Annotated in this window: 48 protein-coding genes (2 of these 48 running past the window's edge); 23 read left to right on the forward strand and 25 right to left on the reverse strand. The window is 72.9% G+C overall.

Annotated features, from left to right (window positions below):
• On the forward strand, positions 1–1,398 hold the 3' portion of the coding sequence (locus AB0L74_RS02170; RefSeq protein WP_365644628.1) for a penicillin-binding transpeptidase domain-containing protein. The gene continues 60 nt to the left of window position 1, outside the view; 1,398 of the gene's 1,458 nt are visible here — the last part of the coding sequence; its start codon lies off the left edge, out of view; its stop codon occupies positions 1,396–1,398.
• Between the two features lie 22 nt (positions 1,399–1,420).
• Here AB0L74_RS02170 and AB0L74_RS02175 read toward each other — a convergent pair whose 3' ends face one another.
• Positions 1,421–2,020, reverse strand: a complete 600-nt coding sequence (locus tag AB0L74_RS02175; protein ID WP_365644631.1) for a Uma2 family endonuclease — start codon at positions 2,018–2,020, stop codon at positions 1,421–1,423.
• A 246-nt stretch (positions 2,021–2,266) separates the two neighbouring features.
• Between AB0L74_RS02175 and AB0L74_RS02180 the strand changes: the two genes are divergently transcribed.
• The 4 genes from AB0L74_RS02180 (at position 2,267) to AB0L74_RS02195 (ending at position 5,524) form a co-directional block, all read left to right on the forward strand.
• Entirely contained in the window at positions 2,267–3,205 is a 939-nt protein-coding gene (locus AB0L74_RS02180) for a diiron oxygenase (RefSeq protein WP_365644634.1), read from the forward strand.
• A gap of 36 nt (positions 3,206–3,241) precedes the next feature.
• Positions 3,242–3,895: a helix-turn-helix domain-containing protein gene (locus AB0L74_RS02185; protein ID WP_365644637.1), complete on the forward strand. Its 654-nt coding sequence runs from the start codon at positions 3,242–3,244 to the stop codon at positions 3,893–3,895.
• A gap of 46 nt (positions 3,896–3,941) precedes the next feature.
• Complete coding sequence (locus tag AB0L74_RS02190) at positions 3,942–4,262, forward strand: hypothetical protein (protein WP_365644640.1); 321 nt, start codon at positions 3,942–3,944, stop codon at positions 4,260–4,262.
• 104 nt (positions 4,263–4,366) lie between these two features.
• Positions 4,367–5,524 carry an NlpC/P60 family protein gene (locus AB0L74_RS02195; RefSeq protein WP_365644643.1) on the forward strand — a complete coding sequence of 386 codons (1,158 nt, stop codon included), beginning with the start codon at positions 4,367–4,369 and terminating at the stop codon, positions 5,522–5,524.
• Here AB0L74_RS02195 and AB0L74_RS02200 read toward each other — a convergent pair.
• The 5 genes from AB0L74_RS02200 to AB0L74_RS02220 all read right to left on the reverse strand — a co-directional run bounded on the left by AB0L74_RS02200 (position 5,488) and on the right by AB0L74_RS02220 (position 11,327).
• Entirely contained in the window at positions 5,488–6,750 is a 1,263-nt protein-coding gene (locus tag AB0L74_RS02200) for a styrene monooxygenase/indole monooxygenase family protein (protein ID WP_365644646.1), read from the reverse strand. The two genes, AB0L74_RS02195 and AB0L74_RS02200, sit on opposite strands and share 37 nt — an antisense overlap.
• Before the next feature lie 96 nt (positions 6,751–6,846).
• The gene (locus tag AB0L74_RS02205) at positions 6,847–7,488 is read right to left on the reverse strand and encodes an ATP/GTP-binding protein (RefSeq protein WP_365644649.1); all 642 of its coding nucleotides are present in this window, start codon (positions 7,486–7,488) and stop codon (positions 6,847–6,849) included.
• The gene (locus AB0L74_RS02210) at positions 7,469–7,894 is read right to left on the reverse strand and encodes a DUF742 domain-containing protein (RefSeq protein WP_365644652.1); all 426 of its coding nucleotides are present in this window, start codon (positions 7,892–7,894) and stop codon (positions 7,469–7,471) included. The genes AB0L74_RS02205 and AB0L74_RS02210 overlap by 20 nt, the downstream gene beginning before the upstream one ends.
• The gene (locus tag AB0L74_RS02215) at positions 7,891–8,394 is read right to left on the reverse strand and encodes a roadblock/LC7 domain-containing protein (RefSeq protein ID WP_029381704.1); all 504 of its coding nucleotides are present in this window, start codon (positions 8,392–8,394) and stop codon (positions 7,891–7,893) included. Before AB0L74_RS02215 ends, AB0L74_RS02210 begins: the two co-directional genes overlap by 4 nt.
• Positions 8,391–11,327, reverse strand: a complete 2,937-nt coding sequence (locus tag AB0L74_RS02220; protein ID WP_365644655.1) for a nitrate- and nitrite sensing domain-containing protein — start codon at positions 11,325–11,327, stop codon at positions 8,391–8,393. The genes AB0L74_RS02215 and AB0L74_RS02220 overlap by 4 nt, the downstream gene beginning before the upstream one ends.
• Positions 11,328–11,739: 412 nt before the next feature.
• On the opposite strand from AB0L74_RS02220, the gene AB0L74_RS02225 reads away from it, so the two are divergent.
• The gene (locus tag AB0L74_RS02225; RefSeq protein ID WP_365644657.1) at positions 11,740–12,525 is read left to right on the forward strand and encodes a protein phosphatase 2C domain-containing protein; all 786 of its coding nucleotides are present in this window, start codon (positions 11,740–11,742) and stop codon (positions 12,523–12,525) included.
• Positions 12,526–12,556: 31 nt separating this feature from the next.
• Here the strand turns inward: AB0L74_RS02225 and AB0L74_RS02230 are convergent, their stop codons facing one another.
• On the reverse strand, positions 12,557–13,009 hold the full coding sequence (locus AB0L74_RS02230) for a MarR family transcriptional regulator (protein WP_365644660.1): 453 nt from the start codon (positions 13,007–13,009) through the stop codon (positions 12,557–12,559).
• 326 nt (positions 13,010–13,335) lie between these two features.
• Between AB0L74_RS02230 and AB0L74_RS02235 the strand changes: the two genes are divergently transcribed.
• Positions 13,336–14,163, forward strand: a complete 828-nt coding sequence (locus AB0L74_RS02235) for a lysozyme (RefSeq protein WP_365644663.1) — start codon at positions 13,336–13,338, stop codon at positions 14,161–14,163.
• Positions 14,164–14,228: 65 nt separating this feature from the next.
• Here the strand turns inward: AB0L74_RS02235 and lon are convergent, their stop codons facing one another.
• A complete protein-coding gene (lon, locus tag AB0L74_RS02240) occupies positions 14,229–16,703 on the reverse strand; it encodes an endopeptidase La (protein ID WP_365644665.1) in 2,475 nt (824 codons plus the stop codon).
• Between the two features lie 234 nt (positions 16,704–16,937).
• Here lon and AB0L74_RS02245 point away from each other — a divergent pair, with 234 nt between their 5' ends.
• The 4 genes from AB0L74_RS02245 (at position 16,938) to AB0L74_RS02260 (ending at position 23,713) form a co-directional block, all read left to right on the forward strand.
• Positions 16,938–17,633 (forward strand): spermidine synthase, encoded by a 696-nt coding sequence (locus AB0L74_RS02245; protein WP_365644667.1) that lies wholly within the window; start codon positions 16,938–16,940, stop codon positions 17,631–17,633.
• A 125-nt stretch (positions 17,634–17,758) separates the two neighbouring features.
• On the forward strand, positions 17,759–18,499 hold the full coding sequence (locus AB0L74_RS02250) for a response regulator transcription factor (RefSeq protein ID WP_365644669.1): 741 nt from the start codon (positions 17,759–17,761) through the stop codon (positions 18,497–18,499).
• Positions 18,496–19,605, forward strand: coding sequence for an ATP-binding protein (locus AB0L74_RS02255; RefSeq protein ID WP_365644671.1), 1,110 nt, complete (start codon positions 18,496–18,498; stop codon positions 19,603–19,605). The genes AB0L74_RS02250 and AB0L74_RS02255 overlap by 4 nt, the downstream gene beginning before the upstream one ends.
• Before the next feature lie 292 nt (positions 19,606–19,897).
• A complete protein-coding gene (locus AB0L74_RS02260; protein WP_365644673.1) occupies positions 19,898–23,713 on the forward strand; it encodes a multifunctional oxoglutarate decarboxylase/oxoglutarate dehydrogenase thiamine pyrophosphate-binding subunit/dihydrolipoyllysine-residue succinyltransferase subunit in 3,816 nt (1,271 codons plus the stop codon).
• Positions 23,714–23,831: 118 nt separating this feature from the next.
• Here AB0L74_RS02260 and fxsT read toward each other — a convergent pair whose 3' ends face one another.
• The 8 genes from fxsT to AB0L74_RS02300 form a co-directional block, all read right to left on the reverse strand.
• The gene (fxsT, locus tag AB0L74_RS02265; RefSeq protein WP_365644675.1) at positions 23,832–26,873 is read right to left on the reverse strand and encodes an FxSxx-COOH system tetratricopeptide repeat protein; all 3,042 of its coding nucleotides are present in this window, start codon (positions 26,871–26,873) and stop codon (positions 23,832–23,834) included.
• Positions 26,874–27,003: 130 nt separating this feature from the next.
• Complete coding sequence (locus tag AB0L74_RS02270) at positions 27,004–28,440, reverse strand: HEXXH motif-containing putative peptide modification protein (protein WP_365645069.1); 1,437 nt, start codon at positions 28,438–28,440, stop codon at positions 27,004–27,006.
• Positions 28,440–29,615 (reverse strand): FxsB family cyclophane-forming radical SAM/SPASM peptide maturase, encoded by a 1,176-nt coding sequence (locus AB0L74_RS02275; RefSeq protein WP_365645071.1) that lies wholly within the window; start codon positions 29,613–29,615, stop codon positions 28,440–28,442. The genes AB0L74_RS02270 and AB0L74_RS02275 overlap by 1 nt, the downstream gene beginning before the upstream one ends.
• Positions 29,616–29,926: 311 nt before the next feature.
• On the reverse strand, positions 29,927–30,151 hold the full coding sequence (gene fxsA, locus AB0L74_RS02280) for an FxSxx-COOH cyclophane-containing RiPP peptide (RefSeq protein ID WP_365644677.1): 225 nt from the start codon (positions 30,149–30,151) through the stop codon (positions 29,927–29,929).
• A gap of 42 nt (positions 30,152–30,193) precedes the next feature.
• The gene (locus AB0L74_RS02285) at positions 30,194–33,553 is read right to left on the reverse strand and encodes an SAV_2336 N-terminal domain-related protein (protein WP_365644679.1); all 3,360 of its coding nucleotides are present in this window, start codon (positions 33,551–33,553) and stop codon (positions 30,194–30,196) included.
• Positions 33,554–33,560: 7 nt separating this feature from the next.
• On the reverse strand, positions 33,561–34,583 hold the full coding sequence (locus AB0L74_RS02290; RefSeq protein ID WP_365644681.1) for a MoxR family ATPase: 1,023 nt from the start codon (positions 34,581–34,583) through the stop codon (positions 33,561–33,563).
• Between the two features lie 238 nt (positions 34,584–34,821).
• Complete coding sequence (locus AB0L74_RS02295) at positions 34,822–36,933, reverse strand: trypsin-like peptidase domain-containing protein (protein WP_365644683.1); 2,112 nt, start codon at positions 36,931–36,933, stop codon at positions 34,822–34,824.
• A complete protein-coding gene (locus AB0L74_RS02300; RefSeq protein ID WP_365644685.1) occupies positions 36,930–37,409 on the reverse strand; it encodes a CU044_2847 family protein in 480 nt (159 codons plus the stop codon). The genes AB0L74_RS02295 and AB0L74_RS02300 overlap by 4 nt, the downstream gene beginning before the upstream one ends.
• A gap of 237 nt (positions 37,410–37,646) precedes the next feature.
• Between AB0L74_RS02300 and AB0L74_RS02305 the strand changes: the two genes are divergently transcribed.
• The gene (locus AB0L74_RS02305; RefSeq protein ID WP_028420339.1) at positions 37,647–37,826 is read left to right on the forward strand and encodes a DUF6104 family protein; all 180 of its coding nucleotides are present in this window, start codon (positions 37,647–37,649) and stop codon (positions 37,824–37,826) included.
• Between the two features lie 187 nt (positions 37,827–38,013).
• Here AB0L74_RS02305 and AB0L74_RS02310 read toward each other — a convergent pair whose 3' ends face one another.
• A complete protein-coding gene (locus AB0L74_RS02310) occupies positions 38,014–38,874 on the reverse strand; it encodes a hypothetical protein (RefSeq protein WP_365644688.1) in 861 nt (286 codons plus the stop codon).
• A 216-nt stretch (positions 38,875–39,090) separates the two neighbouring features.
• Between AB0L74_RS02310 and AB0L74_RS02315 the strand changes: the two genes are divergently transcribed.
• Both AB0L74_RS02315 and AB0L74_RS02320 read left to right on the forward strand, forming a co-directional pair.
• Complete coding sequence (locus AB0L74_RS02315) at positions 39,091–40,041, forward strand: DUF4097 family beta strand repeat-containing protein (protein ID WP_365644690.1); 951 nt, start codon at positions 39,091–39,093, stop codon at positions 40,039–40,041.
• 1 nt (position 40,042) lies between these two features.
• On the forward strand, positions 40,043–41,122 hold the full coding sequence (locus tag AB0L74_RS02320) for a PadR family transcriptional regulator (RefSeq protein WP_365644692.1): 1,080 nt from the start codon (positions 40,043–40,045) through the stop codon (positions 41,120–41,122).
• Between the two features lie 121 nt (positions 41,123–41,243).
• Here the strand turns inward: AB0L74_RS02320 and AB0L74_RS02325 are convergent, their stop codons facing one another.
• The 3 genes from AB0L74_RS02325 to AB0L74_RS02335 form a co-directional block, all read right to left on the reverse strand.
• On the reverse strand, positions 41,244–41,774 hold the full coding sequence (locus AB0L74_RS02325) for a Clp protease N-terminal domain-containing protein (protein WP_365644694.1): 531 nt from the start codon (positions 41,772–41,774) through the stop codon (positions 41,244–41,246).
• A 119-nt stretch (positions 41,775–41,893) separates the two neighbouring features.
• Positions 41,894–42,862 (reverse strand): zinc-binding dehydrogenase, encoded by a 969-nt coding sequence (locus tag AB0L74_RS02330; protein ID WP_365644696.1) that lies wholly within the window; start codon positions 42,860–42,862, stop codon positions 41,894–41,896.
• Positions 42,863–43,116: 254 nt separating this feature from the next.
• Positions 43,117–44,352 (reverse strand): NADP-dependent malic enzyme, encoded by a 1,236-nt coding sequence (locus AB0L74_RS02335; protein WP_365644698.1) that lies wholly within the window; start codon positions 44,350–44,352, stop codon positions 43,117–43,119.
• Positions 44,353–45,032: 680 nt separating this feature from the next.
• Between AB0L74_RS02335 and AB0L74_RS02340 the strand changes: the two genes are divergently transcribed.
• From AB0L74_RS02340 to AB0L74_RS02350, 3 genes are all read left to right on the forward strand, one after another.
• Complete coding sequence (locus AB0L74_RS02340) at positions 45,033–45,992, forward strand: ABC transporter substrate-binding protein (protein ID WP_365644700.1); 960 nt, start codon at positions 45,033–45,035, stop codon at positions 45,990–45,992.
• A gap of 33 nt (positions 45,993–46,025) precedes the next feature.
• The gene (locus tag AB0L74_RS02345; RefSeq protein ID WP_365644702.1) at positions 46,026–46,964 is read left to right on the forward strand and encodes an amino acid ABC transporter permease; all 939 of its coding nucleotides are present in this window, start codon (positions 46,026–46,028) and stop codon (positions 46,962–46,964) included.
• A gap of 86 nt (positions 46,965–47,050) precedes the next feature.
• Positions 47,051–47,803, forward strand: coding sequence for an amino acid ABC transporter ATP-binding protein (locus tag AB0L74_RS02350; RefSeq protein ID WP_365645073.1), 753 nt, complete (start codon positions 47,051–47,053; stop codon positions 47,801–47,803).
• A gap of 72 nt (positions 47,804–47,875) precedes the next feature.
• Here the strand turns inward: AB0L74_RS02350 and AB0L74_RS02355 are convergent, their stop codons facing one another.
• Positions 47,876–48,646, reverse strand: a complete 771-nt coding sequence (locus AB0L74_RS02355) for a class I SAM-dependent methyltransferase (RefSeq protein WP_365644704.1) — start codon at positions 48,644–48,646, stop codon at positions 47,876–47,878.
• 99 nt (positions 48,647–48,745) lie between these two features.
• Between AB0L74_RS02355 and AB0L74_RS02360 the strand changes: the two genes are divergently transcribed.
• A complete protein-coding gene (locus tag AB0L74_RS02360) occupies positions 48,746–49,375 on the forward strand; it encodes a CGNR zinc finger domain-containing protein (RefSeq protein WP_365644706.1) in 630 nt (209 codons plus the stop codon).
• Here the strand turns inward: AB0L74_RS02360 and sodX are convergent.
• Complete coding sequence (sodX, locus tag AB0L74_RS02365) at positions 49,279–49,713, reverse strand: nickel-type superoxide dismutase maturation protease (protein WP_365644708.1); 435 nt, start codon at positions 49,711–49,713, stop codon at positions 49,279–49,281. The genes AB0L74_RS02360 and sodX overlap by 97 nt on opposite strands.
• A gap of 145 nt (positions 49,714–49,858) precedes the next feature.
• On the opposite strand from sodX, the gene sodN reads away from it, so the two are divergent.
• Complete coding sequence (sodN, locus tag AB0L74_RS02370) at positions 49,859–50,254, forward strand: superoxide dismutase, Ni (RefSeq protein WP_014674929.1); 396 nt, start codon at positions 49,859–49,861, stop codon at positions 50,252–50,254.
• 7 nt (positions 50,255–50,261) lie between these two features.
• Here the strand turns inward: sodN and AB0L74_RS02375 are convergent, their stop codons facing one another.
• Both AB0L74_RS02375 and AB0L74_RS02380 read right to left on the reverse strand, forming a co-directional pair.
• Complete coding sequence (locus AB0L74_RS02375) at positions 50,262–51,416, reverse strand: site-specific integrase (RefSeq protein WP_365644710.1); 1,155 nt, start codon at positions 51,414–51,416, stop codon at positions 50,262–50,264.
• Positions 51,417–51,440: 24 nt separating this feature from the next.
• Positions 51,441–51,941, reverse strand: a complete 501-nt coding sequence (locus tag AB0L74_RS02380; protein ID WP_365644712.1) for a helix-turn-helix transcriptional regulator — start codon at positions 51,939–51,941, stop codon at positions 51,441–51,443.
• Between the two features lie 121 nt (positions 51,942–52,062).
• On the opposite strand from AB0L74_RS02380, the gene AB0L74_RS02385 reads away from it, so the two are divergent.
• The 4 genes from AB0L74_RS02385 (at position 52,063) to AB0L74_RS02400 (ending at position 56,637) form a co-directional block, all read left to right on the forward strand.
• Positions 52,063–52,257 (forward strand): helix-turn-helix domain-containing protein, encoded by a 195-nt coding sequence (locus tag AB0L74_RS02385; RefSeq protein ID WP_030207232.1) that lies wholly within the window; start codon positions 52,063–52,065, stop codon positions 52,255–52,257.
• Positions 52,258–52,778: 521 nt separating this feature from the next.
• Positions 52,779–54,053, forward strand: coding sequence for a DUF3631 domain-containing protein (locus AB0L74_RS02390; protein WP_365645075.1), 1,275 nt, complete (start codon positions 52,779–52,781; stop codon positions 54,051–54,053).
• 315 nt (positions 54,054–54,368) lie between these two features.
• A complete protein-coding gene (locus AB0L74_RS02395) occupies positions 54,369–54,944 on the forward strand; it encodes a hypothetical protein (RefSeq protein WP_365645077.1) in 576 nt (191 codons plus the stop codon).
• Complete coding sequence (locus AB0L74_RS02400; protein WP_365644714.1) at positions 54,934–56,637, forward strand: mobilization protein; 1,704 nt, start codon at positions 54,934–54,936, stop codon at positions 56,635–56,637. Before AB0L74_RS02395 ends, AB0L74_RS02400 begins: the two co-directional genes overlap by 11 nt.
• An 82-nt stretch (positions 56,638–56,719) precedes the next feature.
• Here the strand turns inward: AB0L74_RS02400 and AB0L74_RS02405 are convergent, their stop codons facing one another.
• A protein-coding gene (locus AB0L74_RS02405) for a hypothetical protein (protein WP_365644716.1) crosses the window boundary here: on the reverse strand, positions 56,720–57,157 show its 3' end. The gene runs 564 nt beyond the window's last position; the window shows 438 of its 1,002 coding nt (coding positions 565–1,002); its start codon lies off the right edge, out of view; its stop codon occupies positions 56,720–56,722.

Genomic DNA, 57,157 nt, shown 5'->3' on the forward strand with positions numbered 1-57,157 from the left:
GTGAACGCCGCCCGCGTCCAGATCGTGCAGGCGCCCTCCTACGACGCCAACCCCGCCAACCGCCGCCCGGAGATCGCCCGTTACCAGCAGCCGCGCGGCGACATCCTGGTCGGCGGCGAGCCGGTCACCGGCTCCCGGGACACCAGCGAGCATCTGCGCTACGAGCGGACGTACGCCGACGGCCCGCTGTACGCGCCGGTCACCGGCTTCGCCTCGCAGGAGTACGGCACGACGCTGCTGGAGCACACCGAGGACGGGGTGCTGTCGGGGACGGACCCGATGCTCGTCCCGTTCCCGCTGTGGCACCGCTCCGCCCGCGACCGCGGCCCGGGCGGGAACGTGGTGACCACGATCAACCCGGCCGCGCAGCGGGCGGCGTACCGGGGACTGGGCCGGCGCACGGGGGCGGTGGCGGCCGTGGAGCCGTCCTCCGGCCGCATCCTGGCGCTGGTGTCGACGCCGTCGTACGACCCCGGGGAGCTGTCCGGCAACGGTACGGCCGCCACCCGGTCCTGGGCCCGGCTGAACCGCCACCCGGACCGGCCGATGCTGAACCGGGCGGTGCGCCAGACGTATCCGCCGGGCTCGACGTTCAAGGTGGTCACCGCGGCGGCGGCGCTGGACGCCCGCGTCGTACGGGACCTGGACGCGCCCCTGCGCTCGCCCGATCCGTACACCCTGCCCGGGACGCGGACCAAGCTGACCAACGCCTCCCGCGGGTGCGCCGGCGCCTCGCTGCGGGAGGCGTTCGAACGGTCCTGCAACACGGTCTTCGCCAAGCTGGGCGTGGACGTGGGCGTGGCGCGCATGGCGGCGACGGCGAGGGGCTTCGGCTTCAACGACACGGACCTGCGGATCCCGTTCTCCGTCGCGCGGAGCACCTTCGACACCTCCGTGGACCGGGCGCAGCTCGCGCTGTCGTCCATCGGGCAGTACAACACGCGGGCCACGCCGTTGCAGATGGCGATGGTGGCGGCGGCCGTGGCGGGAGGGGGGCAGGTGCGGGAGCCGTATCTGGTGGAGCGGACCGTCCGGGCGGGCGGCGGCACGGTGGCCGCGGCCGGGTCCCGTCCCGTGCGGCGGGCCATGCTCCCGTCGACCTCGGCGCGGCTGAAGCGGCTGATGACCGACGTGGTGGAGAACGGCACCGGCGCCAGGGCCGCCATCCGGGGCGCGCGGGTGGGCGGCAAGACCGGCACCGCCCAGCACGGCGTCGGCAACTCCGGGGTGCCCTACGCCTGGTTCGTCTCCTGGGCGCAGGCGCACGGGGAGCTGGAGCCGGAGGTGGCGGTCGCGGTGGTGGTGGAGGACGCGGCGGCGGACCGCGCGGACATCACGGGCGGCGGGGTGGCGGCGCCGATCGCGCGGGCGGTGATGGAGGCGGTGCTCGCCTCCTGACCCCCGCCCCGGGACAAAACGCCTAGCGGCGGCGGTCGATGGCCGTGAGGTCGATGTCGACGGGGAAGGGGATGGTGAGCTTGAGGCGGTTGTGGAAGATGCCGGTCAGGCCGTAGCTCTGGGTCGCGGGGTCCAGTTCGTAGACGTAGACGACCGGGAGGCCCTGGTTCTCCTCGACTCGCCAGTAATGCGGAATGCCCGCCTGCGCATACTTACGTGGTTTCACCTCCCTGTCCCGGTCCTCCGAGTCCCTGGAGACGACCTCGACAGCGATCACGACATCCTCCGGGCGATACCAGGTCTGGTCCGGACCGGAATCGGCGTCGGCACGGAACACCAGGACATCGGGCTCCGGCCGATTTCGCTCGTTGAGCCTGACGGTCATCTCCCGGATGACATCCAGCTCGTCCGGCACCTGAGCCAGCAGGGCGTTGTCCAGCAGGCGAATGACACGTGAGTGGAAATTGGTCTGCGGGCTCACGAAGACGAGGCTCCCGTCGATCAGCTCCGTATGCGGGGGGAGGTTGGGAAGCTCGTCGAGGTCGTCCGCCGTCCAGCCGCCCTCCGGCGGACGAGGCCACTCGAAGTCGTCGTCCAGGCCGTAGTCACGTGCGGCGCTCATGCTTGCTCCCATGTGCCGGAGACTGCCCGATCCGGCCAGCGTACTCGGCAGGAACGCCGATTCGGCGCCCCATCAGGCGATCACGGAACGCGCCGTTGACGCCCCTCCCGCCTTTACTCGCGGTAAACAAGTCCCGCCCAGGGGATTGACGCCCTTGCTGACAAGCAGTCTCATAAGACGAGTGAGTGACCGCGGGTAACACCACGCGATCCCCGACGCGATCCCGTACGACGAGGTGGGACTGCCATGACGACCCTGACGGAAGCCGACGCGCTCGAAGGGCTGCGCGACGCGCTCGGCCTGCTCAAGGACCGCGAGCAGGTGGCGGAGCGACTGCTCGCCTCTTCCGCCAAGCACTCCTTCGACCCGGACAAGGAACTGGACTGGGACGCGCCCTTCGACGAGGGCAAGTGGTTCTGGCCGCCGGAGCTGGTGTCGCTGTACGACACCCCGCTGTGGCGGCGGATGAGCGAGGAACAGCGGATCCTGCTGTCCCGGCACGAGGCGGCGGCACTCGCCTCGCTCGGCATCTGGTTCGAGCTGATCCTCATGCAGCTGCTGGTGCGGCACATCTACGACAAGGCGGCGACGAGCGCCCACGTCCGGTACGCGCTGACCGAGATCGAGGACGAGTGCAGGCACTCGAAGATGTTCGCCCGGCTGATCCGGCGCGGCGACACACCGTGGTACCCCGTCAGCCGCGCCCACCAGAACCTGGGGCGGCTGTTCAAGACGATCTCCACCACGCCCGGCTCCTTCACCGCCACGCTCCTCGGCGAGGAGATCCTGGACTGGATGCAGCGGCTGACCTTCCCCGACGAGCGGGTGCAGCCGCTCATCCGGGGCGTCACCCGGATCCACGTGGTGGAGGAGGCCCGCCACGTCCGGTACGCCCGGGAGGAGCTGCGCCGCCAGATGGTGACGGCCCCGAAGTGGTCGCAGGAGTTCACCCGCGTCACCTCCGGCGAGTTCGCCCGGGTCTTCTCGGTCGCCTTCATCAACCCCGAGGTGTACACGAACGTGGGTCTCGACAAGCGGGAGGCCATGGCCCAGGTGAGGGCCAGCGCCCACCGCCGGGAGGTCATGCAGACCGGCGCGAAGCGGCTGACGGACTTCCTGGACGACATAGGCGTCCTGCGCGGTGTGGGCCGGCGGCTGTGGCGGTCGTCGGGGCTGCTCGCGTAAGGGGGGCGGCCGGGCCCACCGGCTACCCTGCGGGTCATGACCCCGCAGGCCCCCACCCCCGCCTACCGCAGGCTCAGCGTCGAGGAGCGCCGCGGTCAGCTCCTCGACGCGGCGCTCTCCCTCTTCGCCCACCGGCCGCCCGAGGAGGTCTCGCTGGACGACGTGGCGGAGCGGGCGGGGGTCTCGCGGCCCCTGGTGTACCGGTACTTCCCCGGCGGCAAGCAGCAGCTGTACGAGGCCGCCCTGCGCTCGGCCGCCGACGAGCTGCGCGACTGCTTCGACGAGCCCCGCGAGGGACCGCTGCTGGCCCGGCTCTCCCGCGCCCTCGACCGCTACCTGGCCTTCGTCGGCCAGCACGACGCCGGTTTCAGCGCCCTGCTGCGCGGCGGCAGCGTCGCCGAGACCTCGCGGGCCTCGGCCATAGTGGACGGGGTGCGCCGGGCCGCCGCCGAGCACATCATGAGCCATCTGGAGGTCACCGACCCCGGTCCCCGGCTGCGGATGACGGTGCGGATGTGGATCACGGCGGTGGAGGCCGCCTCCCTCATCTGGCTGGACGAGGACAAGCAGCCGCCCGCCGAGGAGCTGCGGGACTGGCTGGTGGAGCAGTTCGCGGCGACGCTGTCGGTCACCGCGCGGCGCGATCCGCAGACGGACGCCCTGGTGCGGACGCTCGCGGCGGACACCTGAGCGGCACCTGTCCGGCCGGCGGCGGCCGATACCCGACACTGGTGCCGTGAAGAGCGAAGACACCCCCTTCGAGGGCGGGCCCCTGGACGGGCGGGTGCTGCCCGTGCTGGTGGGGATGACCGGCCATCCGCCGAAGACCTACCGCGTGCCCGTGCCCGACCCGCACGGCGGACCGCCCGCGGTGCTCGTCTACCGGCGGGCGCCCCGGGAAGAGGGCCGGATCGGCTTCGCCCGCTGGAAGTACCGCTACGACCCCGAGGGACGGCAGGGCTCCCGGCTCCGGTGGCCCTGGTCGAAGCCGGACGCCACGCCGCGCGGCAAGCCGGACGCCACGCCGCGCGGCAAGCCGGACGACGCCCACGGGTGACGCCGTTGCGCCGAACCGCGCACACTCGGCGCGCGCGTCCGCGCCGGCCGTCCCATGCTCGCGGTGCGGAGCGGACCGGCCGCCCCGCGACCGGAGGTGATGGCGTGTCAGGAAACGTGCTGCGTCTGGCCTGTACGGCGGCGGTGGCCGCCCAGATCGCCCTCGTGCCCCCCGCGGCCCCTCCCGCCGCGGCCGAACCCGCACCCGGAACGCGTTCCGTGGCCGGGCTGCTGACGGACCTTCAGCGGCTGTACCGGGAGGCCGAGAAGGCCACCGAGGCCTACAACGCGACCGAGGAGGAGCTGAGCAAGCGGCGCGCGCAGGCCGAGCGGCTGGACGCCGCGCTGGCCCGGACCCGGCTCTCCCTGCACGAGCGCCGTCAGGCGGCGGGGCTGCTGGCCCGCCGGCAGTACCAGAGCCGCACCGACCTGTCCCCCTATCTGCGGCTGCTGCTGGCCCGCGACCCGCAGCACGCTCTCGACCAGGGACAGGTGATCGGGCGGCTGGCGCGGGAGCGGGCCGAGGCGGTGGCACGGCTGACCGGCAGCGAGCGCAGGGCCGGTGAGCTGGCCCGCCGGGCCCGTAAGGCCCTCGACGACCGGCTGGCCCTCGCCGAGCGGCGCAAGAGGGAGCGGGACGAGGTGCGGCGGCGGCTGCGGGAGGTCGAGAGGCTGCTCGCCTCCCTCAGCTCCCGGCAGCTGGCCGGGCTCGCCGAGCTGGAGCGGCGCGGGACCGCCCGGGCGCAGGAGCGGTTCCTGGCGTCCGGGGTGCTCGGCGACGACGCCAAGCCGTCCGCGGCGGGCGAGACCGCCGTGCGCTTCGCGGTGGAGCAGATCGGGAAGCCGTACGTATGGGGAGCGGAGGGGCCCGGCGCCTACGACTGCTCGGGGCTGACCTCCCGGGCCTGGGCGCGGGCCGGTACGGCCATCCCGCGCACCAGCCAGGAGCAGTGGGCGCGACTGGAGCGGATCGACCTCGGCGAGCTGCGCCCCGGCGATCTGATCGTGTACTTCCCCGAGGCCACCCATGTGGCGCTGTACCTCGGCGACGGGATGGTGGTGCAGGCGCCGCGCCCCGGTGCCCGCGTGAAGGTGTCGCCGATCGCGGCCAACCCCGTCCTGGGCGCGGTCCGGCCCGACCCCGGCGGGGAGCCCGTGCGGCGGTACACACCGCCGAGGCTGCCCGCCGGGGCGTCCGAGGGGTCCGACGAGGGGCACGCGGCCGGTTACGCGCCCGCGGCCCCCGAGACCTCCATCAGGTAGCCCTCGGTCTTCAGCGGGTCGTAGAAGAAGTTCTCGAAGTCGGCCGGGTCGTTGAAGCCGTTGGCGAAGCGGTCCGCGACGGGCTGGAGCTGGCCGGCGGCGCCGATCAGGTTCAGGACGTGCTCCGGCGGCGGGGCGAGCATGGTGTTCGTCCACTTGGTGACGTGCCGGGCCGTCTCCCAGTAGCGGTCGAAGGTCTGCCGCATCCACTCCTCGTCGAACGGCTTGTCGCCGTGGTCCAGGATCGAGGCGAGGTAGGAGGCGGCGCACTTGGACGCCGAGTTGGAGCCCTGGCCGGTGATCGGGTCGTTGGCCACCACCACGTCGGCGACGCCGAGGACCAGACCGCCGCCGGGCAGGCGGCCGACCGGCTTGCGGACGGTGGGGGCGTAGCGGCCGGCGAGGGTGCCGCCGGCGTCGGTCAGCTCGACCTTGGTGGCCCGCGCGTACTCCCAGGGGACGTACCGCTCCATGAGTTCCAGGGTCAGGGAGAGGTGCTCCGCCGGGTCCTTGACGTCCTTGAAGACGTCGAGCGGACCGCCGGGTATGCCCTCCCAGAACAGGATGTCCGCCCGGCCGGAGAGGGTGTAGGTCGGCATGATGAACAGCTCGCCGACGCCGGGCACCAGGTTGCAGCGGACGGCGTCGAAGTCCGGGTGCTCCGGGCGCGGGGCCATGCCGTGGACGTACGCCACCGCCAGGGCCCGCTGCGGCTCGCTGTAGGGGGAGCGCTCGGGGTCGCGGGCGAACATCCGCACCAGCTCGCCCTTGCCGGCCGAGACCAGGACCAGGTCGTAGGCGCGGGAGAAGTAGTCCAGGTCGCCGACGGCGGCACCGTGGATGACCAGCTGGCCGCCGCGCTGGGCGAAGGTCTCCATCCAGCCCGCCATCTTCACCCGCTGGTCGACCGACTGGGCGTAGCCGTCGAGCTTGCCCACCCAGTCGATGGCGCGGGCGGCGGGACCCTCCGCCCAGGAGCCGGGGGCGGCGACCGAGACACCGAGGCCTTCGATCTTCGGGGCCTGGGACTCCCAGAAGTTCAGCTTCAGGTCGCGCTCGTGCTGGAGGGCGGTGTGGAACATGCACTGCGTCGACATCACCCGGCCGGTGCGGATCTCGTCCGCGGTCCGGTTGGACATCAGGGTGACCTCGTACCCGTGCGACTGGAGGCCGAGGGCGAGCTGGAGACCGGACTGGCCGGCTCCGACGACGAGTATCTTCCGCATGCGGGGTTGTCTCCTAGGGGGACGGTACGGGGGACTGCCACGGGCCGGCCCGGGACCGTGCGGGGAGGGTCGCGGGCCGCTGGGGAGGGACCGGGACTACTCGGGGGTCTCCTCAAGCGCGTGGCCGACGAGGGCCAGGAGGGTCTCGATCACCGAGATGCGGCGCCGCGCGTCCATGATCAGCACGGGTATGCGCCGCGGGATCGTCAGCGCCTCGCGTACGTCCTCCGGCTCGAACATCTGGCTGCCGTCGAAGTGGTTCACCGCCACGACGTACGGCAGACCGCAGCTCTCGAAGTAGTCCAGCGCCGGGAAGCAGTCCTTCAGGCGGCGGGTGTCGGCCATGACGACGGCGCCGATCGCGCCGCGCACCAGGTCGTCCCACATGAACCAGAACCGCTGCTGGCCCGGCGTGCCGAACAGGTACAGCACCAGGTCGTCGTCGAGCGTGATGCGGCCGAAGTCCATGGCGACCGTGGTGGTGACCTTGTCCGGCGTGGCGGTCAGGTCGTCGTGGTCCTCGCTCGCCTCGGTCATCAGCGCCTCGGTCTGCAGGGGCGTGATCTCCGAGACGGAGGTGACGAGCGTGGTCTTGCCGACGCCGAAGCCGCCCGCCACCACGATCTTCGTGGCGATCGGGGCGCGGGTGCGGTCCGTCTGCCAGGGCTGCGACGGCTCGTCGTGCTCGACGAGCGGGGAGACGCCGAAGGCGGCGGCGTCAGAGACGGCGGAGTCCACTCAGCACCCTTTCCAGCAGCACACGGTTCGGGCGGCCCGCCCCGTGGCCGGTTCCGGTTCCGTACACACGGATCTTTCCCTGGTCCGCGAGGTCGCTGAGGAGGACGCGGACCACGCCGAGCGGCATCTTCAGCAGCGCGGCGATCTCGGCCACCGTACGCATACGGCGGCACAGTTCGACGATGGCCCGCATCTCCGGCATCACACGGGAGCTCAGCGAACCGTTCGTCAGTTCCTTGCGCTCGTCGGCCGCTTCGAGGGCGGCCGTGGTGCCCACGAACGTCTCCACGAGCAGGACGTGGCCGAAGCGGGTCCGGCCGCCGGTGAGCGAGTAGGGACGGACGCGGGCGGGTTTGCGGTCGGCGCCGCGCACCGGAAGCTGCTGCTTCTTCTGCACGCTGCTCATCGGGCACTCCCCATCGACTCGGACTCCAGTGACTTGCGGAGCTCGCTGCGGAGTTCGGGCGTCAGGACGTGGCCGGCCCGGCCGACGAACAGCGCCATGTGGTACGCGACGACGCTCATGTCGCAGTCCGCGGAGCCATGGACGCCGAGCAGCGAACCGTCGCTGATCGACATCACGAACAGGCTGCCCTCGTCCATGGCGACCATCGTGTGCTTGACCCCGCCGTAGTCCATCAGCCGGGCGGCGCCGACGGTCAGGCTGCCGATGCCGGAGACGATGGTGGCGAGGTCCGCTGAGGAGCCGCGCGGTCCGGTGCGCCGCTCCCCCTGTGCCTGGCGGGCCGCGTTCTGCTGGCCGGGGTCGGACGAGAGCAGCAGCAGGCCGTCGGAGGAGACCACCGCCACCGAGAGGATGCCGGGCACCTCCTCGACGAGATTGGTCAGCAGCCAGTGGAGATTGCGGGCTTCACTGCTCAGTCCGAAGGTACTGGGCGCGGTCAACTGGTTGCCTCCTCGACGGTGCCCCCCGTGGCTTCTTCGGATGTGGCTGGTCGAGCTGTTCCGGTGGTCGGTGCCTGGGTCTGGGTGGTCTGTTCGGCGATCTCCGCCTCGACGTCGCGCCGGCCGGCCTCGGCTCCCCGGTGGAAGCCGCCCAGACGGCGGCGCAGGGCCTCGGCGTCGACGGACCCCGTGCGCGGGGGCGGGGCCGAGGCGGGGGTGGTGATCTTCGGGGTCCGCTTGGGCAGCCCCTTGTCGGTGACGGGCTCGTCCGGTTCGCCCGGCTCGTCGGCGGCGCGGTCGTGCGCGGGGTCCGCCTCGGGCCCGGGAGCGGCGGGGGCTGGCCGCTCCGGGCCGGTGGCCGTGGGGCTCGGTGCCTGCGGGGCGCGGGCGGGCGCCGCCGGGAGCAGAAGCTCCATGGTGGTCTCGGAGGGGGTCTCCGGAGCCTCGGCGGGCTCCTGCGGGCGGGACGGCGCGGCCGGCCGCGGCTCGGCGTCCTCCTCGGGGGCGGCCGAGGGCTGCCGCTCCTGCCCGGCGGTCCGCGGCTCGGCGGTCCGCGGCTCCGGCGCCGTACCCGCCGCCTCCGCGGCGGTCTGCTCGGCGGTCTGCTCGGTGGCCTGCCCGACCGACTGCCCGGTGGCCTGCCCGGCGGCCTCGGAGCGCCGTACGGCCTGCTCCGCCAGCGAGACCAGCAGGTCCCCGTCCTCCGAGCGGCCGTGCAGGACGTTGGAGTTGGCCTCGGCGGCGGCGCCCGGCAGGGAGACCGTCTGGGTGGTGTCGACACCGGTCCGCTCCGGCGCCGGCGGCTTCGGCGAGGCCGGCTCGGCGGCCAGCAGCGTGGTCGGCAGGACGACGACCGCGGCCACGCCCCCCTGCTTCTGCTCCCGCAGCTGCACCCGGGCGCCGTGCCGGTGGGCCAGGCGGGCCACGACGTACAGGCCGAGCCCGAGCCCGTCCTCGCCGTCCTGGTCGTAGGGGGCGTCCGGGTCGAAGTCGGTCAGGCGCGCGTTGAGGCGCTCCAGCCGCTCGGCGGTCATGCCGATGCCCTCGTCCTGGACGGAGAGCATGACCTCGCCGTTCTCCAGCAGCCAGCCGGAGACCTCGACGGGCACGTCGGGCGGGGAGAACGAGGTGGCGTTCTCCATGAGTTCGGCCAGCAGGTGGGAGAGGTCGTCGGCGGCGAACCCGGCGACGTGCGCGTGCGGCGGCAGGGCGGCGATGCGCACGCGCTCGTAGCGCTCGATCTCGCTGACCGCCGCGCGGACGACGTCGACGAGCGGCACCGGGCCGGCGGTGTGCTGGACGTGCTCGGTGCCGGCGAGGACCAGCAGGTTCTCGTTGTGCCGGCGCATGACCGTGGCGAAGTGGTCCAGCTTGAACAGGGTGGACAGGCGCTCCGGGTCCTGCTCGCGCTCCTCCAGGCCCTCGATCACGGCGAGCTGCCGCTCCACCAGGCCCAGGGTGCGCAGGGCGAGGCTGACGAAGGTGGAGCCGATGCTCTTGCGCAGGGTCTCCAGCCGCGCGGCGGACGCGGCCAGTTCGGCGCGCAGCTCCTCGCGCGCGTCGGCCATCTTCTGCCGCTGGCCGACCAGGTGCTTGCGGTCGGACTCCAGCGTCGTGACGCGCTCGGCCAGTGCGGCGGCGTGCGCGTGCAGGGCGTTGACGGAGCGGACGACCTGGGCGAACTCGTCGTTGCGGCCGGTGAAGGCGACGGGCTCCTGCGCGGCGGGGTTCTCCGCCTCGGCGAGCCGGGCCGAGCCGCGGCGCAGCACCGCCAGCGGCCGGGTGAGCGAGCGGGCCATGGCGGTGGCCATGCCGACGGCGAGCAGCATCAGGGCGCCGAGGACGGCGACGCGGATCTCCAGCGCGGTGACGTCGTCGTCGCGCAGCCGCTCCAGGTCCTTGGTGCGGCGGTCGTACAGCGCGGCCTCGGCGCCGCGCATCGCGTCGACGCGGGCGGACAGCGCGGCGTCCAGCCTCTTGACGCTGGTGGCGAGGTCGTCGTCGGAGAGGGCCGGCCCGTCGGTGAGGGCGGCCAGGTACTTCTCGGCGGCGTTGACCTCGGGTCCGGTGACCGTGGAGTCGAAGCCGTCCCGGGCGGACTTGGGCGCGGCGTCGCGGAAGGCGGCGAGGGCGGCGTCGGAGCGCACCCGGGCCTGCTGCGCGGCGGCGGCCAGCGCGTCCCGCTGCTCGGCGTCGGCGTCGGAGGACGTGCTGCTGGTCGTGGGCAGGCCGGTCATCGGGTCGATGACGGTCTGGGTGCTGCGCGGCACGTCGAGGGCGGCGAGGAGCAGACCGCGGGTGGCGGCGGCCTGCTGGACGGCGGAGTCCAGCTCGGCCAGGGCGTACGCGCCGGCGCCCGCGCGGGGCGGCATCCGCTCGGCCAGCCGCTCGGCGAGCCGGTGCAGTTCGGCGATGACGGCGGAGTACGCCTGGTGCGCCTGGAGGGCGGTGCTCTTGCCGGTGAGCGCGGACCGGCGCAGGGCGGCGATGCCGTCGAGGTCCTCGCGCAGCGAGGCCGGCGTGTCGGTCTCGGCGCGCAACTCCTCCACCTGCCGGTCCACGCGGGCGCTGTGCTGCTCCGAGGGCGCCTTGGCCCGGGGGCGGCCGGCGGCGATGTACGGGGTGACCTCGTCCCGTTCGTCGGCCAGGGAGTGGGCGAGCGCGAGGGCGTTCTCGGTCCGCTCGGCGAGGGTCACCAGTTCCTGGGTGTCGTTCAGCTGTCCGGAGGCGTCGATGAGCGACGGCGCGCCCGCCCCGGCGACGGTGGCGGCGACCACCGCGACGGCCACGATGAGGCGGTTGCGCACATGCGTCGGGCGGCCCTTGCCCACGGGAGTGCTCGGGGCGGCGGGGCCGTGGCTGCCGGGGGTCTGCTCCGCGCTCTGTGCGGGGGCCGTCTGCTTGCCTGTGCGACGAGGCCGCGTCTTCTGCACCGGTGCTCGCATTCCTGAACTCGTGTACCCGTGGACCGGGGTGGCGCTCCGTCAATCGACCGGCCGGCGCGTACACCCTCCCCCAAGCTCTCGGCAGGAGCGGGGCGGCCCCCCAACCGGTCCCCGACCCTCCCAGTGCCGGTGGGCGCTGCACACGCATCGCCTGACCCGCCACCCGAAGGAGTGAACATCGGAGGGGAGTTGGGGAGCAAGTTTCCCCGGCTTATGCGACGGCCCCGCGCGGTGCGCCGGTTGGACGTCCACGGCGGGCGGTGGCAATATTTGCCGCCACGTCTTGCCGGAGTACCGCGTTCCGCCCCAAACCCGGCACCTGACCTGCCCGTCCGCGCCGTTCACGCGACCGTTGCGGGCCTTTCGAGGACGGTGTGAAGGGCTCGTGCAGACTGGCGTGATGCGCACGGAACTCATCTCGCGGCCGGGCGGCCCGGACCGCCCCAACGAGGACTTCGCGAGCGTCGGACTACCGGCTTGCGGACAGGGCGGTTCGCTCGTCGTGCTGGACGGGGTGACGCCGCCGCGGGGCGATACCGGCTGTTCGCACACGGTGCCCTGGTTCACCGCGCGCCTCGGCGGGACCCTGACCGAACTGACCGTTTCACTCCCGGATGTTCCTCTCGTCGGCGCCCTGTCCCGCGCGATCGCGCGTACCGCCGAGACGCATGCCGCAACCTGTGACCTTTCTCACCCCCGAACGCCTCAGGCGACGGTCGTACTGGCGCGCTGGTCACCGCAGACGGTGGAGTACCTGGTGCTGTCCGACTCGGTGCTGCTGGCCGAGTCCCCCGACGGGACGGTCACCCCGCTGCTGGACGACCGGCTCTCCCGGCTGCCCCGCGCCGCCCTGGCCACGGACGCGCTCGTCGACGCAGCCTGGCGCAACAAGGAGGGCGGCTTCTTCACGGCCGCCGCCGATCCGTCGGTCGCGGCGCGCGCGGTGACGGGGGTCCTGCCGCGCGGGGAGGTGGCCGCCCTGGCCGCCCTGACCGACGGGGCGGCCCGCTGGGTGGAGAGGTTCCGGGAGGGCGGCTGGGCGGACTGCCTCCGGCTGGTGCGCGAGGAGGGGGCGGGGGCTCTGGTGGACCGGGTGCGGGAGCTGGAGCGCGCGGCCGCCGGACGTGCCGTCCCGGGGCGGGGCAAGACCCACGACGACGCGACGGTGGTCTACGCGGAGCTGTGACCGCCGCGTCCCGCGGGCCGGCCCCGCGGGGCTACTTCTCCATGCCCCGGTTCAGCCGGTGCAGCAGCCGGGCCAGTTCCGCGACTTCGCCCGGGTCCCAGTCGGCGAGCCGGCCGGCGTACCGGGCGCGGCGGGCCTGCCGGACGCGGGAGACCCGGTCGTGGCCCTCGCGGGTGAGGGCGACCAGCCAGGCCCGGCCGTCGGCGGGGTCGGGCTCGCGGGCGACCAGGCCCAGCTCCTCCAGGGCGCGCAGCTGGCGCGACATCGTGGCCTTGCCGATGCCGATGTAGGCGGCGAGCTCGGTGGCCCGCTGCCGCCCGCACTCGTCCAGCCGGACGAGGATGCCGTAGGCGGACGACTCCAGGTCGGGGTGGACCTGGCGGGCCATCTCCCCCTGATTGGCGCGGGCGCGCCGCAGCAGCACGGTCAGCTCGCGCTCCAGCGCCAGGAACTCGGGCTGGTTCACACCACTGCCGGACGTCACCCCCAGGGGGGCACCCCCGGATTCACCTCGGTGTCCGCCGCCGTTTCCGTGATCCCGCACGTCAGTCCCTGCCTTGGTTGTGCCGTTCCTGAAAGTTTCCGCCCGGTGCCGCCGTCGCCGCAGCTCCGCAAGTATTTCGCAGGCGTAGACCAACGGCGGCTCCCGGCCCCCCTTCCCCCGGGTCGTCTACGTGCGTAGCTTCTTTACCAGGCAATTACTGGCATGCCCACGACACCACCCGGTCCGGCGGGCCGACGAAGCCCCGTTCTCCCCGGCCCCGGCATGCCCCACCCCACCGAGCACCACCGAGCCTTCGGAGGCACGTCATGCCCGTGCACAGATCCGGAACGGCCCGCACCCGGCGCCTGACCGCCGTCGGGATCCTGCTCGCCGCCTTCTCCCTGCTCCTCACCGCCCCCGCCCGGTCCGCGCCGGACGCCGGCACCCCGCCCCGCGGCTCCGCGTACATGGGCATGGGCGTCCTGGCCCACGACGGGCGGCACGGCACGCCCGTCCCCGGCGGTGCCACCCAGACCGAGGGCGTCGACGTCTCCAGCCACCAGGGCAACGTCGCCTGGTCCAGCCTGTGGACCAGCGGGGTGAAGTGGGCCTACGTCAAGGCCACCGAGGGGACGTACTACACGAACCCCTACTTCGCCCAGCAGTACAACGGCTCGTACAACGTCGGCATGATCCGCGGCGCGTACCACTTCGCCACCCCGGACACCACCAGCGGCGCCACCCAGGCCAACTACTTCGTCGACCACGGCGGCGGCTGGTCCCGCGACGGCAAGACGCTGCCGGGCGCGCTCGACATCGAGTGGAACCCCTACGGCGCCGCCTGCTACGGCAAGACCCAGAGCCAGATGGTGTCCTGGATCCGCGACTTCCTGACCACCTACAAGGCGCGCACCGGCCGCGACGCCGTGATCTACACGGCCACCAGCTGGTGGACCCAGTGCACCGGCAACTACGGCGGCTTCGCCACCGCCAACCCGCTGTGGATCGCCCGCTACGCCTCCACGGTGGGGACGCTGCCGGCGGGCTGGAGCTACTACACGATGTGGCAGTACACGTCCTCCGGGCCGATCGTCGGCGACCACAACAAGTTCAACGGGGCCCTGGACCGGGTGGTGGCGCTCGCCAACGGCTGACCCCGCCCCGCGCACCCGGCACGAGGCCCGGGCCCCCGAGGGGACCCGGGCCTTGCCGCGGCCCGTCACGCCGCGACCGGGACCTCCGGCTCCGCCCCGCTGACCGCCGGCGTCAGGGCCAGCTCCAGGACCTGGCGGACATCGGTGACGGCGTGGACGTCGAGCGTGCCGAGGACCTCGGCCGGGACGTCGTCCAGGTCGGGCTCGTTGCGCTTGGGGATGATCACCGTGGTGATGCCCGCCCGGTGCGCCGCGAGCAGCTTCTGCTTCACCCCGCCGATGGGCAGCACCCGCCCGGTCAGCGAGACCTCGCCGGTCATCGCCACGTCGGTGCGGACCAGACGGCCGGACAGGAGGGAGGCCAGGGCCGTGGTCATGGTGATGCCCGCGCTCGGGCCGTCCTTGGGGACCGCGCCCGCCGGGAAGTGGATGTGCACCCCCCGGTCCTTCAGGTCGCCGACGGGGAGTTCGAGCTCGGCTCCGTGGCTGCGCAGGAAGCTCAGGGCGATCTGCGCCGACTCCTTCATCACGTCGCCGAGCTGGCCGGTCAGGGTCAGTCCCGCCGCGCCCGTCTCGGGGTCGGCGAGGGACGCCTCGACGTAGAGCACGTCGCCGCCCGCGCCGGTGACCGCCAGCCCCGTCGCCACGCCGGGGACGGAGGTGCGGCGCTCGGCCGGGTCCTGGGCCGACTCGGGCACATGGTGCGGCCGGCCGACCAGGTCGCGCAGGTCGGCGTCGGTGAGGGTGAGGGGCAGCTCGCGCTCGCCCAGTTCGTGCCGGGCCGCGACCTTGCGCAGCATCCGGGCGACGTACCGCTCCAGGTTGCGCACGCCGGCCTCGCGCGTGTACTCGCCGGCCAGCTTGCGCAGCGCGCTCTCCTCGACGGTCACCTCGCCCCGGTCCAGCCCCGCCCGCTCCAGCTGGCGCGGGAGCAGGTGGTCGCGGGCGATGACGACCTTCTCGTCCTCGGTGTAGCCGTCCAGGCGGACGATGTCCATGCGGTCGGCGAGCGCCTCCGGGATCGCCTCCAGGACGTTGGCGGTGGCCAGGAAGACGACATCCGACAGGTCCAGCTCCACCTCCAGGTAGTGGTCCCGGAAGGTGTGGTTCTGCGCCGGGTCGAGGACCTCCAGCAGGGCCGCGGCCGGGTCGCCGCGGAAGTCGGAGCCGACCTTGTCGATCTCGTCCAGGAGCACCACCGGGTTCATCGACCCGGCCTCCTTGATAGCCCGCACGATCCGGCCGGGCAGGGCGCCGACGTAGGTCCGGCGGTGCCCGCGGATCTCGGCCTCGTCGCGGACGCCGCCCAGGGCGACCCGGACGAACGAGCGGCCCATGGCGTGCGCGACGGACTCGCCGAGCGAGGTCTTGCCGACGCCGGGCGGGCCGACGAGGGCCAGCACCGCGCCGCCGCCCCGGCGCCCGCCACCGCCCCCGGCCGGGGCGCTCCCCTGGCCGGGCCCGCCGCCGACGGCGCCGAGGCCCCGCTCCGCGCGCCGCTTGCGCACCGCCAGGTACTCGGTGATCCGCTCCTTGACGTCCTCGAGGCCGGCGTGCTCGGCGTCGAGGATCTCCCTGGCGCCCCGGATGTCGTACGCGTCCTCGGTGCGCTCGTTCCACGGCATTTCCAGGACCGTGTCGAGCCAGGTGCGGATCCACGAGCCCTCGGGCGAGGCGTCGGAGGCCCGCTCCAGCTTGTCGACCTCCTTCAGCGCGGCCTCGCGGACCTTCTCGGGCAGGTCGGCGGCCTCCACCCGGGCGCGGTAGTCGTCGGACTCCTCGGCGGGGTCCTTGCCCTCGCCGTTCAGCTCGCGCAGCTCCTTGCGGACGGCTTCGAGCTGACGGCGCAGCAGGAACTCGCGCTGCTGGCGGTCGACGCCCTCCTGGACGTCCTTGGCGATGGACTCGGCCACGTCCTGCTCGGCGAGGTGCTCGCGCAGCTGCTGGGTGGCGAGCTTCAGCCGGGCCACCGGGTCGGCGGTCTCCAGCAGCTCCACCTTCTGCTCGGTGGTCAAGAACGGCGAGTAGCCGGAGTTGTCGGCGAGCGCGGAGACCTCGTCGATGGCCTGGACCCGGTCGACGACCTGCCAGGCGCCGCGCTTCTTGAGCCAGGCGGTGGCGAGGGCCTTGTACTCCTTGACGAGTTCGGCGACGTGGCCGGGCAGCGGGTCCGGCACGCTCTCGTCGATCCGCGTCCCCTCGACCCACAGCGCCGCGCCCGGGCCGGTGGTGCCGGCGCCGATCTTCACGCGGGCCCGGCCCCGGATGAGGGCGCCCGGGTCGCCGTCGGCGAGCCGGCCCACCTGCTCGACCGTGCCCAGCACACCGGTGGCGGCGTACGTCCCGTCGACGCGCGGCACCAGCAGGACCCTCGGCTTGCCGGGCTCCGACCGGGCGGCGGCCTGCGCCGCCTCCACCGCGGCGCGTACCTCGGTGTCGCTGAGGTCCAGCGGGACCACCATCCCGGGCAGCACCACCTCGTCGTCCAGCGGCAGCACGGGCAGGGTGAGCGGCGCGGACGCTGCGGACTCAACAGCCATGATCTCCCCTTCGGCAGTCAAGTTGAGTTATGCCGACTCAATGCTCGTGAGCCGGGGATTGTTCCCCCAGCCCTGTTCGCTCTCAGCGATCAGCCGCGAACACGCCGCGCACGCCCGCCGCGGACCGCTCTCGCGGCGCGCGCCCGCGGCCCGCCGCCCGCCCGTCTCCCCAGCCGGTCGCCGGACCCGCGGTATTCCCCCGCCGAGCCGCGGGCGAGGTGCCAGGATGGCGGGATGTCCATGGCGTACGACATTCCCGAAGTCCCCGAAGTACTGGACCGCCGCGACGGCCCCTACGGCGAGGTCGTGCTGCGCCGGCACGGCGGACTGCTCCAGATCATCGCCAACGGCTGCTTCCTGATGGACACCTCCGACGGCCGCTCGGAACGCCGGCTCGTCGACGCGGCGCTGGCCGCGCTCGACGCCTCCGGCGGCCGCCCGGCGCCGCATGTGCTCATCGGCGGCCTGGGCGTCGGCTTCTCGCTCGCGCACGCGGCCGCACAGCCCCGCTGGGGCCGGATCACGGTCGTCGAACGCGAGCCGGCGGTGATCGACTGGCACCGCGCCGGCCCCCTGTCCGAGCTGTCCCGCCAGGCCCTGGCCGACCCGCGCACCGAGGTCGTCGCAGCGGACCTCACCGACTTCGTCAATGAGACTTCCGACACATTCGATGCCCTGTGTCTCGACATCGACAACGGCCCCGGCTGGACGGTCACCGAGGGCAACGAAGCGCTCTACGCAGCGTCCGGACTGGCAAGCTGCGCAAGGGTGTTGAGGCCCGGCGGGGTGCTCGCGGTGTGGTCCGCCAGACCCTCTCCGGAATTCGAAGAAACCTTGCGTAATGCCGGGTTCCAGCAGGTGCGTACCGAAGAGATCCCCGTTGCCCGGGGCGTTCCCGACGCCGTCCACCTCGGCGTCCGACCTGGATAGCAAAGGCCCTGCGGATCCCCGTACGCTGCTGCCCTGACGTCGATCATTCAAGCGTCAATCGCAGTCATATGCGCAGACGAGGGATCACCCCACTGATTCCGGTAAGCACACCTCAGGGGCGGGCGATGGAGCAGACACACACCTCCCACAACGGCACGGCGACGGCTACCCCGGGCGCGCAGCGCCGGGTGCTGGTGGTCGAGGACGACCAGACGATCGTGGACGCCATCGCGACCCGCCTGCGCGCCGAGGGATTCCTGGTGCAAACGGCGGGCGACGGGCCGGCCGCCGTGGACACCGCCGAGGCGTGGCAGCCCGACCTGCTGATCCTCGACATCATGCTGCCGGGGTTCGACGGCCTGGAGGTCTGCCGGCGTGTGCAGGCGCAGCGCCCGGTGCCGGTGCTGATGCTCACCGCGCGCGACGACGAGACGGACATGCTGGTCGGGCTCGGCGTCGGGGCCGACGACTACATGACCAAGCCGTTCTCCATGCGGGAGCTGGCCGCCCGGGTGCACGTGCTGCTGCGCCGGGTGGAGCGGGCCGCGCTGGCCGCCGCGACGCCGCGCACCGGCATCCTGCGCCTGGGTGAGCTGGAGATCGACCACGCCCAGCGCCGGGTGCGGGTGAAGTCCGAGGACGTACACCTGACGCCGACCGAGTTCGACCTGCTGGTCTGCCTGGCGAACACGCCGCGCGCGGTGCTCTCCCGTGAGCAGCTTCTCGCGGAGGTGTGGGACTGGGCGGACGCCTCCGGCACCCGGACCGTCGACAGCCACATCAAGGCGCTGCGGCGGAAGATCGGCGCCGAGCGCATCCGCACCGTGCACGGCGTGGGCTACGCCCTGGAGACGCCGACGCCATGAGCGAGGGGCGTCAGGCCGCACGGAGGAGCCCCGGGGACCCCTGGGGCGGCGTACGCCCGTTCTCGATCAAGACCAAGCTGGGTGCGCTGGTCGTCATCTCGGTGCTCATCACCACCGGCCTGATGCTGGTGGCCATGCGCACCGAGACCGAGCTGCGGTTCATCACGGTCTTCTCGATGATCGCCACGCTGCTGATCACGCAGTTCGTGGCGCACTCGCTCACCGCGCCGCTGGACGAGATGAACACGGTGGCGCGGTCCATCTCGCACGGCGACTACAGCCGCCGGGTGCGCGAGAACCGCCGTGACGAGCTGGGCGACCTGGCCGTCACTATCAACCGCATGGCCGACGAGCTGGAGGCCCAGGACCGCCAGCGCAAGGAGCTGGTGGCCAACGTCTCGCACGAGCTGCGCACCCCCATCGCGGGCCTGCGCGCGGTGCTGGAGAACATCGTCGACGGGGTCACCGAGGCCGACCCCGAGACCATGAGGACGGCCCTCGGGCAGACCGAGCGGCTCGGCCGGCTGGTGGAGACGCTGCTGGACCTGTCCCGCCTGGACAACGGCGTCGTACCGCTGAAGCGGCGGCGTTTCGAGGTGTGGCCGTACCTGTCCGGAGTGCTGAAGGAGGCCAACATGGTCGCCTCGGTGCGCGCGGGCATCGCGTCGGGTTCCGGCGGCCACACCCGCACGGACGTCCATCTGCACCTCGACGTCTCCCCGCCGGAGCTGACCGCGCACGCGGACCCCGAGCGCATCCACCAGGTCGTCGCCAACCTCATCGACAACGCGGTCAAGCACAGCCCGCCGCACGGCCGGGTGACGGTCAAGGCGCGGCGCGGCCAGGGCCCGGACTCGCTGGAGCTGGAGGTCCTGGACGAGGGTCCGGGCATCCCGCGGTCGGAGTGGCACCGGGTCTTCGAGCGGTTCAACCGCGGTTCCGTGAGCCGCCCGCACGGTCCCGGCAGCGACGGCGGCACGGGGCTGGGCCTGGCGATCGCGCGCTGGGCGGTGGATCTGCACGGCGGCCGGATCGGCGTGGCCGAATCCGAGCGAGGTTGCCGGATTCTTGTCACCCTTCCGGGCCCCTCTTCTATGCCAAGTTGACGTAAAGTTCGAAGCGGAGCCCCAAGATCCATAAGCGTCCCCGCTGGTCGACGGCGGGTGGACCCGGGCGAGGGGGCACAGGCCCGCGCGCACCGCGCGCCGGGTCGCACTGCCCCCTTGCCTGTTGAGGCGGAACCCCGCTTGTTTCCCGCCATTTCGAGCGGCGAAACACACTCCCAGATGTGACTTGCGCGACGTTGCGCGGGCCCGGTCTGACCTTCCCGCTCTTGGAGGCGTAGCCTTTATTCCCGCTGTCCATCACCTTGTGAAGCGGAAGAGGGCGGTTGCCGCCGTGTCGCCACAGTCCCCCAGTAACTCGAGCTCCCCCACGACCGACACCGACCGGGCGGGCAAGAACCCCGCCGCCGCGTTCGGTGCCAACGAGTGGCTCGTCGACGAGATCTATCAGCAGTACCTCCAGGACCCGAACTCCGTGGACCGAGCCTGGTGGGACTTCTTCGCCGACTACAAGCCGGGGGCGGCCACCGCCCAGGCTGCGTCGGGTGCCGCGGCCACGGGGGCCGCGGAGGCCACCAGCACGGCCCAGCCCGCCCCGGCCGCGCCGGCCCCGGCTCGGGCCCAGGCCCCCGCCCAGGCCCAGGCTCCGGCTCCGGCCGCCCCGGCGAAGCCCGCCGCGGCCCCGGCCCCCGCCGCGCGGCCGGCCGCCAAGCCCGCCGCCGAGGCCGCGAAGCCGGCGGCCAGGCCGCAGCCGAAGGCCGCGCCCGCCAAGGCGCCCGCCGAGGGCCCCGAGCTGGTGACCCTGCGCGGTCCCGCGGCGGCCGTCGCGAAGAACATGGACGCCTCGCTGGAGATGCCGACGGCCACCTCGGTCCGCGCCGTCCCGGTGAAGCTGCTGTTCGACAACCGCATCGTCATCAACAACCACCTCAAGCGCGCCCGCGGCGGGAAGATCTCCTTCACGCACCTCATCGGGTACGCGATGGTGCAGGCCATCAAGGCCATGCCGGCCATGAACTGGTCGTACGGCGTCAAGGACGGCAAGCCGACCCTGATCAAGCCGGAGCACGTCAACCTCGGCCTCGCCATCGACCTGGTCAAGCCCAACGGCGACCGCCAGCTCGTCGTCGCGGCGATCAAGAAGGCCGAGACGCTGAACTTCTTCGAGTTCTGGCAGGCCTACGAGGACATCGTCCGCCGCGCCCGCGAGGGCAAGCTGACGATGGACGACTTCACCGGCGTGACGGTCTCCCTGACCAACCCCGGCGGCCTCGGCACCGTCCACTCCGTCCCGCGCCTGATGCCCGGCCAGTCGGTGATCATGGGCGTCGGCTCCATGGACTACCCGGCCGAGTTCCAGGGCACCAGCCAGGACACGCTCAACAAGCTGGGCATCTCCAAGGTCATGACCCTGACGTCGACCTACGACCACCGGGTCATCCAGGGCGCCGCCTCCGGCGAGTTCCTGCGCGTCGTCGCCAACCTGCTGCTCGGCGAGAACGGCTTCTACGACGACATCTTCGAGGCGCTGCGCATCCCCTACGAGCCGGTCCGCTGGCTCAAGGACATCGACGCCAGCCACGACGACGACGTCACCAAGGCCGCCCGCGTCTTCGAGCTGATCCACTCCTACCGGGTCCGCGGCCACGTCATGGCCGACACCGACCCGCTGGAGTACCAGCAGCGCAAGCACCCCGACCTGGACATCACCGAGCACGGGCTCACCCTGTGGGACCTGGAGCGCGAGTTCGCCGTCGGCGGCTTCGCCGGCAAGTCGATGATGAAGCTGCGCGACATCCTCGGCGTGCTGCGCGACTCGTACTGCCGCACCACCGGCATCGAGTTCATGCACATCCAGGACCCCAAGCAGCGCAAGTGGATCCAGGACCGCGTGGAGCGCCCGCACGCCAAGCCCGAGCGCGAGGAGCAGCTGCGCATCCTGCGCCGGCTGAACGCGGCGGAGGCGTTCGAGACCTTCCTCCAGACGAAGTACGTCGGCCAGAAGCGCTTCTCGCTGGAGGGCGGCGAGTCCGTCATCCCGCTGCTGGACGCGGTGCTGGACTCGGCGGCCGAGTCCCGCCTGGACGAGGTCGTCATCGGCATGGCCCACCGCGGCCGGCTGAACGTGCTGGCCAACATCGTCGGCAAGTCCTACGCGCAGATCTTCCGCGAGTTCGAGGGCAACCTCGACCCGAAGTCGATGCACGGCTCCGGCGACGTGAAGTACCACCTGGGCGCCGAGGGCACCTTCACCGGCCTGGACGGCGAGCAGATCAAGGTCTCCCTGGTCGCCAACCCCTCCCACCTGGAGGCCGTCGACCCGGTCCTGGAGGGCGTCGCCCGCGCCAAGCAGGACATCATCAACAAGGGCGGCACGGACTTCACCGTCCTGCCGGTGGCGATCCACGGCGACGCGGCCTTCGCGGGCCAGGGCGTGGTGGCCGAGACCCTGAACATGTCGCAGCTGCGCGGCTACCGCACCGGCGGCACGGTCCACATCGTCATCAACAACCAGGTCGGCTTCACCGCGGCCCCGGAGTCCTCGCGCTCCTCCATGTACGCCACCGACGTGGCGCGCATGATCGAGGCCCCGATCTTCCACGTCAACGGCGACGACCCGGAGGCGTGCGTCCGCGTGGCGCGGCTCGCCTTCGAGTTCCGCCAGGCGTTCAACAAGGACGTGGTGATCGACCTCATCTGCTACCGCCGCCGCGGTCACAACGAGTCGGACAACCCGGCCTTCACCCAGCCGCTGATGTACGACCTGATCGACAAGAAGCGCTCGGTGCGCAAGCTGTACACCGAGTCCCTCATCGGTCGCGGCGACATCACCCTGGAGGAGGCCGAGCAGGCCCTTCAGGACTACCAGGGCCAGCTGGAGAAGGTCTTCACCGAGGTCCGGGAGGCCACCTCGCAGCCGTCCGCCGCGGAGCCCTCCGACCCGCAGGCCGAGTTCCCGGTCGCCGTGAACACCGCGGTGACCACGGAGACCGTCAAGCGGATCGCCGAGTCCCAGGTCAACATCCCCGACCACATCACCGTCCACCCGCGTCTGCTGCCGCAGCTCCAGCGCCGGGCGACGATGGTCGAGGACGGCACGATCGACTGGGGCATGGGCGAGACCCTCGCCTTCGGCTCCCTGCTGCTGGAGGGCGTCCCGGTCCGCCTGGCGGGCCAGGACTCCCAGCGCGGCACCTTCGGCCAGCGCCACGCGGTCATCATCGACCGCAACACCGGCGAGGAGTACACGCCGCTCCAGTACCTCTCCGAGGACCAGGCGCGGCTGAACGTGTACAACTCGCTGCTGTCGGAGTACGCGGCGATGGGCTTCGAGTACGGTTACTCGCTGGCCCGCCCGGACGCGCTGGTGCTGTGGGAGGCCCAGTTCGGCGACTTCGTCAACGGCGCGCAGACGGTCGTGGACGAGTTCATCTCCTCCGCGGAGCAGAAGTGGGGCCAGACCTCCGGTGTCGTCCTGCTCCTCCCGCACGGCTACGAGGGCCAGGGCCCGGACCACTCCTCGGCCCGCCCGGAGCGCTTCCTCCAGCTGTGCGCCCAGAACAACATGACGGTCGCCATGCCGACGTCGCCGTCGAACTACTTCCACCTCCTGCGGTGGCAGGTGCACAACCCGCACCACAAGCCGCTGGTCGTCTTCACCCCGAAGTCGATGCTGCGCCTGAAGGCGGCGGCCTCGAAGGCGGAGGAGTTCACCACCGGCCAGTTCCGCCCGGTCATCGGCGACGCCTCCGTCGACGCGGCCGCGGTCAAGAAGGTCGTCTTCTGCTCCGGCAAGGTCTACTACGACCTCGACGCCGAGCGGAAGAAGCGCGGTGTGACGGACACGGCGATCATCCGCATCGAGCGCCTGTACCCGCTGCCGGGTGCCGAGCTCCAGGCGGAGATCGCCAAGTACCCGAACGCCGAGAAGTACCTGTGGGCCCAGGAGGAGCCGGCGAACCAGGGTGCCTGGCCGTTCATCGCGCTCAACCTGATCGACCACCTGGACCTGGCGGTCGGCGCCGACGTCCCGCACGGCGAGCGCCTGCGCCGCATCTCGCGGCCGCACGGCTCGTCCCCGGCGGTCGGTTCGGCGAAGCGGCACCAGGCCGAGCAGGAGCAGCTGGTGCGTGAGGTGTTCGAGGCGTAGCCGCCCGGACCCGTACCGCCGAAGGGCCCGCCCCCCGGGGATCTCCCCGGGGGGCGGGCCCTTCCGGCCGTCCTGGCGGCCCGGCGGCCGGAGCGTTCGGCCGGCGCCGGGGCGTGGGTCAGGTGATCTGGGGTTCGAAGTCCCAGTGCGGGCGGGTGCGGGCGCGGGCGGAGACGGTGTGCGGGTGCCGGTTGCCCAGGGTCGCGTCGAAGTCGGACAGGGCCTCCTGCTCCACCTTCTCGGCCTGCTGGCGGTCGCGCAGGGCTCTGAGGTCCGCCGCGTACGCGATGCGCGCGGACAGCGTGAGCGGGTGGGTGCGGCCGAGCGACGCGACGGCCCGGGCGGCCGTGTCCCTGGTGAGATCGGCGGCGCCCTCGACGTCGCCGACGAGGTTGCGCAGCGCGGAGGCGTTCAGGGCGCAGCCGAGGGTCCAGGGGTGGTCCTCCCCCACGGCCCCGGTCATCTCGGCCAGCGCCTGCTCGATCAGGGCGTGGCTGTGCTCCCGCTCCCCGACGTTGCGCAGGATCAGCGCCTGGTTGGCGCGGGCGCCGGCGATGAAGGGGTGCCCCTCGGCGAGCATCACCTCGTAGCGGGCGACGATGGCCTCGCTCAGTTCGCGGGCCTGGTCGATGTCGCCGTGTTCCCGGGCGTAGCAGCTCTGGCTCGTCGCGAAGATCAGCGTCAGCGGGTGGGTCTCGCCGAGCACGCGCTCCCCGCGCTCCAGGACGCTGGTGAGCAGCGGCCCCGGTTCCTCCCGCTCGTCGGCGTGGTCCCGGGTGCGGTCGCGGTCGCCCAGGCGGTAGCGGCACACCGCGAGGTTGTGCTCCGCCCTGAGGGTCTGGGGATTGTCGCGCCCCATCACGATGCGGTTCTCGCGGACGTTCTTGCGCTGGACGGACTCGGCCTCGGCGTAGCGGCCCAGCAGCCGCAGGTCGACGGCGTAGGCGATCTCCGAGCTGAGCGCCCACGGATGCCGGGGCCGCAGCAGCTGGCGGCGGGCCTCCATGGTCTGCCGCTCGACCTCCAGCGTCTCCTCGTAGCGGCCGAGCAGGCGCAGGGAGACGGCCAGGTTGTTCTGGGCGTTGAGGGTGCGCGAGTCCTGGTCGCCGAGCAGCTCGCGGTAGGCCGCCAGCACCCACTGGGACAGCTCCAGCGCCTCCTCGTAGCGGCCCAGCCCGCGCAGGTCGCCGGCGAGCCCGGCGGCGGCGCGCAGATGCTCCAGGTCCTGCGGTCCGCGCTCCTCGCGCAGATACTCGACGGCACCGCGGCTGAGCGCCTCGGTGCGCGCGTAGTCGCCGACGGCGCGCAGCAGGTTGGTGTAGTGGTAGATCAGCTCCCAGATCCTCGGGTGGGTCTCGCCCAGGAGGGAGCGCCAGGACTTCAGGGCCCGTTCGCCGAGTTTGATCCCGGCCCGGTACTCCCCGGAGAAGTACATGTACCTCAGGCAGTTGAAGACCAGCCGCTGCACCTGCCGGTCCGTGCTCTTGAGGACGTCGGCGTACTTCAGGTGCGGCACGATCTCGGCGTAGCCGGGCCACAGGTCGGGGTCGGTGGGGCGGCGCGGGTCGGCCGCGGCGAGGGCGCGGCGGACGACGTCGATGAACTCGCGCCGGTCGTGGTCCGGCATGTCCTTGTGCACGATCTGGTGGACCATGCGGTGCAGGTAGAGCGACTCGCCGGCGGAGACGGACTCGTCGACGGATGCCTCGTGGGACTCCAGGCGCACCACGGAGTACGTGCGCAGCTGGTTGACCGCCTTGTTCCACAGCAGCGGGTCGTTGAGGAGTCCGGCGAGCTGCTCGGGCAGTTCGTCGGCGGGCATCTCCTTCAGCAGCCGCACGGGGATGAAGCCGGGGGCGAAGAAGGTGCACAGGCGCAGCAGGTCGACCGATTCGGGGACGGTCTCGCGGAGTTTGTTCAGCAGTATCGACCAGGCGGTCTGGAAGGCGAGCGGGAAGTCCGCCGACACCTTGACGACGTCGCTGTCGATGCCGCCCTCCAGCAGGGCGATGTACTCGCGCACCGACAGGTCGGAGTCGTTCAGCCAGCCCGCCGTCTGGTCCAGCAGCAGCGGCAGGTCCTCCAGGGCCTCGGCGAGCTGGTCGGCCTCCGGCTCGGTCAGCCGTGGCGCGCGGCGGCGGATGAAGGCCACCGACTCGTCGCGGGCGTAGACCGGGACCTCCAGCAGCCGGCTGTTGTGCTCGCCCCACTCCGGGTTGCGGGAGGTGATGATCACGTGTCCCGGTCCGGTCGGTACGAGGTCCCAGATCTGGTCGGGTTCGTCCGCGCCGTCGAGGATGAGCAGCCACCGCGAGTAGGGCTCGCCCCGGCGCAGCGCGTCCCGGACGGCGCGCAGCCGCTCGCCGTACTCCTGGCCGGTCTGCAAACCCAGCTTGGGTGCCAGTTCCGCCAGCTGCCGCCGGTAGGTGACGCGCTTCTCCGCGTTCACCCACCACACCACGTCGTACTCCGAGCCGAACCGGTGCGCGTACTCGGCGGCCAGCTGGGTCTTGCCGACCCCGGACATGCCGTGGAAGGTGACCACGCCGGCGCCCGGGTCGGCGCGCTGCAACGTGCTGTACGCCTCGTTGAACAACGTCTCGCGGCCGGTGAAGCGCGTGTTCCGGCGGGGTACGGCGCCCCAGACGTCCGGCATCGACGCCGGGAACCGCGGGCCGCGCCGCTCCTGCGAGGCCGTCTGGACCAGCGGCGCCGACGACAGGTCCAGCCGGTCCAGCAGGCGCCGTTCCGCTTCCTCGGCGCCCATGTTGGTCAGGTCGACGGGCGCGAGGACCGCGGCGGCGGACGGCACGGACGCCGTGGTCACCGACACGGCCGCGAACCGGGACGGGTCGGGGGCGACGACCTCGCGCAGGGCCTCGTTCCACTCCTCGTGGGTGCGGGGCCCGAGCTGGAAGTACCACTCGCTGACGATGATGAGGATGCGGCCCTCGGCGAGTCGCAGGTCGCGCAGCAGATCCACCAGGGGGACCTCGGCCGGGGACTCCCACCGCAGGTACACCACCCGCACGCCGCGCCGCTCCAGCCGGTCCCCCATCCAGACCGCCCATGCCCGGTTGAACCCGGCGAAGTGGATTGTGACCGTCTGTCTGGCGGTCCCTCTCTCGGTCGGTTCGACCGGCTCACGAGCTCCAGACATGCAGCGTCCTCCAGCGCGTAGTACCTCGGAATCCTAGGACCTCGGCGCGCCGCGCGTAAGTCCGCGACCGACGCCGCACACACCTCGGTCCGACGATCTTTCCGCACCTGATGGCGCCGCGCAGGCATCCTCACTCATTCGGACGCGGCAGCGCGGGAGCGTGACGCCGCCTCCACAGGGCGCGCGCCGCCCTGACGTACGCCTGGGCGCGCGCCGTGTGGCCGCGGGGCGCCGGGTGTTCGGCCAGGCGTTCGTAGGTGGCGGCCATCTCGTCGACGAAGCGGCGCCCGCGCGGTGTGAGGTCGGGCGAGCCGACGAGGGCGGGCAGCGCGGCGCCCACCTGGGCGTGGTAGCGCGCGTGCTGGGCCCACGCCCACTCCCGGTCGGGCCGCCTGGTGAGGAGCGCCCGGCGCTGGTAGAAGGCGGCCATCGCGAGGTGGGAGTAGGTGCCCTGGAGCAGGCCGTCGTAGGGGCGGGGGTCGGGGCGCCAGGGGGCGAAGTAGCGCGGCTCCGGGTCCGCCTGGTGGAGGGTCAGGAGGTCGCTGAGTGCGGCCAGTTTGGCGTGCTGGAGTTCGTGGACGACGGTCGCGGCGAAGGTCACGGGGTCGGGCGGGGTGCTGCTGAGCAGGGCGCCGAACGCCTCGCGCCGGGTGGCGCTGCAACTGCCCCGGCCGGCGCCGATGTCGGGCGGCACCCCCAGGGGGACCAGGCAGCGCAGCAGCGCGGCGGTCTCGGCGAGGCGGTGGGCACCGCCCGACCGCAGCGCGGCGGCCGCGCCCGACCATGCCTGGTGCCACCGTTTGCGCTCGGCTTCGTCGAGGGTGACGGGGCGGCTGGCGGTGCCGTACCGGGGGCCGTCGGGCAGGTCGCGGTAGGGGTCGAGGTCGTCCAGGGGCAGGGGCGGGGACGCGGGGAGCAGTCCGGGCAGCGCGTGGGCGGGGGTCCAGGCCAGCGCGCCGGACCAGGCGCCGACGCCGCTCTCCAGGTGGACGGTCACATCGGGCGCGTCGGGCTGGCGGAGGGTCATCCGGTCGCCGTCGTAGGTGACGTCGACGGGCGCGTCGCCGCTCGCGGCCGTGTGCAGCGCGCCGAGGGAGGGCAGGGTGAGCACCCCGTCGCGGGCGGTGAGCCGGGTGGTGAAGGACAGGCCGGCGCGTGCTGCGGCGACGGCGGCGAGGGCGCTGAAGTGGGCGAGGTCGCGGGCCGGCCGGCGGCCGCCTCCGTCCAGGGCGCGCAGGCAGGAGCGGGCCCAGGGGCCGGTGAGCGGGTGGAAGAGGCGGTCGCGGGCGGGGGCCGGCGGGGGTGCCGGGGAGCCCGTACGGGGGTCGCGCGGGGCCGGTGCCCCCGCCCGGTCCGCCGCGGCGAGCAGGGCCCAGTCCTCCCGCAGCCGGGCCTTCTGGCCGGGCGTGCACACGGACCGGTCGGCCCCTTCGGCCGCGTCGAGCACGGCGCGCAGCAGGAGCAGCCGCCGGGTGTGCTGGTCGCGCACGAGGAGGGCCAGCGTGCCGGGGCCGCCCTCGGTGCGGGCCAGTTCGAGGAGGGCCCGGTCCGGGACCGGTGGAAACATCACGGAGTGCCCCCTTCGGACAGGGACGAGGAGGAGGACGGCGGCGCGGAGGACGGCGGGGACGCGGGCGGGGCCGGGGACGGGCCGGGGGCCGCGGCGCGGGCCAGGCGCGCGGCCACGTGGCGGATGAAGTACTGGAGGTCGGCGCAGTACACGGAGGGATTCCGGAAGCCGTGCCCGGCGCGGTAGCGGTGCGCGTAGTGGCCGCCTCCGCAGACCCGCAGCAGCGGGCAGGCCCGGCATTGCGGGGCGAGGGCCGCCGCGCCCGCCTGCCGGGCGGCCACGCCGGGGTGCCGCAGCGCCTGGTCGAAGGAGTTCCGGAACACGTCGAGGCCGGTGTGCGCGGCGCCGGGGTAGGCCGACTTGAGCGAGTCGACCTGCTCGATCGAGCCGTCGGTCTCCACCACGACCGCGTCGAAGGGCGCCAGTCCCAGCGCCTCGGTGGCCGCCGGAAGTCCCAGCAGCAGCGCCACGCACTCCTCGAAGAGCCGCACCCGGACCTCCCGCCGGCCCGCCGTCCACCAGCGGTCGAAGACGGCGCAGAGCCAGGCGCCGTAGCGGACGCCGCCCAGGCGCGGCGGGGGCGCGGACCAGTTGCCGTGCGGCAGCAGCAGGTGGAGTGCGGGCGGGCGCAGGGTGAGGAGCGACTCGTACGCCGCCACCGGGTCCAGGTCCGGGTCGACGACGGTGAGGATGCCCGCGTACGACTCCGGGAAGCGCTCGGCGGTCAGGCGGGCGCCACGTGCGGCGGCGGGCCAGGACGGGCGGCCCGCGTGGTCGACGCGCCGCCTGTTGTGCGCGGCCGTGCCCCCGTCGAGGCTGATGCCGACGCGGATGCCGGCGCCGGCCAGCACGGCGAGGCGCTCCTCGGTCAGCAGGGTGCCGTTGGTCTGGACGGTGGCGTGGACCGCGCAGCCGCCGGGGACGCGCTCGCGCACCCGGGCGGTGAAGCGGGCGAGGGTGCCGGCGCCCGCGAGGAGGGGCTCGCCGCCGTGCAGGACGAGGGCGAGGGCGGGGAGCGCGTGGGCGCGCGCGTGCTCGGCGATGCGGGCGGCGGTGCGGTCCAGGACGCCGGCGGGGGCGGCGGCGGGGCGGGAGCGCCAGGTGCTGTCGGGCCCCTCGTAGAGGTAGCAGTAGGTGCAGGCCAGGTTGCAGCGTCCGTGCGCCTTGACGATGAACTGCCGGAACGGAAGCGCGGCATCCGGCCGGGCCGGCCGCCCGGGGCGTGCGGGATGCGGATCGGTGGCTGCTTCTCCAGACACTCCAGCACCCCCATGCCGTGCGGCCCGCGCTGCCGCGACGCCCGTACCCACGGGGCCGCGCCGCACGGGGCCGCATCCCCGTACGGCACGCGCCCGAAACCCGGGGCGATCAGGGTTGTCCGAAGTGTCGACAAAGACGATCGGGAGTTGTCGCTAAATGACCGTCAGGGCGCCTTCTTCCCACCACCACCGCGCGCCGACGCGAGAGGAGTCAGAAGGAGTTGTCAGAAGGAGTTGTCGAACCCCCAGAGCATCTCGCTCCGCTCGGCCGCCCTGGCCCGCAACTCGCCCACCACCTCGCGCAGCACCGGGTGTTCGAGGGTGCCGAGCTCCGCCAGATCCAGGGTCAGCAGGTCCGGCAGCGGCTCCCCGGGACCCGGGGCCGCCGGCAGCGGCTCCCCGGTGACCGAAGGTGCCGCGGGCGGCCAGGACTCGTTGCGTGCTTCCATACCCCGTTCCCCTCTCCCTGCCGTGCCGGGTCCCGGCCCGGCTCACTCCAGCGCGGCCAGCCGCTGTGCCGTCTGCCGTGCGGTCGGCTCGCCCGTGCCCAGGCTGCCGTCCGGCAGCCGCGCCCACTGCGCCTGGGCCGCGCGGTAGGCGTCCCGGGCCGCGCGGGGGCGGGCAGCCGCTTCGTAGGACATACCCCGCCAGTGGTGTGCCTGCGCGGCCAGCTCCACGGCCTCCTGGCGGCGCCGCTCCGTCTCGGCCTCCTCCTCCGCCCTGCGGGCCGACTCGGCGGCGGCCCGGAAGGCGTCGACCGCCACGTCCAGGCGCGTCGCGCGGCCGAGGCTGCGGTACGCCTCGTACTGGGCCTGCCCCAGCTCCAGCCGGCACCGGGCGGCCAGCAGCGGGTCGTCCGCGCCGGCCGCCGCCAGCCCGAAGAGGTACTCGGCCTCCCGCAGGTCCACCCGGTCGCCGCGCGCCCCGTACCGCAGCATCAGCGCCCGCCCGAGCAGCAGCAGCCGGCGGGCGAGCCGACGGCTGCCCGCGGGGGTCTCCATCCGGCAGTCCCGCAGCACCCGGATGGCCCGGGAGAGCTGCTCCCGGGAGCGCGCGCCGCTCTCCAGCCCGGCGAGCCGCAGCAGCACCTCGCCCCATTCGGCGAGCACGTCGGCGTGCGTGGGCGCGTCGCGCGGCAGCCGCTGCGCGGCCTGCGCGAAACGGTCGGCGGCGCGCTGGAGCTCGGCCGGCTCTCCCGACTCGGTGTGGCGCGCGACGGCGATGCGTGCGGCACGGACCAGCAGGGCCGCGCGCTGCCCCTGCTCCCGTACGGCCCCGAGCGCCTCGTCGACCCGGGCCTGGGCCACCTCCAGCGGGCCGCCCGCGCCCAGCAGCGCGTCGGCCAGGTCGGTCAGGATGCGCACCCGGGCGCGGACCGACTCCGCGGTGTCCCGCCGTTCCCCGGTCTCCAGGGCGGTGCCGAGCGACTGGGCGGCCTGCTCGGCGTACAGGCGGGCCTGGGCCGGGTCGGCGGTGACCTCCGACAGGCGCAGCAGCGTCCGGCCGTGGGCAAGGGGCAGTCCGGGCGGGCGGCTGCCCCGGTCGGGCCAGGCGTCGGCGAACGCCTCCAGCATGCCGACCGCGCCTTGCAGGAGGGCGCTGTCGCCGCCCAGGCGCCACTGCGCCTCCAGGGCACCGACCCGTTCCAGGGTGAGCCGCAGCGCCTCCTCGTCGTCGAGCCCGGGTGCCGCGCAGGCCACCGCGTACTCGCGGTCGGCGCGGCGCAGCAGCTCCAGCGCGCCGGGCCGGTCGCCGCGGCGCCGGGCGTCGGTGGCCGCGGCGTGCAGCACGCGCGCGAGGACGGCGCGTTCGCGCAGCGCGCGGGGGTGCGCGGCGGCGCGTTCGGCGGCCCGCTCCGCCTCCTGGAGCAGGGCCGTGCCGCCCTGCACCTCCCACAGCCGCAGGGTGCAGTGCGCGTACTCGGCCCACAGCCGCGGGTCCGCGCCGGGCGGCCGCTCGTGTTCGGTGGCCCCGCGCAGCAGCTGCACCGCGTCGATGACGTCCTGGACCATGCCCTCGGCGTCGAACCGGGCGAGCAGGGCGCGGGCCCGGGTGACCGCCTGGTGCGGGGGCCGTTCCGCGGCCGGCCGCGGGTCCGCCCGGCCGCCGTCGTAGGGGGCGAACCGCTCGGGCAGCGGCATGAACCGCTCCAGCACCCGGGCCGCGATCTCCGCGAAGGGCTGCGGGACCGGGTCGCCCTCGCCGTTGCCGCCCGTCTCGCCGGGGTAGCCGGTGCCGTGCGTGTACGGGCGTCCCGCGCCCGCGTCGCCGAGCTGGGCCAGGGCGAGGGCCGGGAAGTTGGGGCCGCCCTTGCCGAAGCGCTGCTCTATGTATTCGGAGCAGTGCTTGAGCACGAGCACGGCCTCGTCGCGGCCCAGGCGGGACAGCAGGGCGTCCCGTACGTCGGGCTCGATCTCGTACCAGTGGGTGCCGTCGCCGTGGTCGGTGCCGGCCCGGGTGACCAGGCCGCCGACCAGGACCTCGGCGAGTTCGGCGGGGCCGGAGTCGGGCAGCATGGTGCGCTGCACCAGCTGCATCACCGGCAGGGACAGCGGGGCCGCCGCCAGGTAGACGGCCAGGCGCCCCGCGGCCGGGGAGGCGCCGGAGCTGAACCGGCTGACCCTCTCGAACGGCGTCCGCCGCCGGTCGGGGCGCGCGGCCGGGGCGGGCGGCTGGTCGGCGCGCACCCAGCCCACGGCGCCCGGCACCGGCCCGGCTCCGGCCCCGGACAGCAGGCGCGCCCAGGAGCCGAGGGCGACCGGTTCGGGCGGCAGCACCGGCACCGGCAGCGCGCCCCGGCGGGCCTCGGCCGGCACTCCGGCGGCGGTGCGCACCCGCAGCGCGGCGGCGCCGCCCAGGGTGTCGCCCCGGGAGAGCTCGCCGAAGGTGACCGGGAGCCGGGTGCGGTTCCACATGCGCTGCGGCAGCGGCTGGAGCACGGCGACCGGGCCCTGCCGGGACAGGTGGTGCAGGAGCCGGTGGGCGTGGCCGCTGTGCCACAGGGGGCCCGCGCAGTCGCTGACGAGCACGATGATGCGGCGTCCGGTCGGGTCGCTGAGCCGGTCCGCCGAGTGCAGCGGCGCGGCGAGCGCGTCGGGACTGCGGCTGACGGCCGGGGCACCGCCCGGATCCTGGTGCAGATGGCTGACCTGGATGTCGGAGAAGGCGCCCAACCGGGAGAACACCTGCTCCAGTTCGGCGAAGAGGCGGTCCCATACGCGCATCGAGGACGAGGCGTCCATCACCAGCTGCAACCGCGCGTCGCCGCGCAGCACATGGCGGTGGACGGGCAGGATCAGCCCGCCGGCCTCGGCGCTCGCCTCCGCCGTCGCGACCTCGTCGAGTTCGGTGCGCCGCGGCGGGGCGGCGCTGCGGTAGCCCTGCAACGGGCGCAGCGCCCGCTGGAGTTCGAGCGGGGCGGGCAGGACGGGTGCGGCCGGTACGCCCACCGGCAGGGCGCGGGCGCGGCCCGGTCCCGGCGTCCGCGGCGCCCCGTCGCGCGGCACGGGGTAGAGGGCGACCCGCGGGCCGGCCGGGTCCGCGTACGGCCGCGGTTCCGGCGCCGGGGTCGGGGTGTCGTCCGGCGGCGGCAGGGGGCGGACGGGCGGCGGCTCGACCGGTGGCACGATCCGCCCGCCGGGCGGGGGAGCGTCGTCCGGGGCGTTGGCCGGCCGGGTCCAGCGGGCCAGCCAGAGGGCGTCGCACAGCTGCTCGGCGTCCGGGTCGAGATGGATCTCCCGCAGCCGGAGGATGAGTTCGGCGAGGGGGTCGCTCCCGGGCAGGCCGGTGTGCCCGGCCCCGGGTCCGTCGCCGGGGGTGAGAGGACCGTGCCGCGCCGCTGCGTCGGTCATCGGCGGATCACCTCGGGCGGTCGAGCCGCTGGATGAGCAGGTCGGCGAGCCGGTCGCGGCTGGGCGGGGCGGCGGCGTCGGTGAGGTAGATGGCGTTCAGCAGCTGGTCCGCGGCCAGGAGTTCGCTGCGGGAGCGCTCCAGGAACCGGGTGATCAGGTCGTCGCCGGCCCGGGCCGCCTCGTCGCCCAGGTGGGCCCGGACGAAGGTGGCCAGCCGGTTGTGGTCGGGGCGGCCCAGTTCCAGGTGGATGCACCGGCGCATCAGGGGCGCCGGGAAGTCGCGTTCGCCGTTGCTGGTGAGGACGACGAAGGGGAAGGCCCGGCAGCGTACCCGGCCGTCGCGCACCCGTACCTTCACGCCGTCCGCGGTGAGCACCTCCGCCTCGCCGTCCGGCAGCCGGTCGGCGATGCGTTCCAGTTCGGGGATGGCGAACTCGCCCTCCTCCAGCACGTTGAGCAGGTCGTTGGGCAGGTCGATGTCGCTCTTGTCCAGCTCGTCGATGAGCAGCACGCGCGGGGTGTCGGAGGGCAGCAGCGCGGTGCCGAGGGGGCCGAGCCGGATGTAGCTGCCGATGCCCTCGATGGCGCCGGGCGACCCGGCGGCCGCGCCGTAACCGCCCTGGGCGGCGATCTGCACGTCCTGTAGGCGGGCGATGGCGTCGTAGTGGTAGAGACCGTCCTGGAGGGTGGAGCGGCTGACGATGGACCAGCGCAGCACCGCGCCCAGGCCCAGCTCGTACGCCACCGAGTGGGCCAGGGTGCTCTTGCCCGCGCCGGGGCTGCCGGTGACGAGCAGGGGACGGCGCAGATACAGCGCCGCGTTGATCATCTCCAGCTCCTCGGCGCCGGGCCGGTGCAGTTCCGCCAGATGCCGGTGGGCACCGAGCCTGCGGTCCTCGGACCCGTCGCCCGAGCCCGCCGCCTCCCGGCTGGAAAAGTCCCGCCAGGGGGGAGGGTCGGGCAGCCGCCCGATGCCGTCGTGCGGTTCACCGGCGCCCCGGTAGATGAGCCACTCGCTGGATTCGGTCATGATCCGGTCCTCGTCGTCACTCGTCCGCTGGGCCGTGTCGTCGTACTCGTCGTGCTCCCGCCGTCCGCCCGGAGAGGGGCCCTCGCCGCGCCCGGTGCGGGGCGGCGGGCCGGCCCGGCGGCGCGGGGCGGGCGGGAACGCGGCGGCACGACCCGGGGGCGGCCGTCCGGAGGTCCCGTACCGGGGCGATGCCCGAGGGGGCCCGGCACGAGGCCGGGGGGCACGGTGGCCGATGCCGTCACGGGGCCTCCAGCAGGTCGCCCGTGCCGGGCAGGGGCTGATGGGGGTCGTCGTACAGCAGTGCTATGCCGTCGGCCCAGAAGGCCTCCGGCCGCCCGGAACGCAGCCGGGACCGCAGGGCGTGCACCGCGTCCGGCAGGCGGTAGGCGCTGGACGGGCCCGCGATCTCGTCGAACGAGCCGCGGTGGAACTCCCCGCAGACCGTGTCCGGCCGCCCGCGCGGGCGGCGCCACAGGGCCACGCCGAAACCGCCGCGCACTATCCGGGCGAGCGCCGCGGCGTCGTCCTCGTAGCGGTGGTCGCCCCAGCGGCACAGCACGGGCACGGTGCCGTGGGACAGGCCGCGCAGCTGCTCCACGGGCGGTACGGGTTTGCGCAGGCCCTCGTCGCAGTCGAGTACCTCGGCCTTCGCCCGGTGGGCGTGCAGCCAGCGCCAGCGGGCCCGGCGCTCCTCGTCGATGTCCAGGGGATCGGTGCCGTACGGCCCGGCCTCGTCGTCCTCGGGGATCTGGTCCCGGTCGGAGCAGCGCAGCACCACCGGGCGCAGCACTCCCAGCGGCGGCTCGTCGGGGCGCGGCCGCCAGTCGTCCACGTCCAGGCCGAGCAGCGGGTGCGGCAGGGCCACCTGGAGGACGGCGGGCCGGCCGGGCTCGTCGCAGCGGCGGAACGCCTCCGCGAGCGGGGCCGCCAGAGCCGCGGGCAGCCCGGCCAGCGGGGCGCGTTCGGCCTCTTCCAGGCGGATCGCCTCACCGCCGGGCGGGACGACACAGACCGACCAGTCGCAGCGGTCCGGCTCCCAGTGCCGCTGGACCAGCTCCAGCAGCACACACGGCTGGGTGGTGCGCGCGTCGTCCCGGTCCGGTCCGCCGCCGGGCCGCCCGGTGCCGGGAGCCGCCCCGGCGGGCCTGCCCGACAGGAAGCCGTTGATCCGCTGCGCGGCGAGGCTGCGGCGGTGCCGGACGCCGAGCCGCTGCGCGGCCTGCCACGCCCAGTCCCACAGCGCCTCCTCCGCCTCCGGGGTGCTGGGCGTCACGAACGGGCGCTCGGCGGCCATGGCCCGCACCGCGTAGTCGAGGACGAGATCGAGCGCGCCGTCGCCCCGCGCGCACTCGTACAGGGCGCCGAGTCCGTCCCGCCAGCCGCGCGGCGCGGGCAGCGGCAGGGGCGTCTGGAAGTCCGGCAGGGAGTCGAGGATGCCGAGCAGGGCACGGGTGCTGGCCGGCGGCGGCAGGTCCGCGAGGCGGCCGAGCAGCTGGACGCGCTCGTCGGGGGTCAGGGTGCGGCCCGGCCGGGCGCCGAGCTGGCTCTGCACGTCGACCCAGGTGTGGCGGCGGCCGTCCGGATGGCGCTGCCGGTCCCGGTGGTAGCGGTCGTGGGCGTGGAAGACGGCCTGGTAGAGGTCGTCGTGCTCGGCGCGGGGGGCGTCCGGGGGCACCGGCAGCGTCCGCAGCTGCTCCAGGCCGGTGGAGGTGCCGCCGCGCGCGTGACGGGAGCGCGATTTCAGCACGCCGATGACCTCGCCGCGCACCGGGTCGATCACGGGTCCGCCCGAGACGCCGTGCGGCAGGTCGTTCTCACCGAGCCGCATCTGCACGTCCGTGGACCATCCGCCGATGGTGCCCTGCACGCTGAGCGGGCCGTCCAGGAATTGCAGCCGCCCCTCCACCACGGTCCAGCCGGCGTAGAGGACCCTGCCCTCGCCGAAGTACGCCGCCGGGCGCTCGGAGACGTACACGCACTCGTGGTCCACCGGCTCGCTCAGCCGGACGAGGGCGAGGTCGGGGGCGGGCCAGTTGCCGGAGACGGGCCCGGCCCGCTCCGGCAGCGTGGCCACCACGGTGCCGGGGACCGCGGACATGCCCAGGCCCGGCGCGGACTCGTACACCACCACGATCCCGCCCCCCTCCCCGCCGCAGGCCACGTGTGCGCAGGTCAGAACCCAGCTGGGGGCGACGAAGAAGCCGCTCCCGAGGAACGTCCCGGGCTCGTCGAGGGCATACCCGACGTCCGCCCGATGAATGCGCACGGTCGAGGCCATGACGAGTTCACGGAGCGCACGGCGGGCGGCATCCGGGGCGGTCGACGCGCCGGGGGCGTGCCCCTCCGTCATGCCCCGCCCCCGGCGGAGGTGCCGCGGGCATCACCGCGCCCCGAAGCGCCGGGGGACGCACCGGCGCGCGAGGCGCCGGACGCGCCGGGGGGTACGCCCCCGGCGCCGTCGCCCGGCGCGTCCGGATCCGGCGGGCCGCCGTTCCAGGTGAGGGTGACCGTGATGCCGGCCTTGGCCTCTCCGTCGGCGAGCAGGCCCACGACCTTGCCCGCCTTGGCGGTCAGCTCGATGCCGAACTGCACGCTCACCTCGTCGGGCCGGACCGCGCGCAGCGGCTCCGCCAGTGACCGCGCGACACCGGTCACGAGCGCGTTCAGGCTCTCCACGCTCGCCTCGACCCGCTCGGCGAACCCGGTGTCGCTGTACGACAGCTCACCGGGCGGTGCGGACAGGTCAGCTCCGCCCGAGATCCGGGCCCACACCGGGGTCCCGTCCGGTAAGGCGATGCGCGCCACCCGCGTCACTTCTTGTCCCATGGAACTCCCCCGTTCCCCGTGTTCCCCCGGCACCGGTGGTCCTGTGAGGCTAGCTCCAGGGTTCCTCCGGCGCGAGAGTCCCGGCGGCCCCACGGGCCGCCCGTCCGCTGCGCCTATCCTTTTCCTGTCTTCTCTCACACCCGGCGGAAAGACCTCAGTTCTTCTTCCCGCGGGGAATGGGGTCCTTCCCGCTCGGGAGGCTCCCTATCCCCGCACCGACCCGACGGAGCACGACCCATGTACTTCACCGACCGCGGCATCGAGGAGCTGGAGAAGCGGCGCGGCGAGGAGGAGATCACCTTCGAGTGGCTCGCCGAGCAGCTGCGCACGTTCGTCGACCTGAACCCGGACTTCGAGGTGCCGGTGGAGCGGCTGGCCACCTGGCTGGCGCGGCTGGACGACGAGGACGACGAGTAGCGGGTCCGCCGGGGCGCCCGCCGCCCCTCGCGGCTTCCGTACGGGGGCGGGGGCGTGACACGGGTTCGAGCGGCGCGGTACGAGGTCGCCGCCTCGTGCCGGTCGCGCGCGTGGGCGTGCCGTACCGGTCACGCGGGCGCGTGCGTGAGTGCCGCGCGCGCCGGCCGGGGCCGGGCCCGCCGACGGGTCAGCGCCCGTGCTCCGCGCCCGCGCGTGCGAGGTCGTACGTGAGTCCGAGGGCGCCGTGGCCCACGAGCAGCGCCCCCGCCGTCAGCCAGCCGCCGCTGCGGTGCCGCATCCCCCACGTGATCAGCGGCAGGCCGGCCGCCACCTGCGCCAGCGCCAGGGCTCGGGCCCTGGCACCGCCCGCCCGGGGCAGCCAGGGACCGAGGCGGCCGGCGTCGACGGCGCCGAGCCGCGCCCGGACCGCCTCACGGCCGCCCGGCCGCTCGACCTGGAGAACGTCACCCCGGCCGCGGACGGCGTCCCGGAGGCGGTCGGCGGACGCACCGGCCTCCAGCCCACCGGGCAGGGCGACCCCCGCGCGCGTGAGGACGGCCAGCAGGCCGTGCAGGCGGGCCCGGGCGTCGGACGCGGGGTCGGGTGCCGCGAGCCGGTCGAGCGTCTGCGCGTCCAGCACCGGGTCGAGGCCCAGACGGGCTGCGAAGGTGCGCATCGCCTCGTCCTCGCCGGCCGGGGTGCCGTCCGCGAGCCACACGTAGCCGACGGGGCGGCGGAATCCGGAGGCGAGGGTGAAGCCGGCGTGATCGGCGTCCCACCACAGCGCGAGGACCGGCCAGGGGGCGCCCACGGCGAGGGCGGCGGCCCAGCCGGTGAGGACCCGGTCGACGGGTTCGCCGCCGTGCCGCCACGGCGTGCCCTCCGGAACGAGCACGCTCCATTTCCCGCCCGCGCCGGCGAGGAGCATGCGCTCGCGCAGCAGCGGGGCGACGAGGGCGACGGAATCCGGCGCCGCCCGGCACAGCAGCAGCGCGCCCGGCGCGGGGCCGCCCCGGTGTCCGTCCGGGGCATCTTCCGTCGACGACATGGTCACAAAGTAGGGCAAGCGGCCCGTACGAGCCCATTGATGATCACCGAAACGAGTGCCTTGACTTCGCCAGACCGCGATATATCGTGTGTATGGCGGGATGCGATCGGATGCGATATGGCGCGTCCCGCCCAGGTCCGGTCGTCCGCCCCCGCACGGCCCGGCCCGATCTGGCCCGCACCGGCCCGTCCCGGCCCGTTCCAGGAGGTCTGCCTCATGTCCGATTGGTCCGTCACGGAGCCGGTGAAGCTGTCCTTCGCGGAGCCCCCGCGCGCGCTCCACATCCGCATCGTCGACGGCACGGTGAACGTGGTGGGGACCGACGAGGGTTCCGCCCGCCTGGAGGTCTCCGAGCTCGAAGGCCCGCCACTGATCGTGACCGAGAAGGACGGCACGCTCACGGTGGCCTACGAGGACCTGCCCCGGCAGAGCTTCCTCGCATGGCTGGATCCCAAGGGCCGGCGGCGCAGCGCCGTGGTCTCGCTGGCCGTCCCGGCGCGCACGCAGGTGGAGGTGGGCACGGTCGGCGCCGCGGCCGTGATCTCCGGGATCCAGGGGCGGGCCGAGGTGAGAGGCGTGTCCGGGGACACCGCGCTGGTGGGCCTCGCGGGCCCGGTCCGGGCCGACACGGTCTCGGGGAACCTGGAGGCCCAGGCTCTCACCGGAGAACTGCGCTTCCACTCCGTCTCCGGTGACCTGACCGTGGTGGAGGCGGGCTCCGCGGTCAGGGCCGACTCGGTGAGCGGCTCCATGATCCTCGATCTGGACCCGTCGAGCCGCCCCACCGACGTCGCCCTGACCAGCGTCTCGGGTGAGATCGCCATCCGGCTGCCCCACCCGGCCGACGCGGAGGTGGAGGCCAACACGGCCGGCGGGGCGGTCTCCAGCGCCTTCGAGGACCTGCGGGTCACCGGCCAGTGGGGCACCAAGCGCGTCACCGGCCGCCTCGGCGCGGGCAACGGCAGACTGAGGGCGACGACGGTCACCGGCTCCATCGCCCTGCTGCGCAGGCCGGCGACGGAGGAGGAGCGAGGGGGCGGGGAGCCGCCCGGGACCGGTCCGGCGGGCGGCCCGCAGGACCGCCCGGGAGACAATCCCCTTTCCGGCCGCGGCGGCGGAGCCACCGACGCCCCGGCCGACGGCACGACCCACAAGAAGGTGCTCTGACATGCCTCCCGTCTTCGCCCACGGCCGCCTCCGCCTCTACCTCCTGAAGCTGCTCGACGAGGCCCCCCGTCACGGCTACGAGGTGATCAGGCTTCTCGAAGAACGCTTCCAGGGCCTGTACGCCCCCTCGGCGGGCACGGTCTACCCGCGCCTGGCCAAGCTGGAGGCCGAGGGACTGGTCACCCACACCAGCGAGGGCGGCCGCAAGGTGTACTCCATCACCGACACCGGACGCGCCGAGCTGGCCGACCGCAGCGGCGAGCTGGCCGATCTGGAGCTGGAGATCCGCGAGTCCGTCGCCGAGCTCGCCGCCGAGATCCGCGCGGACGTGCGCGGCGCGGCGGGCGACCTGCGCCGCGAGATGCGGGCCGCGGCCGGCCAGGCCCGCCGGGGCACCGGCACTCCGCCGGGCGACGGGCCCTCCTCCCCCTTCGGCGACTTCGCGCACCTCGGCGACAAGGACGCCTGGCGGGCCGCCAAGGAGGAGATGCGGCGCGCCAAGCAGGAGTGGAAGGAACAGGCCCGGCGCGCCAAGGACGAGAGCCGCCGGGCCCGTGAGGAGGCCGAGCGCGCCCGGCGCCAGGCCAAGGAGGCGCAGGAGCGGGCCCGGGCCCAGGCGCAGGAAGAGGTCCAGCGCATCGCGCGGCGGATCCAGGAGCAGGTACAAGGCCACTTCACGCGGGGCGACTGGCCGACGGGACTGCGTGAGGGACTGACCGAACTGGCCAAGGAATTCGGCGAGTTCGGCAAGGAATTCGGTTTCACCCGGCCCGGCCCCGGCACGTCGGCACCCCGGCCGGAGCACTCCCAGCCCCGGGAGCACTCCCCCGCCCCGGAGTACTCCCACACCACGGAGGACTTCCCGGCCGGCTACGTGCCGGCCTGGGCCCACGACAACGCCGCCGGCACCTCCGGCGACCCGGCCCGCGATCTGGACCGTCTGCTGGACCGCTTCCGGGACGACATCCGCGACGCCGCCCGCGATCACGGCGTCACACCCGACCAGTTCCGTGAGGCCCGGCGCCATCTGTCGGCGGCGGCGGCCCGCATAGGGGCGCTCCTGCGGGCGCCGAACCCCTGACCCGGCCGCACGCCCTCGGCGGCGCCCCGCCCGAAGCCCCCGGAACACCCGGAGCGCCGCCGACGGGAACGCCGCCGGGAACTCGCGCGGCGCGTACGGCCCCTCCCGCACCCCGGCGCCCTCACCCCGCCTCGGCCGGCCCCGCCCCGTCCAGCACCCCGGCCACCGACTCATAGGTGACCCCCTGATCGGCGAGCACCTCGGCGGCCACGCCCGGCCGCGCGGTCAGGGCGAGCAGGATGTGCTCGTCGCCGATGTGCCGCTCACGCCGGGCCAGGGCGATCCGCAGGGCCTTCTCCAGCACCTCCTTGGCATCCCGCCCGAAGCCGCGCCGCCCCGACCACCAGCCCTTGTCCCTCCGGTCCCCGGCCATCGCACCGGTGCCGTGGACCTCCTCCACCCGGGCGACGATCCGCGAGACGTCGATCCCCAGACCGGCGAGGGCGTCGGTCTCCGCCCGCGAGAGACCGGCCCGCCGCCGCGCCTCACCCAACGCCCGCCGCACCGCCTCCCCCCGCCCGTCGATCCCCAGCGCCGCCAGTGCGTACGCTCCCCGGCCGCCCCGGCGCTCCAGCAGCGCCAGCAGCAGATGCCCGGCGCCGACGGTCCGCTCCCCCGCCCCCTCGGCCTGCGCGACGGCCCCCCGCACCACGGCACGGGCGTCCTTCCGTCAACCCTCGTTGACACATCACCCGCGCCGAACAAACCGAACGGCGGGCCCGGGCATCACACACCCGAACCCGCCGTGAACGGAGCGACCCGCGGGGACCGTCAGGAACCCGTCGTGAGCACGATCTTGCCGAACTGCTCCCCGGACTCCATCCGCGCGAAGCCCTCCCGCGCCCGCTCCATCGGCAGCACCTCGTCGATGACGGGACGCACCCCGGTGGCGGCGCAGAACGACAGCAGATCCTCCAGCTCGTCCCTGGTGCCCATCGTGGACCCGACGACCTTGAGCTCCAGGAAGAAGATCCGGGTCAGTTCCGCGTGCGAGGGCCGGTCACCGCTGGTGGCACCGGAGATCACCAGCGTGCCGCCGGGCCGCAGCGACTTCACCGAGTGCGACCAGGTGGCGGCCCCCACGGTCTCGATCACGGCGTCGACCCGCTGCGGCAGCCGCGCGCCCGGCTCCACCGCCTCCACCGCCCCGAGCTCCACGGCCCGCTTCCGCTTGGCCTCGTCCCGGCTGGTGGCGAAGACCCGCAGCCCCGCGGCCTTGCCGAGCACGATCGCGGCCGTGGCGACACCCCCGCCGGCACCCTGCACCAGCACCGAGTCACCCGGACGCACCCCGGCGTTGGTGAACAGCATGCGGTACGCCGTCAGCCACGCCGTCGGCAGACAGGCGGCCTCTTCGAACGACAGCTCCTTCGGCTTGGGCAGCACGTTCCACGTGGGCACGGCCACCTGTTCGGCGAACGTGCCCTGGTAGCGCTCGGTGAGGATCGAACGGGGCTCCCCGGGCCCGACCCCGTGCCCGCTCTGCCCGATGACGGAGTGCAGGACGACCTCGTTGCCGTCCTCGTCGACACCGGCGGCGTCGCAGCCGAGGATCATCGGCAGCCGGTCCTCGGGGAGGCCGACACCGCGCAGGGACCACAGGTCGTGATGGTTGAGGGAAGCGGCTCTGACCTGGACGACGCTCCAGCCGGGACGGGCCTCGGGGGCCGGGCGCTCCCCCAGCTCCAGGCCGGTGAGCGGCTGGTCGCGGTCGATTCGGGCGGCGTAGACAGCGAACATGACCTTGACGATAGGGTCCGCGCCCGCCATCCGGAACCACGCGCCCCTGTGACACACACCCTCTTGCGCGCCGCTCGCGGCCGCCCCCCGGGGGGGCACCCTCACCCGCCCCGCGCACAACGAAGAGGACGGTTCCGCCCACCCGGGCGAAACCGTCCTCGACACGTCACCTCACGGCGCCATCGCCGGTCACGACGTCCTGTCGGTCATGACGCCACGCCGGTTCACGACGCCGCGTCAGTCGCGACGCCGCGTCACCGCCGGGCGACGCCCTCCGCCCGCGCGGCAGCCGCCACCGCGGCCGTGACCGCCGGCGCGACCCGCTCGTCGAACGGCGACGGAATGACGTAGTCCGCCGCGAGGTCGTCGCCGACCACGGCGGCCAGCGCCTCCGCCGCCGCGAGCTTCATGCCCTCGGTGATCCGGGACGCCCGCACCTGGAGCGCGCCGGCGAAGATGCCGGGGAACGCCAGCACGTTGTTGATCTGGTTGGGGAAGTCCGAACGCCCGGTCGCCACCACGGCCGCGTACTTGTGCGCGACGTCGGGGTGCACCTCGGGGTTCGGGTTGGCCATCGCGAACACGAACGCGCCCTTGGCCATCGAGGCCACCGCCGGCTCCGGCACCGTACCCCCGGAGACGCCGATGAAGACGTCGGCGTCCTTCAGCGCGGACTCCAGCGATCCGGTGAGCCCCGCCTTGTTCGTGAACTCGGCCAGCTCCCGCTTCACCGGCGTCAGATCGTCCCGGTCCGCCGAGACGATGCCCTTGCGGTCGGCCACGGCGACATCCCCGATACCGGCCTCGACCAGCATCTTCGCGATGGCGACACCGGCCGCGCCCGCGCCCGAGATCACCGCCCGCAGCTCACCCAGCGTCCGCCCGCTCAGCCGCGCGGCGTTCCGCAGGGCCGCCAGGGTCACGACCGCCGTACCGTGCTGGTCGTCGTGGAAGACCGGGATGTCCAGCCGCTCCTGCAGCTTCCGCTCGATCTCGAAGCACCGCGGCGCCGAGATGTCCTCCAGGTTCACACCGCCGAACGAGGGCGCGAGCCGCACCACCGTCTCGACGATCTCGTCGGCGTCCGTGCAGTCCAGCGCGATCGGAACGGCGTCCACGCCGCCGAACTGCTTGAACAGGATCGCCTTCCCCTCCATCACCGGAAGGGAGGCCTGCGGCCCGATGTCCCCGAGGCCCAGCACGGCCGTACCGTCGGTCACGACCGCCACGACCGACGACTTCCACGTGTAGTCGTGGACCAGGTCCGGCTGCTCGGCGATGGCGCTGCACACCTTCGCGACGCCCGGCGTGTACGCCAGGGACAGGTCGTCCTTGTCACGGACCGGCACGGTGGCCTGCACGGCCATCTTGCCGCCGCGATGCAGCGCGAACGCCGGATCGAAGGAATCCAGGGGCTCCGCACCGCCCTCCTGGTCCTTACCGTTCTCCTGACTGCTCGCGCTGCGAGGATTGACGATCTCCGCTGCCACTTCGTTTACCCCTTAGCTTTTCTTGTCGTGAGGGTGTGTCCACTCCTGGTGAGGAGCGGGTGGGACCGCGCAAGCCCTGACCGTTGGATGCGTACGAGCGCTTACGCGACGGGCGCGCCGCACACGCGCCCTGAGCCCCGGATGAGGGGTGTAAAGAACCTTCTTACCCGACGGACGCCCCCGCCGACGAGTCCATTCGGAGCAAGCTCACATCACGGACCTCGAAGGTCGCCCACAGGTCACCCGGGGATCACAGCGGCGCCATGGGTCCGTGACATCCCTCATAGTCATACATTCGGACAAGGTCCCGCCGAGGTCTTGACAAACCCGCGGAAGACACACGCGGACAATGAGGGAGAGTCGGCCGAGACGTCCGCATCCTGAGATGCGCCGCAGATCTTCCGGCCGGAAGGGCCCGCGCCCGGAAACGTTCGGTCGCGATGTACCGACCTGTTGGGATTCGGGGTGGCACCCGTTATCCGATTTTGACATCACGAGCCCCCTGAAGGGCTGCGTCCGAATGGCAAGATGCCGTCATCACACGAGGTCGCGACACTCGAAGATGTGTGCCCCCGATCGACCGCCGTGTGCACCCGTCGGCCCGCGGCGCGGCCTCCGCCGCGCCCATCGGCGGGCGCCCGTCCCATCGGCACGTCCACCCATCCGCCGGAGGAACCACCATGACCGCACGCTCCACCCGTCGTACGACCGCAGCGCACTCCCGGATAGCAGTGGTCGGTGCGATCGCGGTCGCAGGCGCCGTGCTGCTCACCGGATGCGGTGACCAGACCGAGAAGAAGGGCTCCGGCGACGTCGAGGGGTCGGCGAGCGCCGCCCCGCTGGCCGGAAAGCTGCCGCAGGCGATCCGCGACAAGGGCGTCATCAAGGTCGGTTCCGACATCGCGTACGCTCCAGTCGAGTTCAAGGACGGCTCCGGCAAGACGGTCGGCATCGACCCGGACCTCGCGGCCGCCCTGGGCAAGCAGCTCGGCGTGACGTTCGAGTTCGAGAACGGCACCTTCGACACCCTCATCACCGGTCTGCGCTCCAAGCGCTACGACATCGCCATGTCCGCGATGACCGACACCAAGGACCGCCAGGAGGGCATCGACTCCGACACCGGCAAGAAGGTCGGCGAGGGCGTCGACTTCGTCGACTACTTCACCGCCGGTGTCTCGATCTACACCAAGAAGGGCGACGACCAGGGCATCAAGACCTGGTCCGACCTGTGCGGCAAGAAGGTGGCGCTCCAGCGCGGCACCGTCTCCGAGGACCTGGCCAAGGAGCAGGCCAAGAAGTGCCCGAAGGGCGAGAAGCTGTCCATCGAGGCGTTCGACAACGACCAGCAGGCCCAGACCCGCCTGCGCGCGGGCGGCGCCGACGCCGGCACCGCCGACTTCCCGGTCGCCGCCTACTCCGTCAAGACCTCCGGCGGCGGCAAGGACTTCGAGCTGGTCGGCGAGCAGGTCGAAGCGGCTCCGTACGGCATCGCGGTCGGCAAGGACAACACCCAGCTGCGCGACGCCCTGAAGGCGGCCATGGACGCGATCATCAAGAACGGTGAGTACAAGAAGGTGCTCGACAAGTGGGGCGTGGCGGAAGGTGCCGTCACGGAGGCCACCATCAACGGCGGCAAGTGACCGCGCGGCCCGCGGCACCGAAAGGCAACACCCGTGACTGTTGACATCGACAAGACGGACGGCCGGGGCGCGACGCCCCCGGCCGGCGCGGAGGCCATCAAGGCCATCCCGGTCCGGCACTACGGGCGGTACGTCTCCGCCGTCATCGCGATCGCGCTGCTGGCGGCGGTCGTCTACGCGTTCTCCCAGGGCAAGATCAACTGGGGTGCCGTCCCGGACTACTTCTTCGACGACCGAATCCTCAGGGGCGTCGGCCAGACGCTGCTGCTGACTGTCCTGTCCATGCTCATCGGCATCGTCGGTGGCGTCATGCTGGCAGTGATGCGCCTGTCGAAGAACCCGGTGACCTCGTCCATCGCGTGGTTCTACATCTGGTTCTTCCGCGGCACCCCGGTGCTGGTCCAGCTGTTCGTCTGGTTCAACCTCGGTTTGGTCTTCGAGTACATCAACCTCGGACCGTTCTACAAGGACGAGTGGTCGGACTTCATGACCCCGTTCCTGACTGCTCTCCTGGGGCTCGGTCTCAATGAGGCCGCGTACATGGCGGAGATTTGCCGCGCCGGCCTTCTCTCCGTCGACGAGGGCCAGACCGAGGCGGCCCACGCGCTGGGCATGAGCCACGGCAAGACGCTGCGCCGCGTCATCATCCCCCAGGCGATGCGGGTGGTCGTGCCGCCGACGGGCAACGAGGTCATCAACATGCTCAAGACCACGTCGCTGGTGTCGGCGGTGCAGTTCTACGAGCTGTTCCGCTACGCGCAGGACATCGGGCAGACCTCCGGCGCACCGGTCGAAATGTACTTCCTGGCGGCCGCCTGGTACCTCCTCCTCACGTCGGTCCTGAGCGTCGGGCAGTACTACATCGAGCGGTACTACGCCCGCGGCTCCTCGCGCCAGCTTCCGCCGACGCCCTGGCAGAAGGTCAAGGCCAACATGCTGAGCCTCGGCCGCCCGAGGGGAGGCACGGCATGACCGGGAAGACGGGCAAGCCGGGCGGCACGAGCACGCCCGGGACGACGAGCAAGACGGACACCCCCGTGAACGAGACATCCACCCCCATGGTGAAGGCCGAGGGCGTCCACAAGTCCTACGGCGCGGTCGAGGTCCTCAAGGGCATCGACCTGGAGGTGCGGACCGGCGAGGTGTTCTGCCTCATCGGCCCCTCCGGCTCCGGCAAGTCGACGTTTCTCCGCTGCATCAACCACCTGGAGAAGATCAACGCCGGCCGTCTGTACGTCGACGGCGAGCTGGTCGGCTACCGCCAGAAGGGCGACAAGCTGTACGAGCTCAAGGACAGCGAGGTGGCCCTCAAGCGCCGGGACATCGGCATGGTCTTCCAGCGCTTCAACCTGTTCCCGCACATGACGGCGCTGGAGAACGTCATGGAGGCGCCGGTGCAGGTCAGGGGCGTGGGCAGGGCGCAGGCCAAGGAACGCGCGACGCAGCTGCTGGAGCGCGTGGGCCTGGCCGACAAGGCCGGCAACTACCCCTCGCAGCTCTCCGGCGGCCAGCAGCAGCGCGTGGCGATCGCCCGGGCCCTGGCGATGGACCCCAAGCTGATGCTGTTCGACGAGCCGACCTCGGCCCTGGACCCGGAGCTGGTCGGTGACGTCCTCGACGTCATGCGCGACCTGGCCGAGTCCGGCATGACGATGGTCGTCGTGACCCACGAGATGGGCTTCGCCCGCGAGGTCGGCGACAGCCTGGTCTTCATGGACGGCGGCGTGGTGGTCGAGTCCGGCAATCCGCGCGACGTCCTGACCGACCCCCAGCACGAACGGACGAAGGCGTTCCTGTCCAAGGTGCTGTAGCCCTGCGGAAGGGGCGGTACGAGGTTCTCGTACCGCCCCTTCCGCATGACCGCCGGTCGCGGCCGCCCGTGGCTACTTGAGCGCCAGCAGCAGGGTGTCCGACGGCGAGCACCACACCGGCCGCACCTCGCCGAAGCCCTGGTCGCGCAGGACGCGGGCGTGCCACGCCGGGGACGGCGTGTCGCCGTCGGCGTGCTCGCCGTAGATCTCGAAGCGCCGGGCCGTCGGCTCGGCGAGGACGGGGTCCTTCGCCGCGAGCTGCCACCACTCGGCCCAGTCCAGGGCGCCGTCCCGCTTGGCCTGTTCCATGCGCGCGTGCCGCTGCGCCCGCTCGGCCGCGTTGATGCGGGGCGTCGTCTCGTCGATCATGTGGTCGGCGTTCATGAACACACCGCCGTCCCGGACCAGCCCCGCGACCTGGCCGTAGAGGGCGGCGAGAGGTTCGCGGTGCAGCCAGTGCAGGGCCGTGGCGGTCAGTACGGCGTCGTACGTGGCGTGCGGCAGCTTCGCCGGCCAGCCGGGGTCCTTGAGGTCGGCGGTGACCAGCGCGACCCGCTCGTCGCCCGCGAAGGTGCCCTCGGCGATGGCGAGCAGTGCCGGGTCGAGATCGACTCCCGTACTGGTGGCCTCCGGGAACCGCGCGAGCAGCCGGGCCGTGATACTTCCCGTGCCGCACGCGAGGTCGAGCACGCGCGGGGCGGGGCCGACGAGGGCCTCGACCATGTCCAGCATGATCCGGAACCGCTCCTCGCGGTCCGGCATGTACCACTCCTGCTGCCGGTCCCAGCTCTCCTGCCAGGCGTGCCAGTCGGCGCCGGCCATGGTGGTGTCCGCGTCCGTCATCGAGCCCTCCCTCACGTACGTCACGTAATACCCTGGAACCACGATCAGCTGTTACCCGACCGCAGGCACGACCATAGAGCCCCTCCGTAAGGACTACAAGTGGAACTGGCCTATTACTCGGATTACGCCGTGCGCCTCGTCAACACGGAGGAACCGGTCCGGGGCAAGGACGTCCTGACCTCCATCGAGGCCGTGCGCGGGCTCTTCGGCGAGAACCAGTCGGCGGCCCGGCGCGCCACCGAGGCCGACGTCACCCGCTTCCGCTCGGTCCGGGCACGGCTGCGCGCGGTCTTCGAGGCGGCGGACGGCGGCGACGAGACGCTCGCCGTGGACCTGCTGAACTCGCTGCTGCTGGAGTTCCCGGTGAGCCCGCAGATCTCCGGCCACGACCACCGCGACGACGACGGCCGTCCGCTGTGGCACATGCATCTGGCGGACCACCCGTCGAACGCCACGGCCGGGTACGCGGCCATCGCCGCGATGGGCCTGGCCTTCCACCTGACGGAGTACGGCGTGGACCGCCTGGGCCTGTGCGAGGCGGCGCCCTGCCGCAACGCCTATCTGGACACCTCCACCAACCGCTCCCGGCGCTACTGCTCCGACCGCTGCGCCACCCGCGCCAACGTGGCCGCCTACCGCGCCCGCAAGCGCCTGGAGGCGGACCGGTCGCACAGCACCGGCCTGACGGCCGACAGCGCCCAGCGGACCAGCGCCAACGGCGAGCGCTGAGCGGGCTTGCGCGGCCGGAAGCGGAAGCGGACCCGGCCGAGGACCAGCTCCTCGGGAACGACCCCGTAGTCGGTGCTGTCCCCACCCGCGTAGGAGTTGTCCCCGAGCACCCACCAGCCGCCCTCGCGCCGCTCGGCGGCCCGCTTGACGACCAGCAGGTCCTGCTGGAAGGGGTGCCGCAGCACGACCACGTCACCCGGCCTGATCCGGGCGCCCCAGTGCACCAGGAGCCGGTCCCCGTGATACAGCGTGGGCACCATCGACGGCCCGGACACCTCGGCCGGCCCGAACGGCGGCGTCCCCCTCGTGCGCTCGGTCTCCCGCGACAGCTCCGGCATCACCCGGCACCTCCCCTGTCTTTCCTCCACCAGTCCCAGTCTCACCCCGGACTTTTGTCCTAAGCCCACGGGGGCACCCGCGAAAACACGTCTCCCAGGGAGTAATGTCCCCCCTGAGAAGACGATCACGAGGAAGGATTGCTCCATGCTTTCCCGCCTGTTTGCCCCCAAGGTCAAGGTCAGCGCGCACTGCGACCTGCCCTGCGGTGTGTACGACCCGGCCCAGGCCCGCATCGAGGCGGAGTCGGTGAAGGCCGTCCAGGAGAAGATGGCCGGCAACGACGACCCGCACTTCCAGGCGCGTGCCACGGTCATCAAGGAGCAGCGCGCGGAGCTGGCCAAGCACCACGTCTCCGTGCTGTGGAGCGACTACTTCAAGGCCCCGCACTTCGAGAAGTACCCGGAGCTGCACCAGCTGGTCAACGACACCCTGAAGGCCCTGTCGGCCGCCAAGGCGTCGACCGACCCGGCCACCGGCCAGAAGGCGCTGGACTACATCGCCCAGATCGACAAGATCTTCTGGGAGACGAAGAAGGCCTGATCTCCCTCTAGGCGGTCTGACCTGCACTTTCGCGGGTCGTGCCGCTTAGCTGTCCGCACCCGGTCCGCAGTCCGCCGAGCACGGCGTCCATGACGGCCCGGGTGCGGTCTTCTTCGCCCGGCCACAGGTGCGCGTAGATCCGCAGCGTGATGACGGCGGACGCGTGCCCGAGGACGAGCTGCACCTGCTTGACGCTCGCGCCGCCGGCGATGAGAGCGGAGGCGTAGAAGTGCCGCAGGTCGTGGGTGACCATGTGCGGCAGCTCGACGGGCTTGCGGCCCTCACTCTTGGCCGCCTCGTTCTCCTCCGCCTGGAGCGCCCTGCGGGCGCAGTTCCACTCGGTCTTCCAGCGCCGATAGTTGAGCGGCTCCCCCTCCTCCATCGTGAACAGCCACTCCTTGGAGGGGCGTGCGGCGAGATGCGCGAGGAGCGCGTCGGTGACGACCTCGCCGACCGGGACCGTGCGCCGGGACTTCGCGGTCTTCGGCGGGCCGATCTTCCCCGACTGGAGCCGCTGCCGCTCGACGCGGATGGTGCCGGCCGTGAAGTCGACGTCCGACACCTTGAGGCCGAGCAACTCGCCTATTCGCAAGCCTGACCCGGCGAGCGTGACGATCGCCGCGCGGATGTACGGCGGCATCACCCTCGCCATCGCCTCGACCTGCTCGACCGTGGGCGGGGTGACCTCCTCGTCCGGCATGGCCGGGAGGGTGATCCGGCGGCACGGGCTGGAGGCGATGACCTTGTCGTCCACGGCCGCCGTCATGACGCGCACGAGGACGTCGTAGACGTTCCGCACGCTGCCGGGGCCGAGCTGGTCGGAGAGGTGCTTGAAGAGCACCTGGATGTCGTTGCGGCGTATCGCCGCCATTGAGCGGGCTCCCAGAGCCGGTACGAGGTGGAGCCGCAGCGCGTTGTCGGTGATGCGCTCGCCCGCCTCGCTCGCGATGAGCGAGCCTTCCCACTTCTCGGCGCACTTCTCGAACGTCACGCGGCCGGCGCGGGGATCAACGTACTGGCCGGTGACCATGCTGGCCGTGACCTCGTCGATCCACCGCTGGGCGTCGATCTTGCGTTCGTAGTGGCGGGCGTGCTCCTTGCCGTCGAGGTCGCGGTAGCGGGCACGCCATTTGCCGTTGGGGCGCTTCTGGATGTTGGCCAAGTGGCCTCTCCTTCGTGTCGGTTGTCAGTAGTGGCCGCCGTCCTCGATGTCGTTGCTGAGGGTGCGAGCGTCCCGCTCGTCGCCCATGAGGCGGAGGCACTGCTCGTGGATGGCCCGCGAGCTGTCGGGATGGGCCTTGATGTGGTCGGCGATGGCGACCACGGCACGGTGGAGGCGGTCGCGCGCGTCGCGGGCCTCATAGAACGCTTCGACGGTCTCCTGGACGAGGCGTCGACTGTCGATGTCGAGCCCCTCCAGAGGCGGGGACATCAGCTCTTCGAGGGGGAGCTCGAAGACGCGGGAGAAGGCGAGGGCCTCGTCGAGGTTGATGCGCCGACGGGGTGTGCCGTTCTCGATACGCCAGACCGCCGTCTGGTTCATCTTGACGCCGGCTCTGGTCACCCGCTCCGCCAGCTCGGTCGTGCTCCACCCTCTGACCTCGCGCTCCAGCGCCACGCGCGCGGCCACGTTCCCCTCGCTGTAGAGCAGCGGCACCTCGCCGCCTTCGGGTCTGTCGCCTGCCATCGAACCTCCATCGTCACCATCGCTATCCCAATTGAAACATGGGCTTCCCGATTTGGTTAACCGCCGATCCCGAGGTACAAGTCTATGCAACTCGAATCGCTACCTAGCCGAATGGGAATGCATGCGATACCTGACCACCGCCGAGGTCGCGGAGCGCTACCGCACAGCCGAGAGCACCGTCCGCTACTGGCGCCAGATCAAGAAGGGGCCGCGCGGCATCAAGGTCGGCAAGCGGGTGCTCTATCCCGAGGCCGAGCTGCTGCGCTACGAGCGCACCCTGATCGACGGCCGAGACGAGTGGGGCCTGGCCTCGTGAGCCGCCAGCAGCCCCGGACACAGCAACGGCCCCCGGCGCGCCAACGCCGAGGGCCGGAGATTCCCCTGCCTGTCGCCCATCCCTGAACGAACGAACCGGTGAGGGGGCGGGACCTTGCCCGTCCCGCCCCTCACCTGAGAGGAACGCCAATGGAGGACTCTACGTCCCCCGCCACCTCGAACACGTCCCCCAAGGTCGTCTGGCCCACCCCTGCGGTCCCCGGCCAGGGCATCCCGCGGCTCAACCCGGACCGAGCGGACGGACGGTCCGCCTTTCCGGGGACCGGCGACCGACCGGACCGTGCCGCTGGTCCGGTCGGTCCGGGATCGGACCGACCCGCGACCGAAACCCGGACCGGAGTTCCGGACAACCCGGACCAGGAACCCGGACCGACGGAGAACTCGCAGCTCAACGGCCTATCGGACCGGATCGGGAACCCGGACCGTGGACCTGGTCCGGAAGCCGAGGACCGGGTGGAGAGTTCCGGTCAGTCGGTCGGCGAACCCGGACCGACGGTCCCGGTGGACCACGGTGCTCCGGGGACAGTCCCCGGACCGGGAACTGGGGACCGCGAGGGTGCTGGTCTCACGGCGGACCGGGACCAGGACGGGTCCGTCGTATTGAACGAGCTGCGTGCCGCGATCGGCCGCTACGTCGTGCTGCCGAGCGAGGAGGCCCTGACCGCGGTCACACTCTGGGTGGCGGCCTCCCACATCCAGCCCGCCCTCCAGCACGCGCCGCGCCTGGCGGTGGTGGGACCGACCAAGGGCTGCGGCAAGTCCCGTGTCCTGGACGTGCTCCACGAGACCGTGTCCCGGCCGATGATGACGGTGAACACCTCGCCTGCGGTGGTCTTCCGCGTCATCGGCGAGGACCCGCCGACGCTGCTGGTGGACGAGGCCGACACCATCTTCGGCCCCAAGGCCGGCGACAAGGAGGACCTGCGCGGCCTGCTGAACGCGGGGCACCAGCGCAACCGGCCCGCCTGGCGAATCTCCGGCCCTGAGCACAAGGCGACGGCGTTTCCCACCTTCGCCATGGCCGCGCTCGCCGGGATCGGCGACCTGCCAGACACGATCATGGACCGGGCGGTCGTGCTCCGCATGCAGAAGCGCAAGCCGGGCGAGCGCATCGCCCCGTTCCGCTCGCGGTACTCCGTTCCGGAACTGAACGCGCTGCGCGACCGGCTGACCGCCTGGCTGGCCCCGCTGCGGAGCACCGCAGAGGGCTTGGTGCCGCAGATGCCGGTCGAGGACCGTGCCGCCGATACGTGGGAGCCGCTGGTGATCGTCGCCGACCTGGCCGGCGGGCACTGGCCCTCGCGGGCCCGTGCCGCCTGCCTGGCGATGACGCGCAACGAGGTGGTCCAGGACGAGCAGGCGACGCTGAAGACGCGGCTGCTGCGCGACATCCGCCGCGTGTTCGAGCAGCAGGGCGACACGGAGGCGCTGCGCAGCCACGACCTGCTCGCCGCCCTCCTCCAGGACGCGGAAGCACCCTGGGCCGAGTACGGCACCAAGGGCCTGAACGCCTACCACCTGGCCAACCTGCTGCGCGACTTCGGCATCAGCCCGGCCAACCACCGCTTCGAAAACGGCAGGCAGGCGAAGGCATACGCCCGCAACCAGCTCCTCGACGCCTGGGTCCGCTACTGCCCCGACCCCACCCAGTCGGCCCCCGCAGCCGGCGAGACCGTGGTCGCACGTCGAGCCCAGGGCAAGCCACCGGCCCCTCCGACGGGGACGCTGCCCAGTGGTCCTCCCGGCGGGCCTGCCAGCCCCAGGCCCACTCGCTGACACCAGCTCCGTATCAATCCGTCGCATCCGTCCCCGCGCAGGTCAGCGCGGGGACGGAGTTCCTCGCCGATACGGATCACTCCGTACCTGCCACCGTCTCCGTACCTGTCCTGACCAGCTACGGGACGGATGCAACGGACGTGACGAAGCCCCACCCCACACGACCACCGGAGCACCACCATGCCCGAAACGAGCACCGACAACGCCCCCACCCGCCGCCGCAAGGGATTCTTCGGCCTGACCCGCCGATCAGCAGCAAGCTGGAGCGAACGAGCCTCTAACGAGGCTTCGTCCGCGCTTGCCCCCGCCCCAGGGGTGGCGCAGGAGAAGGCCGAGCGCCAGGGGGCGCCCGAGCCGGAGGACGGCATAGCCGAGACCAGCTGCCCGCCCACAGCCGACTCCACCGCCCCGATCGCTCAGCCGCCTGCCGATGTCCAACCACCCGTCGAGCAGCCCTCCTGGCGGGATCTCGACGCCCCCGTCCTACCCGCACTGATGAACCGCAAGCGCACCGTGGAGAAGCGCGACCAGGAAAAGACCATCCGCTTCACACGGACAGCTGTAAGCGTGATCAGCGCCGCCGCTCACCAGCGCGGCCAGAAGTTCGCCGGATTCGTCGGCGACGCCGCCCTCGCCGTCGCCCTCGGCAAGGCGTGGCTGGTCGGCAGCCCGGAGGACGATCCCCTCCGCCCGCTGATCGAGGCCGTCGAGGCACACACGGTCGCGCTGAACCGCATCGGCGGCAACCTCAACCAGATCACCGCAGCCATCCACCGAGGAACGGTGCCCGAGCGCGCCGAGGCGGTGCTGGACCGCGTCGAGCAAGCCGCCGAGAACAGCTACCGACTGATCGACCAGCTCCTGACGCAAGGCACCGCCCATGGTTCCTGACGTCTCCACCGGCTCCGACACCCGCGGACTGATCGTCTACCTCTTCGGCCCCGGCCGCCGCGACGAACACACCGACCCGCACATCGTCGCCGCCTGGGACATGGCCGGCGCCCCAGACCCCGGCCGCGACCCGGCAGCCACCTACCCCCAGCTCGCCAAGCGCCTCGACCACCACGTCGACCTGCGCACCCGCGAACTGGGCGGCAAGAAACCACCCCAGCACGTCTGGCACTGCCCGGTCCGCACCGCGCCCGGCGACCGCTACCTCACCGACACCGAATGGGCCGACGTCGCCCGCCGCATCGTCCACGCCACCGGCATCGCCCCCAAAGGCGACGAGAAGACATGCCGATGGATCGCAGTGCGCCACGCCGACGACCACATCCACATCATGGCCACCACCGTCCGCGCCGACGGACGCCGCCCGCGCACCCACCACGACGGACAGCGCGCCCAAGCCGAATGCCGCAAGATCGAAGCCGAATTCGGCCTGCACCGCCTGAAGTCCGGCGACCTCACCGCACCCCGCACCCCCACCGGCGCCGAACGCGCCAAGGCCGAACGCCAGGGCCAGACGGTCACGGCACGGCACTGGCTGCGAGAGCAGGCATACGCGGTCGCCGCCGCAGTACAAGACGAAGCCGACTACTTCACCGTGCTGCAGTCCCTCTGCATCAAGGTCAAAACACGCCTCGGCCCCGACACCGGCGACGTGATCGGCTACAGCCTCGCCGCCCCCAACGACACCAACGCAGCCGGCGAACCCGTCTGGTACGGCGGCTCCAAACTCGCCCCCGACCTCTCCATCAACCGCCTACGCGAACGCCTCCCCGACCAGGAGATGGCCGACCACCCCCGGCATGTGGCGGACCCCACCGCCCCATGGCGCCACACCACCACCGCCATCCACACCGCACGCACCGTCCTCGACTCCGATGACGATGCCGCCGCCCAGGGCCACCTGGCCGCCTTCGGCGACGCCCTGTACAACATCGCCAGCGCCACGACCGGCCCACACCGAACAGAACTACAAGCGGCGGCAATGGCATTCAACCGCGCCCGCCGCTCCGCCACCCGCGCCGACCACCAAGCCGCCACCGCCCTACGCAAGGCCGCCAAGGAACTCGCCTACGCCTCCAACGAGCCAGGCGGACTCGCCATCGCCCTGCTCTTCGCCACCGTCCACCTGGCCCGCGCCGCCGCCCACTGGCACGCCCAACGCGGCCACGAACAGCAGGCCGCAGCGGCCGAAGAAGCCCTCCGCCACCTCCAGACTGGCTACCAGCAGGCCGCCACACCCGTCCTGGCCGACTTGGCCCGCCGCGCACCACGAGCCGCAACCGCCCGCCGCTACGAGCAAGACGTCCGCGCGGCCCACCCCGACAACGCCGACCGGATTCTCGCCGACCCCACTTGGACCGCCCTGACCACAACCCCCGCCCACGCCGAGACCGCCGGCCACAACCCCCGACGCCTCCTGGCCGAAGTCGGTACCCAGCGGGAGCTCGACAGCGCCGAGCACCCCGCCGAGGTCCTCAACTGGCACATCACCGCTCAGCCGAACCGGCGGACGCAAGCGGCTCGCAAGCGAAGTACGGTCAGCGGCACGTCGTCCGTGTCCGCCACGCCAAACCTGCCAGCCACACCGGTGGCCGATCGATCCCAGCCAGACTCCCTACGAAGGGGCCGGTAATGCGGAGACCGCCGCACCCCGTGCGACATGTTCCCCGAAGGAACAGCCGACGTGGTTCGGCGGGGGAACACCCGACTCGCTGTCAGGACCACGGGTCGTCGCAGTCTTCGACGCCAGGCGTGCCGGGGTGCAGCATGGTGCGCAGGCAACTGTGAAGGCCGCTGCCCTTGGCGGTCTCGACCGCGCGCATCCACGGCAACGGTGACATCAACCGAGCTGTCTCGTCGGTAGCGAGGGTGTCCAGCATGGCGCGCAGTTCGTCCGGGACCGGCAGGTCGGTGAGGCACATCCACCCCAGCGCGGCGCTCACGCGTACTTCTGGCGGTCGTGCCGGGTCGGACCAGCAGGCCCGCATCCACGCCACCGCCCCCTGGTCCTGGTGCGCCCGGGCCAGCTGCGCGATCGCCAGGATCAAGCCCGCGCGTGCGGCTGGGTTGTGCTCGGAGAGCAGGCGGGAGTGGAACGCGGTGAGGATGCCCTGCGCGCGGTCGGATGCGGCCGCCAGTGCGTATGCGGTGGC

It is taken from the genome of Streptomyces sp. NPDC052020 (genome assembly GCF_040680575.1).
In the GTDB taxonomy this organism is placed as follows: Bacteria; Actinomycetota; Actinomycetes; order Streptomycetales; family Streptomycetaceae; genus Streptomyces.

Excerpts from the sequence above, each read along its gene's own strand:
- AB0L74_RS02175 (WP_365644631.1), bottom strand. The coding sequence starts at position 2,020 with ATGAGCGCCGCACGTGACTACGGCCTGGACGACGACTTCGAGTGGCCT.
- AB0L74_RS02180 (WP_365644634.1), top strand. The coding sequence starts at position 2,267 with ATGACGACCCTGACGGAAGCCGACGCGCTCGAAGGGCTGCGCGACGCG.
- AB0L74_RS02185 (WP_365644637.1), top strand. The coding sequence starts at position 3,242 with ATGACCCCGCAGGCCCCCACCCCCGCCTACCGCAGGCTCAGCGTCGAG.
- AB0L74_RS02200 (WP_365644646.1), bottom strand. The coding sequence starts at position 6,750 with ATGCGGAAGATACTCGTCGTCGGAGCCGGCCAGTCCGGTCTCCAGCTC.
- AB0L74_RS02210 (WP_365644652.1), bottom strand. The coding sequence starts at position 7,894 with ATGAGCAGCGTGCAGAAGAAGCAGCAGCTTCCGGTGCGCGGCGCCGAC.
- AB0L74_RS02225 (WP_365644657.1), top strand. The coding sequence starts at position 11,740 with ATGCGCACGGAACTCATCTCGCGGCCGGGCGGCCCGGACCGCCCCAAC.
- AB0L74_RS02235 (WP_365644663.1), top strand. The coding sequence starts at position 13,336 with ATGCCCGTGCACAGATCCGGAACGGCCCGCACCCGGCGCCTGACCGCC.
- lon (WP_365644665.1), bottom strand. The coding sequence starts at position 16,703 with ATGGCTGTTGAGTCCGCAGCGTCCGCGCCGCTCACCCTGCCCGTGCTG.
- AB0L74_RS02245 (WP_365644667.1), top strand. The coding sequence starts at position 16,938 with ATGTCCATGGCGTACGACATTCCCGAAGTCCCCGAAGTACTGGACCGC.
- AB0L74_RS02250 (WP_365644669.1), top strand. The coding sequence starts at position 17,759 with ATGGAGCAGACACACACCTCCCACAACGGCACGGCGACGGCTACCCCG.
- AB0L74_RS02255 (WP_365644671.1), top strand. The coding sequence starts at position 18,496 with ATGAGCGAGGGGCGTCAGGCCGCACGGAGGAGCCCCGGGGACCCCTGG.
- fxsT (WP_365644675.1), bottom strand. The coding sequence starts at position 26,873 with ATGTCTGGAGCTCGTGAGCCGGTCGAACCGACCGAGAGAGGGACCGCC.
- AB0L74_RS02270 (WP_365645069.1), bottom strand. The coding sequence starts at position 28,440 with ATGTTTCCACCGGTCCCGGACCGGGCCCTCCTCGAACTGGCCCGCACC.
- fxsA (WP_365644677.1), bottom strand. The coding sequence starts at position 30,151 with ATGGAAGCACGCAACGAGTCCTGGCCGCCCGCGGCACCTTCGGTCACC.
- AB0L74_RS02285 (WP_365644679.1), bottom strand. The coding sequence starts at position 33,553 with ATGACCGACGCAGCGGCGCGGCACGGTCCTCTCACCCCCGGCGACGGA.
- AB0L74_RS02290 (WP_365644681.1), bottom strand. The coding sequence starts at position 34,583 with ATGACCGAATCCAGCGAGTGGCTCATCTACCGGGGCGCCGGTGAACCG.
- AB0L74_RS02295 (WP_365644683.1), bottom strand. The coding sequence starts at position 36,933 with ATGACGGAGGGGCACGCCCCCGGCGCGTCGACCGCCCCGGATGCCGCC.
- AB0L74_RS02300 (WP_365644685.1), bottom strand. The coding sequence starts at position 37,409 with ATGGGACAAGAAGTGACGCGGGTGGCGCGCATCGCCTTACCGGACGGG.
- AB0L74_RS02305 (WP_028420339.1), top strand. The coding sequence starts at position 37,647 with ATGTACTTCACCGACCGCGGCATCGAGGAGCTGGAGAAGCGGCGCGGC.
- AB0L74_RS02310 (WP_365644688.1), bottom strand. The coding sequence starts at position 38,874 with ATGTCGTCGACGGAAGATGCCCCGGACGGACACCGGGGCGGCCCCGCG.
- AB0L74_RS02315 (WP_365644690.1), top strand. The coding sequence starts at position 39,091 with ATGTCCGATTGGTCCGTCACGGAGCCGGTGAAGCTGTCCTTCGCGGAG.
- AB0L74_RS02320 (WP_365644692.1), top strand. The coding sequence starts at position 40,043 with ATGCCTCCCGTCTTCGCCCACGGCCGCCTCCGCCTCTACCTCCTGAAG.
- AB0L74_RS02330 (WP_365644696.1), bottom strand. The coding sequence starts at position 42,862 with ATGTTCGCTGTCTACGCCGCCCGAATCGACCGCGACCAGCCGCTCACC.
- AB0L74_RS02340 (WP_365644700.1), top strand. The coding sequence starts at position 45,033 with ATGACCGCACGCTCCACCCGTCGTACGACCGCAGCGCACTCCCGGATA.
- AB0L74_RS02350 (WP_365645073.1), top strand. The coding sequence starts at position 47,051 with ATGGTGAAGGCCGAGGGCGTCCACAAGTCCTACGGCGCGGTCGAGGTC.
- AB0L74_RS02355 (WP_365644704.1), bottom strand. The coding sequence starts at position 48,646 with ATGACGGACGCGGACACCACCATGGCCGGCGCCGACTGGCACGCCTGG.
- sodX (WP_365644708.1), bottom strand. The coding sequence starts at position 49,713 with ATGCCGGAGCTGTCGCGGGAGACCGAGCGCACGAGGGGGACGCCGCCG.
- sodN (WP_014674929.1), top strand. The coding sequence starts at position 49,859 with ATGCTTTCCCGCCTGTTTGCCCCCAAGGTCAAGGTCAGCGCGCACTGC.
- AB0L74_RS02380 (WP_365644712.1), bottom strand. The coding sequence starts at position 51,941 with ATGGCAGGCGACAGACCCGAAGGCGGCGAGGTGCCGCTGCTCTACAGC.
- AB0L74_RS02385 (WP_030207232.1), top strand. The coding sequence starts at position 52,063 with ATGCGATACCTGACCACCGCCGAGGTCGCGGAGCGCTACCGCACAGCC.
- AB0L74_RS02400 (WP_365644714.1), top strand. The coding sequence starts at position 54,934 with ATGGTTCCTGACGTCTCCACCGGCTCCGACACCCGCGGACTGATCGTC.